Raw genomic sequence first — 56,636 nt, forward strand, 5'->3', positions numbered from 1 at the left:
CCCCCCCCCCCCCCCCCCCCCCCCCCCCCCCCCCCCCCCCCCCCCCCCCCCCCCCCCCCCCCCCCCCCCCCCCCCCCCCCCCCCCCCCCGCCCCCGTTCTGTGCCGTCTGTGCCGTAAGCGTCTGTGCCGTAAGTGTCTGCGCCGTCAGTGGGGGACGGGAGCGGCCGCGTACGTGCGGCGCAGAAAGCGGACCAGCGCCGAAGCGTCGAACTGCACGACCGCCACCCCCTGCGCCGAGTGGAACTCCATGACCGTCTGGACCCGCCCACAGGGCCAGATGCGCACGTCGCCGCTGGTGGTCGGGGCCCGCAGACCCTGTTCAAGGAGCTCCCGGGCGAAGGTCCACTCGTGAGAACCACGGGAATCGTGAGAACCACGGGAATCGTGGGAAGTGCGGGAATCGTGGGAACCAGGGAGGCCGATCCGCACCGAGTGCGGGTCGGCATCCGGGTCGTAGCGCAGGACGGCGGGGACAGTGAGCTGGTCGTCAGGGGAGTCCGTGACGACGTGGGCGCGTGCGAACTGTTCTACTGCGGACATCGCCGAACTCCTCACCATCACGTTCCTTATGCCCTCTAATGTCCCATATATCCTTATTCTCGCTCCAGGGTTGACCGGGGTGGCCAGGATGGCCGGGCGGATAACTGGGTAGAGGCTGCTCTTGCAAGCCGTTCGCAACAAGGCACTATCATTGAACGGTTCACGAGCGATCCGCTCTTTCCTTCTTTCTTCCTGTCCTGCCCAGGAGCGCGCGCATGCATGTCCCCGACGGATTCATCAACGCACCCGTCTCCGCCGCCACCGGGGTCATCGCCGCCGGAGCGGTCGCCGTCAGCCTCCGTGGCGCACGGCGTGAGCTGGACGAACGGACGGCGCCGCTCGCAGGCCTCGTGGCCGCGTTCATCTTCGCCGTGCAGATGCTGAACTTCCCCGTTGCCGCGGGCACCAGCGGACACCTGCTCGGCGGGGCGCTCGCCGCGATACTCGTCGGCCCCTACACAGGGGTCCTGTGCGTGTCCGTCGTCCTGCTCATGCAGGGTGTCCTCTTCGCGGACGGCGGCCTGACCGCGCTCGGCGTGAACATCACGGACATGGCGATCGTCACGACCGTCGTGGCCTACTTCGTCTTCCGCGGCCTGGTGAAGGTGCTCCCGCGCACCCGCCGCTCCATCACCGCCTCCTCCTTCGTCGCCGCGCTGATCTCCGTGCCCGCCGCCGCGGTCGCCTTCACGTTCATCTACGCGCTCGGCGGCACCACGGACGTCTCCATCGGCAAGGTCGCCTCGGCGATGATCGGCGTGCACGTCCTCATCGGCATCGGCGAGGCGGCGATCACCGCGCTCACCGTCGGCGCCGTCATCGCGGTCCGCCCCGACCTCGTGTACGGGGCGCGCGGCCTGACGCAGAAGCTCAAGCTCCGCGTCGCCGGCGAACTGGTCGACGCCCCCGTGTCCCCCGTGGCCGAAGAGCCCGCCCCCGCCGCCGCCCGCTCGCACCGCAAGGTGTGGATCTCGGGCCTGATCGCCTCCCTCGTCCTGGCGGGCTTCGTCAGCTTCTACGCCTCCGCGAACCCCGACGGCCTGGAGAAGGTCGCGCACGACAAGGGCATCGACAAGAAGGCCGAGGAGCACGCCAGCTCGGACTCCCCGCTCGCCGACTACGGCGTCAAGGACATCACCGACTCCCGCCTCTCCGGCGGCCTCGCGGGCGTGATCGGCGTCGGCGTCACCGTCGTCGCGGGCTCGGCGATCTTCTGGGCACTGCGGCGCCGCCGTACGACGGACGCGGACCCGGCGTCGACGACATCGGTCTCCGAGAGGGCCTGACATGGGTGCGGGCCACGCCCACCGGCTCTACCGGCACGGCCACTCGCCGGTGCACGCGCTGCCTCCCCACACCAAGCTGGCGGCGGTCTTCTGCTTCGTGGTCGTGGTGGTCTCCACACCGCGCGAGGCGATGTGGGCGTTCGGCCTCTACGCGCTGCTCATCGGCGCGGTGGCGTACGCCTCCCGCGTCCCCCTCCCGTTCCTCCTCAAGCGGCTGCTCATCGAGGTCCCGTTCGTGGCGTTCGCGGTGCTCATGCCGTTCGTGGCGGAGGGCGAGCGCGTCGACGTACTGGGCATGTCCCTGAGCGTGAACGGCCTCTGGGGCGCCTGGAACGTCCTCGCCAAGGGCACCCTCGGCGTAGCGGCATCCGTACTCCTGGCCTCCACCACGGAACTACGCGCACTGCTCCTGGGCCTCCAGCGCCTGAAGCTGCCGCCACTGCTCGTCCAGATCGCCTCGTTCATGATCCGGTACGGCGACGTGATCACGGACGAGATGCGCCGCATGAAGATCGCACGCGAGTCGCGCGGTTTCGAGGCGCGGGGCGTACGGCAGTGGGGCGTCCTCGCGAAGTCCGCCGGTGCGCTCTTCATCCGCTCGTACGAGAGGGGCGAGCGGGTGCATCTGGCCATGGTCAGCCGGGGGTACGCCGGTTCGATGCCGGTGATCGACGAGGTGACCGCCTCGCGTGCGCAGTGGACGTACGCTTTCGCCCTGCCGGGCGCTGCTCTTGTCGTCTGCCTGCTGGGATGGACCCTGTGACTACTGCTGCCGCTTCCGCTCCCGCCTCTCTGGACGTCTCCGGCCTGGCCTTCGCCTACCCCGACGGGCATCAGGCGCTCTTCGGCGTCGACATGACGATCGGCCGGGGTGAGCGGGTCGCGCTGCTCGGCCCGAACGGCGCGGGCAAGACGACGCTCGTCCTGCACCTGAACGGCATCCTGACGGGAGGCGCGGGCACGGTCACCGTCGCGGGCCTCCCGGTCGGCAAGAAGCACATGGCGGAGATCAGGCGCCGGGTCGGCATCGTCTTCCAGGACCCGGACGACCAGCTGTTCATGCCGACGGTGCGCGAGGATGTGGCGTTCGGTCCGGCGGCGGCCGGAATGCGCGGCCCCGATCTTGAGGCCCGCGTCCAGAAGGCGCTGTCACAGGTCGGCATGGCGGAGTTCACGGACCGCCCACCGCACCACCTCTCCTTCGGCCAGCGCAGGCGGGTCGCGGTGGCGACGGTCCTGGCGATGGAGCCGGAGATCCTGGTCCTTGACGAACCGTCCTCGAACCTGGACCCGGCCTCGCGCCGCGAACTGGCGGACATTCTCCGTTCGTTGGATGTAACGGTCCTGATGGTCACGCACGACCTGCCGTACGCACTCGAACTGTGCCCCCGCGCGCTGATCCTGAGCGAGGGAGTGATCGCGGCGGACGGCCCGACGGGCGAGCTGCTCGGGGACGAGGACCTGATGGGGGCGCACCGGCTTGAGCTGCCGTTCGGCTTCGATCCGAGGACGGTGCAGGTCACCCGGTACACCCGGTAGGGGATCGCGCCCGGGGAGGAGCCGTGCCGACGGGCGGCGAGGTCGGACACCCAGATCGGGCAGGCCGGACACCCAGGTCGGGCAGGCCGGACACCCAGGTCGGGCAGGCCGGACACCCAGGTCGGGCAGCGGGAGACCGCCACGGTCTCGCGCCGCCCGAACGTGATCACCGGTCAAGCGCGGGCGCGATGGATCACGCCTGGACCACCGGTGCCTGTAGTTCCGTCACCCAGTCGTCACGGTTCTCCGGGCACTCCAGGTTGACCTCTCGGGGGTAGCCGTTCGCCCGGTAGCCGTTGGCATCGGTCCAATGGGCCAGGGCCTGGGCGGTGGGGAGCACGGTGTCCATCGAACCGTGGTGCACGATGGTCGCGGCCTGGGCGAGGGGCGGCAGGTCGAGGATGCGGAAGGCGCCGTCCTGGAGAGGGGCGGAGACCTGGACGGCGGCGTGGACCCTGATCCTGCCGCCACCCTCCGGGGCGTCCTCGTCCTCGTAGTAGGCGACACCTGGGCCCGTAGGGGTGATGCCCGCAGAGCCCAGGCACCGGAACAGCTCGTCGTACAGCGGTCCGATGACCGGGGAGATGTCCTCGGGCTCGAAACTGGCGGCGGTCGCGCTCAGCTCCGCCACCCGGACGGTGGGGACGCTCTTGATGACAACGTCGTTCGTGGGCATGTGGCCCTCGCTCTCGATCGCTTGGAGCCTCGCCTCGACCTGCACCAGCCGTGCTCGCGCGACAGCCATCGCGGTCTCCAGTTCGGCCTGTCGCAGCCGCAGCATGCCGCGCAGTTCCTCGGCGGCGACCTTCTCGTCCACGATGTCCTGGACCTGCTGGAGGGTGAATCCGAGGTTCTTGAGCGCGATGATCCGGTTGAGGCGGGCGAGCTGGACAGCGGTGTAGTAGCGGTATCCGCTGGCAGGGTCGACGTGGGCCGGTCGCAGCAGGCCGGTCGCGTCGTAGTGACGCAGCATCCGGACCGAGACGCGGCCGTGCCGGGCGAAGTCTCCAATGATGAACATGATGTCTCCGAGCTGACCGCCTACCACGGTGTGAGAGTCAAGAAGCTACTTGGCAGCCGAGGGCCATCGGCGTAGCTACGACTCTTCGTAGCTACGAAGAGTCGTAGCTACGGTGAGTCCCCGTCGAGCGAGCTGTCCGCGACGGGCGCCACCACGTAAGACGCGCCACCACGTAAGACACCCCTCAGCCCGTGCCGACGCGTACGGCGGTCGTGGCCAAGGTGGTGTAGTTCATCGTGAAGCGTCCGCCCAGTGAGTCGATGGCGCTTCCGACCGCGTCCAGTATCTCGGCGAGCTGATCTGGGCGAAGTTGGGTGAGACCGCCGGTGGTGGGGAGCAGGTCGAGCCATTGGTCGCGGGTGTAGGACCGCTCCCAGTCGAATCGCCACTGTTCGGGATCGTCGAACTGTCCGGTCTCGCGGATCTTGTCGGCGAACTTCGCGTATCCCGCCCGGTAGAGATCGAGCGGACGTCGGGCAGGCTGTCCGCTCAGCGGGGAGTCGGGAGCCGCCCGGCGGTAGGCGGCGGCGAACGGTTCGGCCACCTCGACAGGCGGCTCGTACACGTGCCCGAAGATCGCCAGCCGTCCGCCGGGACGCAGCACACGAGCCACCTTTACGGCACCGGTGACCGGATCCACCCAGTGCCATGACTGCGCGGCGATGACAGTGTCGAACATCCGTCCGTCCGACTGCCAGGCTTCGAAGGCCGCCACGTCGACCTCAAGGCCACGGGCCCGCGCGAAGTCGGCCATCCGCGCATCGGGCTCGACGCCGAGCGTGGCGCAGCCGGCGGCCTGGAACTGGCGCGCCGCGATGCCGGTGCCGCAGCCGATGTCGAGCACGTCGGTCCCCGGGCTACCGGCGATGATCCGGGCCACCAATGCGTCGGGGTAGCCGGGCCGGGCCTGGTCGTAGCGTTGGGCGTCCATGCCGAACGACTCGGCCATCCGTCGGGCCGTATGCGCCTTCGCCGGGGGCGGTTGTGGTTCTTCTCGCGATAAGGTGGGCATGCGCCCACCTTAGTGGGCGAGTGCCCACTCGACAATGGGATGCCGACGGGATGACTGGCGCACGAGAGGATCTGTGAGTGCCGACCGGGTTGCACCTTCGCGATGCCCGACAGCAGCTGTTCGACGCTGCCGAACGCGTACTTCTGCGGGACGGGCCGACCGGGCTGACGAGCCGGGCCGTCACCGACGAGGCGGGCTGCGCCAAGGGCGTCCTGCACCGGCACTTCGCCGACTTCGACGCCTTCCTCACCGACCTCGTGCTCGACCGGGCCGCGCAACTCGATACGCAGGCGAGTGCGCTGCGCGATTCCGCGGGCACCGGCACGGTGGCCGACAACCTCACCAGCGCGCTGACCACCCTGTTCGGGCCGATTCCAGTGGCGATCATCCCGCTCATCACCTTCCGGGACGAGCTGCGCACGCGGCTGCGGAAGGCGAGGCCCGGAGGCGGCATCGCGATCCTGGCCCAGGCCACGAGCGCGATCTCCGCCTATCTGGCCGACGAGCGTGCACTGGGCCGTGTCGCGGCGGACGCCGACATCGACTCACTCACCCTCTCCCTGGTCGGAGGCGGGCATCTTCTGTTCGCGGACCGCGACTCCGGCCCGCCGACCACGGAGGCCGTCAACAGGCTCGTGACGTCGGCCATCGCCGACGCCGTGCGGCGACGACCGGCCTAGGCACCGTCCGGCGGACTCCGGCGGACTCCGGCGGACTCCGGCGGCCATGGCCGAAGCGACGGGCGGATCGCCCCGGCGCCGATGCAGGAAAGTCCCACCGACACGCCGTAGTCCACGGCGTGTCGGCGGGACTTTCCTGCAACCACCCCCCCCGGGACCAGAGACCTCAGCCCGCGTGCAGCATCAGCCCGATCCCGGCCACCATCAGGCCCGCCGCCACGAGCCTCGGTGCCCCGAACTTCTCCTTGAAGAAGATCGCCCCTATCGCCGCCCCGACGATGATCGAGGACTCCCGGAGTGCCGAGATCGGCGCCAGGTCCGCCTTCGTCTGGGCCCACAGGACCAGGCCGTACGCCGCCACGGAGAGGGCCGCTCCCAGCAGGCCCACCTTCGCGAACGGGCGCAGGCGAGCGACCATGCCACCGCGCCAGCGGTACGCCGCGTACAGCGGAATCGCCAGGCCCTCCATGATCATCAGCCATGCGATGTAGCCCATCGACGTTCCGGAGGCGCGGACGCCCAGTCCGTCCACCACCGTGTACGCCGCGATCGAGACGCCCGTCGCGAGCGCCGCGCCGATCGCCGCCCAGTCGGGGCGTCGTCCCGAGCCGCGTATGCCCCAGAGGGCGAGTCCCGTCAGGCCCGCGCACGAGACCGCGACTCCCGCCGCCTGCCAGGCATCCGGGATCTCGCCCGCGAAGACCGCCGCGAGGACCGTGACCACCAGTGGCGCCGTGCCGCGCGCGATCGGGTAGGCCTGGCCGAAGTCGCCGAGCTTGAAGGACTTCATGAGCAGGGCGTAGTAGCCCACGTGGATCGCTGCGGAGACGATCAGGTACGGCCACGCCTCGGCAGCCGGCATCGCCGCGAACGGGGTGATGAGCGCACCGATCAGCACCCCGCCGCCGGAGATGAGTGTGAAGCCGACCAGCTTGTCGGTGATGTGGTGCGCTATCGCGTTCCAGCACGCGTGCGTCACGGCGGCCAGCAGGACCGCCGCCGCCACCAGCGGCGTCACTTGGCGAGCTCGCGCACGTCCACCAGGGTGCCGTTCGCGTGGTTGATCAGGTCCTTGGGCGACATCGGGAAGACGGCGTGCGGGGTGCCCGCCGCCGCCCACACCACCTCGTGGTTCAGCAGCGAGCGGTCCGCCAGGACCCGTGTCTTCGTCGCGTGGCCGAAGGGCGGTACGCCACCGATCGCGTACCCCGTGGTCTCCCGGACGACGTCCGCCTTCGCGCGCGTCACCTTCGCCGCGCACAACTCCCACCGTACGAGCTCCACGTCCACCCGCGAGGCGCCGTCCATCAGGACGAGGACCGGAACACCGTCCGCCGCGAAGATCAGCGACTTGCAGATCTGGCTCAGCTCGCAGCCGATGGCCGCGGCGGCCTCCTGGGCGGTGCGGGCTCCCTCCGGGAAGGTGCGGACCTCGCTGACGAGTTCAGCGAGGCCCAGCTCGCTCAGCGCCGCGGCGAAACGGGGGTGGGCGGATGAATCTGTAGCGCTCATACCCGGCACGCTAGCGGTCCGTGTACGGGGCACGCGACTGTGTATCCGTATACCGGACAGCCCGTTCCGGGGAGGGGAGAGAGGCGGTCAGTGGACGGCCCGTGGGCCGTCCCCGCTCCGACTACTTGGCCGCCAGGAACATCGCCCGTACCAGCGGGCCCGCCGAGTCCCCGCCGTGTCCGCCCTCCTGCACCACCGCTCCCGCGGCCAGATCGCCGCGGTACGCCGTGAACCAGCCGTTGGGCTTCTTCTGGCCGTCGACCTCCGCGGAACCCGTCTTCGCGCCCATGTCGGAGCCGAGCCCGGACATGGGTTCCACCGCCGTGCCCGCGACCGCCGTGTAGTGCATCAGGTCCCGCAGAGCGGAAGCCGTCGCGCCCGACATCTTGCGCGGGGCCGTCGCCAGCGTGCGCTTGTCGACGTCCGGGGAGACCAGGTACGGCTGCTTGAACGTGCCCGACTTCACCGTGGCCGCCACCGACGCCATGTTCAGCGGGTTCATGCGGACCCCGCCCTGCCCGATCAGCGAGGCCGCCATCTGCGCGTCGCTCTGCACGGGGATCGCGCCGTCGAAGGTCGGGGCGCCGATCGACCAGTTGTCGCGGCCGAGGCCGAAGACCTCCTGCGCCTGTTTGGTCAGGGAGTCGTTCTGAAGCTCTTTGGCCTGGCTGATGAAGGCCGTGTTGCAGGACCGGGCGAAGCTCGCGCGGAACGTGCCGTCCTTGATCTGGAACTTGTCGTCGTTCTGGAACTTCCAGCCGCCGTACGTCACGTACTTCGGGCAGGGGTGCTTCTTGTCGACCCCCGCGAGCTTCTTCTCCAGGAGCAGGGACGATGTGATGACCTTCATCGTCGAGCCGGGGGCCAGCGAACCCTGGAACGCCGTGTTGAAGCCGCTGGGGTTGGAGTTGGCCGCCGCCAGGATCTCGCCCGTGCTCGGCTTCACCAGGACCACCGACGCCTGCTTGCGCTTGCCCGTCTCCTTCTCCGCCGCCGCCTGGAGCGAGGCGTCGAAGGTCGTCTTCAGGGTGCCGGGGGTGCCGGGGGAGAGCGTGAGCAGCGTCTTGTCGGGTGTCGCCTTGTCGTCGTCCTTCGTCGTCGCCGACTTCTCGGCGTCCTTCGCGCTGTTCTTGCGTACGACGCGCAGCTCGACGCCCGCCGTGCCGCCGGCCTTCTCGCCGAACTTCTCGCGCATGCTGTCCAACACCGTGCCCAGCGAGGGGTACTTCGCCTTGGTCAGCTCGCCGCCGTCCCGGTCCACCGCCTTGATCGGCGGGTCACCGGCCTCGCCGGTGACCAGGCGGTCGCCGTCCTTCAGGTCCGGGTGGACGACGGAGGGCTGCCAGCCGATCAGCGTCTTGCCGTCGTGCTTCCTGCGTACGACGGTGAGCTCGGACTCGTACGCGAAGGGCTTGGTCTTTCCCTCGTACGAGACCGTGGACGTGACCGAGAACGGCACCGTGGCGCCCGCACGCTTGCCCGGCTCCAGCTTCACCTTCGTGAGATGGGAGTCCTTGGCGTACGAGGTCAGCGCGGTCTTCGCCGCCGCCCGGTCGTCCGTGACCTCCGCGGCCGCCGCCACGTCGCCCTTCTCCCACGCGGTGAGGAAGTCCTGTGTGGTGGCACGGACCTCGGCGGTCGTCGGCGGGCCCGAGGCCACCGGCTTCTCGTCGACCGTCCCGTCGCCGTCACCGGACGAACCGCCGCCGATCAGGCTGTACGCGGCGATGCCCACGCCGCACACGACCACGGCGGCAGCGCCGCCGAGCACACCGGGGTGCACCTTGGTGCTCTTCGCACCCGATGCACCCGATACGCCCGATGCGCCGGTGATGTTCTTGATGCCCTTGCGCTCGCTGGCGCGCCCTCGCTTGCCCACTGATCCTCCGCAGATCCCCGATCCCAGATCCCGGAGCCCCCAACTCCGCACTGGAAGGCCCCACACTAGGGGGCTTTCATGAACCTTCCGACCACATGTCTCAACTGCCTGCGGCAAGCACCGCCGCCACGATAGGACCCGCCGTGTCCCCGCCGTGGCCGCCCTCCTGGGCCACCGCGGCGACTGCCACATCCTCTCGGTAGCCCGTGAACCAGCTGTTGGGCGCCTCCTGGCCGTCGACGTCCGCGGAGCCGGTCTTCGCGCCGATGCTGCCGCTGAGCCCGGCCATGGCGCCGGCGCCGGTGCCGCTGACCGCCGTACGGTTCATCATCGCCCGCAGCTGCTGGACGGTGGACGCGGGCAGGCCGTCGGCCTGCGCCAGCTCACGGTCGTCCAGGTCCTGGGCGACGATGACCGGCTGCCGGAAGTCTCCCGTCATCGCGGTCGCCGTCACGGACGCCAGGTTGAGCGGGTTCAGCTGCACCTTGCCCTGGCCGATCATGTTCGACGCGCGGTCAGGACCGCCGGACGCCGGGACCGAGCCGTCGGACGTCGTGACGCCCACCTTCCAGTCGAGGCCGAGGCCGAACCGGTTCTGCGCCTCTTCGGTGAGCGACTCGTCCGTGATGCCGTCCTCGTCGACCAGCTTCACGAACGCGGTGTTGCAGGACCGCGCGAAGCTGTCCGACAGGGTCGCGTTCTCGTCCGGGGCGAGGCCCTTCAGGTTGTTGATCTGGTGGCTCTGCCAGACGGCGCTGTTCGGGCAGGGCGCGGGGCCGTTCGCCTTGGTCACGCCCTTGTCGATGAGCATCGCCGCCGAGACGATCTTCATCGTCGAGCCGGGGGCCTGCCGACCCTCAAGGGCCGCGTTGAACTCGTCCTTGCGGTTGTTGGCGACCGCGAGCACCTCGCCGGAGCTCGGCTGGACGGCGACCACGGAGGACTCCGCGTGCTGCGCCACCGCCTTCTCCGCGGCTCGCTGCGCGGTCAGACTCAGCGTCGTCCGCAACTTGCCCGCCCTGCCCTTGGCGAGGGTGAGGAGCGTCTGCGTACCCGCGTCCTCGTCCGCGTGCTGGACGTAGAGCTCGACGCCGGGTGTGCCGCCCGCCTCGTCGCCGTACTTCGCGCGCAGTTGGTCCAGGACCGGGCCGAGCGTCGGGTGGTCCTTCTTGTCCAGGACCGCGCCGTGCCGGTCGACGGCCCGGATGGGGGGCGCGGCGGCCTCACCGGTGTGCAGGGTGTCGTCCCGCTTCAGGTCCGGGTGGACGACCGAGGGGGTCCAGTCGACGAGCGCGCGGCCGGTGGTCTCGCCGCGGACGACGGTCAGTTCGGAGTCGTACGCGAAGGGCTTGGTCTTCCCCTTGTACGACACCGTGGCCTCGACCGAGAACGGCACGGTCGTGCCGGTCGTCCTGCCCGGCGTGAGCTTCACCTTCGTCAGGTGGGCGTCCTCGCGGTAGCCGATCAGGAGATTCGATGCCGCTTCCGCGTTGTTCGTGTACGTCGAGGCCCGACCGGCGTCCCCCGCGGCCCACGCGGCGAAGAACTTCTCCGTCACCTCGCCGATCTCACGGCTCGTCGGCGGCCCCGCCTTCACCGGCTTGGGGTCCGCCGAAGCGGAGCCCCCTGTCACGCCGTTCACCAAGTTGTACGCGCCGTACCCCGCGCCACCGACCATGACGGCGAAGACCCCGCCCACCAGAGTGACCTTGACCCCTTTGTGCATCTCGCGTTCCCCTCCCCAGGAGTCCTCCCGAATGAATTCGGGAGGATCGCTCGCCCAGAACCTTAGGCGGAGGAAGTGACGGGAGAGGGCGCTGTTATCCGAAGGTGTCCAAGGTGCCCACTACAACCAGATGTCCAGACCAACGTGTCGAGGATCGCTAGACCCACGTATCCAGGATCATTCGGGCCCGCCAGGAATCGATGGGAATGGCCTGGCCGGTGTAAATCGGCCAGAACCAGACGAAGTTCCAGATGATCAGGAGTACGAGGACGCCCGAGGCCGCCGCGCCCACGACCCGCCGCCGTTCGCTCGAACCGGGCGGACCCAGGATCGCGCCGATCATCATCGCCACGGCCAGGCACAGGAACGGAACGAAGACGACGGCGTAGAAGAAGAAGATCGTCCGCTCCTGGTACATGAACCACGGCAGATAGCCCGCCGCGATCCCGCACACGATCGCGCCCGCCCGCCAGTCCCTGCGGAACACCCACCGCCACAGCACGTAGAGCAGCGCGAAGGCCCCGGCCCACCACAGCATCGGAGTGCCGAGCGCGAGGACCTCGCGGGCGCACTTCTCCGCGGTGCCGGAGGGGCAGCCGTCCTTGCCGGGCAGCGGTGACTCGTAGAAGTACGAGACGGGGCGGCCGTCGACGATCCAGCTCCACGGGTTCGACTGGTAGGTGTGCGGCGAGGAGAGCCCCACGTGGAAGTCGTAGACCGCGTGTTCGTAGTGCCACAGGCTGCGCAGCCAGTCCGGCAGGAACGTGAAGGAGCCGCCCTTGCCGTCCGTCGCGGCCCAGTCGCGGTAGTAGCCGCCCGTGCCGTCCGTCGGGGAGAGGATCCAGCCGAGCCAGGACAGGACGTACGTGCCGATCGCGACCGGCACCGTCGAGACGAACGCCGGGAACACGTCCCGCTTCAGGACCGCGCGGTAGGGGCGCACCGCACCGGCGACCCGGCGGCCGCCCACGTCCCACAGGACGGTCATCAAGCAGAAGAAGACCATGATGTACAGGCCGTTCCACTTGGTGCCGAAGGCGAGCCCGAGGCAGAGCCCGGCCGCCCAGCGCCACGGCCGCCAGCCAAGGCGCAGGGTCTCGGCGACGTACGCGTCCGCGCGCGCCGTCCCGCTCTCGTCCCTCGGCAGAGCGTCCGCGAGCTTCTCCCGCGCCTTGTCCCGGTCGATGAGGAGGCAGCCGAACGCGGCGAGCACGAAGAACATCAGGACCTGGTCGAGCAGCGCGGTGCGGCTCATCACGAAGTGCAGCCCGTCCACCGCGAGCAGCCCGCCCGCCAGGCACCCCAGGAACGTGGAGCGGAAAAGACGCCGCCCGATCCGGCACAGCATCAGGACCGACAGGGTGCCGAGCACCGCCGTCATGAAACGCCAGCCGAAGGGGTCGAAGCCGAAGAGCCACTCGCCGATGCCGATGACGTACTTGCCGACCGGCGGATGCACCACGTACGCGGCGTCCGTGGGGATCTTGATGCCCGACCCCTGCTGCAGGACGGTGTCGTTGACCTTGTCGGGCCAGTTGACCTCGAAACCCCGGTGGATCAGCGCCCAGGCGTCCTTGGCGTAATACGTCTCGTCGAATATCACGGCCTTCGGGCTGCCGAGGTTCCAGAACCGGGTGAGCCCCGCGACGAGCGTGATCAGCAGCGGACCGATCCATCCCGACCACCGGGCCAGCTGATCGGCGTTCTGCTTCGGCATACCGATCGACGCCCACAGCCGCGGGCTCGGTTCGGTGTACGGAGGCACGAGCCGGGCCCGGACACCGGCCGTGGGCCGCGCCACATATCCGAAGCGGCGCAGCCTGTGCTGCCACGACGGCTGCTGCTCCTCGGCTGCCTGGCCCTGGCGGGTGTCCGGGGAAGACGCGGTACTGGTCACCGCGCCATCGTAGGGAACGCGACTGTGTGAGTCCCGCCCCCTGGCCCCTGCGAGGATGGAACAGTGACAGGAAGCGCTGATTCCCCCGGAAACCCGTCCACCGGAACCCTCGTTCTCGCGGGCACGCCGATCGGTGACGTCGCGGACGCCCCGCCGCGGCTCGCCGCCGAGCTCGAGTCGGCCGATGTCGTGGCCGCCGAGGACACCCGGCGGCTGCGCAGGCTCACCCAGGCGCTCGGCGTGCAGGTGGGCGGGCGGGTCGTCTCGTACTTCGAGGGCAACGAGAGCGCGCGCACGCCCGATCTCGTCGAGGCGCTGGTGGGCGGTGCGCGGGTGCTGCTCGTGACGGACGCCGGGATGCCGTCGGTGTCCGACCCCGGGTACCGGCTCGTCGCCGCCGCCGTGGAGAAGGACATCCGGGTCACCGCCGTACCGGGCCCGTCCGCCGTGCTCACCGCGCTCGCGCTCTCGGGGCTTCCGGTGGACCGCTTCTGCTTCGAGGGCTTCCTGCCGCGCAAGGCCGGCGAGCGGCTCTCGCGGCTGCGCGAGGTGGCCGACGACCGTCGCACTCTCGTCTACTTCGAGGCACCGCACCGTATCGACGACACCCTCGTCGCGATGACGGAGGCGTTCGGCGAAGAGCGCAGGGCGGCCGTCTGCCGCGAGCTGACCAAGACGTACGAAGAGGTAAAGCGCGGTTCGCTGAAGGAGCTCGCCGAGTGGGCCGCGGACGGCGTACGCGGGGAGATCACCGTCGTCGTCGAGGGCGCACCGGAGAAGAACCCCGGTGAGCTGGGCCCGGACGAGCTGGTGCGCAGGGTGCGGGTGCGCGAGGAGGCGGGGGAGCGACGCAAGGAGGCGATCGCCGCCGTCGCGGCCGATGCGGGGCTACCCAAACGCGAAGTGTTCGATGCGGTCGTAGCGGCAAAGAATGCGGCTCAGGCCGCCCCATCGGACAGCAAAGGACTGTTGTAAAAGGCAAAGTGCGGGCCGCGCACCGAGCCTGAAGGCTATGGAAAGGCCAAATCGGCTTCAACTGTCGACAGGTCTGATGCACTCGCTCCGGGAAAGGCGTCCACTGGTCAAAGGGACGCACCCGTCCCCACGCTTCCGGCCGGGAGGAAATCCCCGTCCCGGAAGCGCTTGTCCAGCGGACAAGAGGAGCTGGAATGAGTGAGATCGCCGACACCGGTCACCACCACACCACGGCGTCCGACGCGATATCCGCGGCACCCGCGACAACCAACGTTCACGAGTCGTACGCCTTCGCCTGTATGCGCTGCGGGCACGGCTGGGAACAGTCTTACGAGATCGAGCATCACGTCGACGCCAAGGGCAAGGAATTCGTGACGTACGTGGCGGACGGCCTCCATGTGCCGTCGCCCCTGACCCGGCCGACGTGCGTGAACTGTGACGGGCATGTCGTACGGATCATGCGGGCCGGACAGGTGTCGTCGGTGCTCAATCTGATGCAGCGGCATCACGCGCCGCGGGCGGCGCGAGCGGACAACTCCGGGGCCGGGGCCGAGGCCGCCGAACCCCGTGAGCCCAAGCACCACCACTGGCACCTGTCGGCGCTCCTGCACCCCTTCCACCACCGCAAGGCGGGATGACGTCCCTTTCGGCGGGCTGACGTCCCCTTCGTAGGATCGGGGCATGCCTTCCTCTTCCAAAGACGCCGACGCCAAGAACGCCGCGCCGCCGCTGCCCGAACCCCTTCGGGTGGCGGTCGCCGACTCGCACACCCACCTCGACATGCAGTCGGGGACGGTGGACGAGGGGCTCGCCAAGGCCGCGGCGGTGGGCGTGACGACGGTCGTACAGGTGGGCTGCGACGTCGCGGGTTCGCGTTGGGCGGCCGAGACGGCCGCCGCGTACGAGAGCGTGCACGCCACCGTCGCCCTGCACCCCAACGAGGCGCCGCGCATCGTGCTCGGCGACCCCGACGGCTGGTCCCGGCAGGGCGCGCGCCAGGCGGGCGGCGAGGGAGCGCTCGACGCCGCGCTCGCCGAGATCGACGTGCTCGCCGCGTTGCCGCAGGTCAAGGGCGTCGGCGAGACCGGACTCGACTACTTCCGCACCGGGCCCGAGGGCAAGGCCGCCCAGGAGCGGTCCTTCCGCGCCCACATCGAGATCGCCAAGCGGCACGGCAAGGCCCTGGTCATCCACGATCGCGAGGCGCACGAAGATGTGCTGCGGGTCCTGAAGGAGGAGGGCGCTCCGGAGCGCACCGTCTTCCACTGCTACTCGGGCGACGCGGCGATGGCCCAAGTGTGCGCGGAGAACGGGTACTTCATGTCCTTCGCCGGCAACATGACCTTCAAGAACGCGCAGGGGCTGCGGGACGCGCTGGCGGTCGCCCCGCTCGAACTCGTGCTCGTGGAGACCGACGCGCCCTTCCTCACGCCCGCTCCCTACCGCGGACGGCCTAACGCTCCGTATCTCATTCCGGTCACATTGCGGGCCATGGCCGAGGTGCGCGGTATCGACGAGGACGCCATGGCCGAGGCGATCTCGGTCAATACGGCGCGCGCCTTTGATTACTGACGGATAACGCCCGGAACCCTCCCTGGCCTGTTGGTTCCGGGCGCCGTCGCGACACTGCGTAGCCGCGCTGCTTTGGAGAGTGACGGTTGCTCCGCTAGGTTCTGGTCCGCCTCGCCCGATCCGGACCAGAACGAGAACGCTGGAGCGTCGTCGTGAGTCATGCGCCGCAGTACGAGACGTCCTATGGGGGCGGGACGACCTATGAGCCGGAGCCCGAGCCCGGGCTGGGCCTTGAGCCTGAGCCCGAGCCGGGGTTCGAGCCCGAGCCGGGGCCGGGGGATCGCTTTCCCCGGCAGGCCACCGGGTCCGCCCCCGACGGCGGGCGGGCCGAGGCGCGGCGGGCCGCCCGGCGGAAGAAGACGAAGCCACCGCGGTCGAGTCCGCGGCCCAAGGCTTCGTCGGAGCGGCCCGACGCGCTGCGGCGGCTCCTGCCGCAGGCGCTGGTCGTCGCCTTCCTCGCGGGCGGCACCTCGGCCTTCGTCGCCAACGACAAGGCCGTGGAGCTGAGCGTCGACGGCGAGACGCGGACCCTGCACACCTTCGCCGACGACGTGGGTGAGCTGCTCGAGGACGAAGGCGTGGACTTCGGCACGCACGACATCGTGGCGCCGACCGCGTCCACGGCCCTGGCCAGCGGCGACGAGATCGCCGTCCGCTACGGCCGGCCGGTCAAGCTCACCCTCGACGGCCGGCGGCGCGAGGTGTGGACGACGGCGCACACGGTGGACGGCGCGCTGCGGCAGCTCGGGGTGCGGGCCGAGGGCGCCTACCTGTCGGCCTCGCGGAGCAGGCGGATCGAGCGGGACGGCCTCGATCTGGACGTACGGACCGAGCGCACCGTGACGATCATGGCGGACGGGCGTGAGCGGACCATCCGTACGAACGCGGCGACGGTGGCGGAAGCGGTCCAGGAGTCGGGGCTCACCCTGGACGGCCAGGACACGACCTCCGTCCCGCCCGGCAGCTTCCCGCGCGACGGGCAGACAGTCACCGTCATGCGGATCTCCGCGCACAAGGAGGTGCGGGACGAACCGATCCCGTTCGACGTGCGGCGTACGCACGATCCGGAGCTCTTCGCCGGTACGGAGGTCGTGGACCGGCAGGGGCACCAGGGGACCCGGCGGGTGACGTACGCGCTGCGGACGGTCAACGGCGTCAAGCAGAAGCCGCGGCGGATGCGGGCCGAGGTAGTGCGGGAGCCGCAGACGCAGATCGTGAGGGTGGGCACGAAGCAGCGGCCCAGTTCGGTGGAGGGGGCGGAGGGCCTGAACTGGGGCTCGCTCGCGCACTGCGAGTCGGGCGGCCGTCCGAACGCGGTGGACGCTTCGGGTACGTACGGGGGGCTGTACCAGTTCGATACGCGGACGTGGCAGGGGCTCGGCGGGTCGGGTCGCCCGCAGGACGCCTCCGCGGAGGAGCAGACGCTCCGGGCGAAGAAGCTGTACGTGCGCCGGGGGGCCAGTCCTTGGCCGCACTGTGGAGGACGGCTGTAGGGGGCTTCGTCCGGGGGCGGACGCCGGGCGACCGGCGACGGTCCGGGCCCAGGGGGCGGGCCACGTAACCTGGGGTGGTGAGTAACAGTGAGCCCGGGGCCCTGCTTGGCGCCGCCGACATCCGAGAACTGGCCGCCGCCTTGGGCGTACGCCCGACGAAGCAGCGGGGCCAGAACTTCGTCATCGACGCCAACACCGTCCGCCGCATCGTCCGCACCGCGGAAGTCGGCCCCCAGGACGTGGTCGTCGAGGTCGGGCCGGGGCTCGGCTCGCTGACCCTCGCGCTGCTCGACACCGCGGACAGCGTCATCGCGGTCGAGATCGACGACACGCTCGCAGGGGCCCTCCCCGCCACCATCGAGGCCAGGCTCCCGGCGAAGGCGAGCTCCTTCGCGCTCGTGCACAGCGACGCCATGCTCGTACGAGAGCTGCCGGGCCCCGCCCCGACCGCGCTGGTCGCCAACCTCCCGTACAACGTCGCCGTGCCGGTCCTCCTCCACATGCTCGACACCTTCCCCAGCATCGAGCGCACGCTCGTGATGGTGCAGGCCGAGGTCGCCGACCGCCTCGCCGCCGATCCGGGCTCCAAGGTGTACGGCGTGCCGTCCGTGAAGGCGAACTGGTACGCCGACGTGAAGCGCGCCGGATCCATCGGGCGCAACGTCTTCTGGCCCGCGCCGAACGTCGACTCGGGCCTCGTCTCGCTGGTCCGGCGGGCCGAGCCGGTCAAGACCACCGCTTCGAAGAAGGAAGTCTTCGCCGTCGTCGACGCGGCCTTCGCCCAGCGCCGCAAGACGTTGCGGGCCGCCCTCGCCGGATGGGCGGGCTCGGCGGCGGCCGCGGAGGCGGCGCTCGTCGCCGCCGGAGTCTCGCCGCAGGCGCGCGGCGAGGCGCTGACGGTGGAGGAGTTCGCGCGGATCGCCGAGCACAAGGGAGCGGGCGCGTGAGCCAGAGCGTGCAGAGCGTGACCGTACGGGTTCCCGCGAAGGTCAATGTCCAGCTCGCCGTGGGTGGCGCCCGCGCGGACGGGTTCCATGACCTCGCCAATGTCTTTCTCGCCGTCGGGCTCTACGACGAGGTCACCGTGACGCCGGCTGAGCGGCTGCGGGTGACCTGCTCAGGGCCCGACGCCGCTCAAGTTCCTCTCGACCGTACGAACTTGGCGGCGAGGGCGGCGGAGCTGCTTGCCGCGCGCCATGGACGCAGGGCCGATGTGCACATCCACATCGCCAAGGACATTCCCGTCGCGGGCGGCATGGCGGGCGGCAGCGCGGACGGCGCGGGCGCGCTCGTGGCGTGCGACGCGCTGTGGGGGACCGAGGCGTCGAGGGACGAACTCCTCGACATCTGCGCCGAGTTGGGCAGCGATGTGCCGTTCAGCCTGGTGGGTGGCGCGGCGCTCGGCACGGGGCGGGGGGAGAAGCTGGAGGTCCTGGAGGTCGGCGGGGAGTTCCACTGGGTGTTCGCGGTGGCCGACGGCGGGCTCTCCACGCCCGCGGTCTACCGCGAGTTCGACCGGCTGACCCCGGACGCCCCGGCGCCGGAGGCGTCCCCCACGCTGCTCGACGCCCTGCGTAAGGGGGACGCCGAGGCGCTCGCCGGTGCCGTCACCAACGATCTTCAGCCCGCGGCTCTCTCCCTCTTCCCCTCGCTCTCCGGCACCCTCGCCGCGGGCACCGGCGCGGGCGCCCTGGCCGCGCTGGTCTCCGGCTCCGGGCCGACGACGGCGTTCCTGGCCGCGGACGCCGCGTCCGCCCGACGGATCGCCGAGGCCCTCGCGGCCTCCGGTACCTGCCGCACGGCCCGGGTGGCGGACTCACCCGCGCCGGGCGCAGTGGTGCTCTAGGTACACCGGAGCGGCCGAGGGGCGTCAGGTACGCCGGAGCGGGCGAGGGTCGTCCCGGGCGGGCGACTACGCTGGAGGTCGATCCATCCCCTTCCCTGGAGCGTTAATGGCCGTCAACCTGGTCAATGTCGAGGCAGTCAGCAAGGTGTACGGCACCCGTGCCCTGCTCGACGGTGTCTCCCTCGGCGTGTCCGAGGGGGACCGGATCGGCGTCGTGGGGCGCAACGGAGACGGCAAGACGACCCTCATCCGGATGCTCGCCAAGCTGGAGGAGGCCGACTCCGGGCGGGTCACGCACAACGGCGGGCTTCAGCTCGGCGTGCTGACCCAGCACGACTCCCTCGACCCCGAGGCCACCGTCCGGCACGAGGTCATCGGTGACCTCGCCGATCACGAGTGGGCGGGCAACGCCAAGATCCGCGATGTGCTCACCGGTCTCTTCGGTGGCCTTGACATGCCGGGCTTTCCGCAGGGCCTCGACACCGTCATCGCGCCGCTCTCCGGTGGCGAGCGGCGGCGTATCGCGCTCGCCAAGCTGCTCATCGGCGAGCCCGACCTGATCGTGCTCGACGAGCCCACCAACCATCTCGACGTCGAGGGCATCGCCTGGCTCGCCGAGCACCTGCGGACGCGGCGCTCGGCGCTCGTCTGCGTCACGCACGACCGCTGGTTCCTGGACCAGGTGTGCACGCGCATGTGGGACGTACAGAGCGGGTCCGTCTTCGAGTACGAGGGCGGGTACTCCGACTACGTCTTCGCCCGTGCCGAGCGTGAGCGCATCGCGGCCACCGAGGAGACCAAGCGCAAGAACCTGATGCGCAAGGAGCTCGCCTGGCTGCGGCGCGGCGCCCCCGCCCGCACCAGCAAGCCGCGCTACCGCATCGAGGCCGCGAACGAACTCATCGCCGATGTGCCGCCGCCCCGGGACAGCAGCGAGCTGATGAAGTTCGCGACGACCCGGCTCGGCAAGACCGTCTTCGATCTGGAGGACGTGACCGTGCAGGCCGGGCCCAAGGTGCTGCTCAAGCACCTGACCTGGCAGCTCGGCCCCGGTGACCGCATCGGTCTGGTGGGCGTCAACGGCGCGGGCAAGACCTCGCTCCTGCGGGCGATGGCAGAGGCGCAGCGCTCCGACGGCGACGTACAGCCCGAGGGCGGCCGGGTGGCCGTCGGCAAGACCGTGAAGCTGGCCTACCTCTCGCAGGAGGTGACCGAACTCCCCCCGACGCTGCGGGTGTTGCAGGCCGTGCAGCAGGTGCGCGAGCGGGTCGACCTCGGCAAGGGCCGGGAGATGACCGCCGGGCAGCTCTGCGAGACGTTCGGGTTCAACAAGGAGAAGCAGTGGACGCCCGTCGGTGATCTGTCCGGTGGCGAGCGGCGGCGGCTTCAGCTTCTCCGGCTCCTCATGGACGAGCCGAACGTCCTCTTCCTCGACGAACCGACGAACGACCTCGACATCGAGACGTTGACTCAGCTGGAGGACGTCCTCGACAGCTGGCCCGGGTCGATGGTCGTGATCTCCCACGACCGGTTCTTCCTGGAGCGCACCACCGACAAGGTGTTCGCGCTGCTCGGCGACGCCACGATGCGGATGCTGCCGCGCGGCATCGACGAGTACCTGGAGCGGCGCAAGCGGATGGCGGCGGCCGGTACCCCGGCGGCCCCCCTCGCCGACCCGTCCGCCGCGTCCACCGGGTCCGCCGCACCGGCCGCCGCGCAGAAGGCGGTCTCCTCCGCCGACGCCCGCGCCGCGAAGAAGGAACTCCAGAAGATCGAGCGGCAGCTGGACAAGATGTCCACGAAGGAAACGTGGCTGCACGCCCAAATCGCCGATAACGCCACCGACTTCGGAAAAGTGGCCAAACTGGACGCCGAGTTGCGCGAACTCGTCAGCGAGCGGGATGAGTTGGAGATGCGCTGGCTGGAGCTTGCGGAGAGCGCGTAGAGGTCTCGTAACGGACGTATCACAGGCCGGTCCTCCCTTGGGAACAGGGGGTGGACCGGCCAGTTGTGCTAAGGGGCCAGGGTGATAGAAAGGTCCGCCTGAGCACCACTTGGCGTGCCGAAAAATCAGTGAAGGGGGAAGCGCTGATGTCTCAGCCGCCCAACCAGCCGCCGTCCGGCGGTTTCGGAGCACCGCAGGATCCGAACCAGCCGGCCGCGCCGCAGCCACCGGGCCAGCCGCCGCAGACGCCTGCCCAGCCGCCGCAGGCCCCGCAGACTCCACCGTCGGGCGCACCGCAGACGCCACCGTCGGGCGCACCGCAGACGCCGCCCGCGCCCCAGCCCGGTTACGGCTACCCGCAGACTCCGCCCGCGCCGCAGCCGGGTTACGGCTACCCGCAGCAGCCCGGACCGTACGGTCAGCCCACGCAGCCCGGTCAGCCGGGCCCGTACGGTCAGCCCACGCAGCCCGGTCAGCCGGGCCCGTACGGCCAGCCCACGCAGCCGGGCCAGCCGGGTCCCTACGGCGCCCAGCCGCAGTACGGCTACCCGCAGCAGCAGTACCCCGGCGGCCCCGGCATGCCCGGCACCCCGCCCGGCGGTGGCGGCAAGAACCCCTTCAAGGGCAAGCCCGGCCTGATCGTGGCGGCCGTGGTGGCCGGTGCGCTCGTCATCGGCGGCGTCGCCTGGGCCGTCGTCGGCGGCGGTGACGACGACCCCAGCGTGAAGAAGCCCCTGGCCAAGGGGAGCGACGACCCCAAGGGCGGCAGCTCCGCCCCGGCCAACCCGGGCGACGGCGACGGCGACGGCCAGGGAGAGAAGGAAGACCTCAACGCGGGCCGTCAGCCCGGCGAGTCGAAGGTGCTCTTCTACAAGGAAGCGCCCAAGGTGCCGGGTTCCGGCGCCGACGCCAAGGGCATGTGGATCAAGGGCGACATCGCCGCGAAGGCCGCGTACAAGGAGATCTCCGCCTACGACGTCAGCACGGGCAAGAGCGCCTGGCCGACGATCAAGTTCCCGCAGAAGATCTGTGGCACGACCCCGCAGGTCACGGACGACAACAAGATCGTCGTCGCGTTCAAGGACGGGATCAAGGACGACGCCAAGTGCAACCAGATCCAGATCGTCGACCTGAAGACGGGTGACAAGGGCTGGAAGAAGCCGGTCGAGGAGGAGGGGCTCTTCGACATGTCCCTCAGCACCGACCTCTCCATCACCGGCGACACGGTGATGGTCGGCCGCTCGCAGTCCGGCACCGCACTGCAGATCAGCGACGGCAAGGAGCTCTTCGTCGCCGACAAGAAGGAGCCGGGCGCCTGCTTCCCCAGCGGCTTCGCCGGTGGCAAGAAGATGCTCGTGGCCTACTCGTGCGGGGCCAGCTCGCCCACTGAGCACGACGAGCTTCAGCAGATCGACCCGAAGACCGGCAAGGCCGTGTGGACGAAGAAGTTCCCCAAGGGCTGGCGGATCGGCCGGATCTACTCCGAGAGTCCCACGATCGTGTACCTCACCAACGAGGACAAGAAGAAGTGGAACATCACCACGCTGAAGCCCAACAGCAGTGACACCCGCTCCGAGGTCGGCGTCGACGAGAAGTTCGCGCCGGAGTGCGACGGTTCGTCCTTCCTCGGCGGCAGTCTCCAGGGCTGCCTGGGCGTGACGACCGACGACACGAACCTCTACCTGCCGACCGAGGCGACGTCCGGCGCCAACGAGGTCGTGGCGATCAGCCTCGCCACCGGCAAGGAGTCGTGGCGCGTCAAGTCGCCGCTTGAGGAATCGATGCTGCCGATCAAGGTCGAGGGCAACGCGGTCATCGGCTACGTCGAGCCGTCGTACGACGCCGGTGGCCAGATCGTCTCGATCCCCGTCTCGGGCTCGCACAAGCCGAAGACGCTCCTGAAGAACCCCTCGGGGACCTCGGAGATCGAGGACGGCTTCTTCTCGAAGGCGGTCGACTACGTGGACGGTCGCTTCTACCTCTCCACCACACGGCTCTCGGGCAGCTCAAAGGGCCAGGAGAAGCTGATCCTTGCCTACGGCAAGTGATCTTCCCGGTCGGGCAAGTCGCCCTCTTCGCCGCCACTCCCTCTCTTCTCGTCCCCAAGGAATCGACGTCATGACCCAGCCGCCCCAGCCGCCCAACGAGCCCCCGCAGGGCGGGTTCGGCGCTCCCCAGGACCCTCCGCCCGGCGGTTTCGGCGCGCCCCAGGATCCGCCGCCGGTGGGCTTCGGCAAGGCCCCTGAGCCGAACAACCCGTCCTACGGCTACCCGCAGACCCCGCCGCCGCCCCAGACGCCTCCTCCGCCGCCGCAGGGCCAGCCCAACTACGGCTACCCGCAGGCACCGCAGGCACCGCAGGCCCCGCAGGCCCCCGGCACCCCGCCCCCCGGCCAGCCCCAGGGCTACGGCTACCCGGGCCAGCCGGGCCAGCCCGCCCAGCCGTACAACCAGCCGACCCAGCCGTACGGCCAGCAGGCTCCCTACGGCCAGCAGCCTCCCTACGGCGCCTACCAGCAGCCCGGCACGATGCCGATGGCACCGCAGGCCGGTGTTCCCGGTGGTTCGGGCGGCTCCAAGCTCAGCGGCCAGATGAAGATCATCATCGCGGCGGTCGTCGCGATCGCCGTGATCGTCGGCGGCGGTGTCATCTACGCCGTGAACTCGGGGGGCAAGGACGACCCCGAGGTGAGCTCCGCGGGCCCGGACGGCGACAAGGGCGGCGAGGACAAGAAGGGCGGCGGCGAGCAGGGCCCGAGCGGCCCCGGCACGGAGAAGGTGCCGAGCAGCACCAACGCCACGGTCTCCATGCAGCTCCCGCAGCCCGAGGTGCCCAAGGATGACGTCTGGAGCGTCAAGGGCTCCTGGCTCACCGACGACATCTACGCCAAGGCGGGCGTCAACGAGATCGTCGGGTACAACGCGACCGACGGCAAGGAGAAGTGGACGCTGCCGCTGGCCGGCCAGACGTGCGCGAGCTCGCGCGAGGTCACCAAGGACGGCATCGCCGCGGTCGCGTACGAAGACGGCAAGCGCACCAAGAAGGGCGACCACAAGACCTGCTCGCAGATCTCCGCGGTCGACCTGAAGGACGGCAGGAAGCTCTGGACGGAGACCATCGACGAGGGCAGCGGGGACGCCCGGATCGAGGAGCTGACCATCAGCGGCAGCACCGTCGCGGCCGGTTCCAGCGCGGGCGGCGCCGCTTTCGAGATCACCAAGGGCAAGCACCTGTGGGAGCCGACGCCGGGCGACAAGTGCCAGGACGAGGGCTACGCGGGCGGCGAGCAGCTCGTCGCCGTCCAGAAGTGCGGTGACTACGGCGACGAGAAGCTGAAGATCCAGCTCATCGACTCCAAGACCGGCGACGAGAAGTGGACCTACCCGGTGACGCCGGGCATCGACAACGCCAAGATCATCTCGACCCGGCCCGTCGTCTACGGCCAGGACACCCAGGAGATCACCGCGAGCGGCGTCACGGACGTCTTCTCGATCAACGACAAGGGCGATCTCCGCGCCAAGATCTCGCTGCCCGACGGCAAGTACGACCACGACTGCGAGGTCAACGTCGTCTATGCCTGCACCGGTCTCGCCGTCGGCAACGACAAGCTCTACGTCCCGACGCGTCAGCACGACGGCGGCGGTGACGGCTACAGCCAGACGAACGAGATCATCTCCTTCTCGCTGGCCACCGGAAAGTCCACCGGCGACCGCGCCGACGCGGGCGATGACGGCGAGATGTTCCCGATCCGCATGGACGGCGGCAACATCCTGGCGTACAAGGACGCGTCCTACGACAAGGGCGCCCAGGTCGTCTCGCTCAACGGCAAGACGATGAAGGAGACCAAGCTCCTGGAGACCCCCGCGGCCGAGTCCGTGGGCAGCGCGATCAGCAGCATGGTGCCGAAATCGAACGAACTGCTCTACGGCGACGGAAAGCTGTATCTCGGCAAAGAGCTGATCAGCAAGCCGTACTCGAAGGACGACAAGGAGTACACGGCCCTGGGATTCGTCGCCCAGTAGCCCTGTGACCTCCGCAAACGCGGCGGACGGCCCCGTTCCTCAAGAGGAGCGGGGCTGTTCGGGTTTCCAGTGGGCTATTCCGTACGCATGTGCCCCCATCACCCGCCCATGGCCGGGATTTGGGCATTCCGCGCCGCTTCTCACCGGTAGGGGGCGCGCGACGTCGAACAAGCGTGTAGCTTCCGGGGCATGAGTGGGTGCGGGGCCGGGGGGCCCTCGATCCGTGGGGGTTCCGTGGGGAAAACTGGGGGGTTGCTCGATGGGTGTGCGACTCATGGTGGTCGACGACCACCGACTGCTCGCCGAGGCACTCGCCTCGGCCTTGAAGTTGCGTGGTCACCGGGTGCTTGCCGCTGCCGCGCCCGCGGCCGGGGCGGCCGAGCTGGTCATCAGCCGGGCCCCCGAGGTCTGCCTGCTCGGCACGGCGACGCCCGCGGAGGCGGGCATGTTCGATCCGGTCGTGAAGATCAAGCGGGAGCGTCCGCAGGTCGCCGTGGTGGTGCTCGGCCCGGTGCCGAGCCCGCGCGGCATCGCCGCGGCCTTCGCCGCGGGGGCTTCGGGATACGTACGCCATGACGAGCGCATCGAAGGCGTCGAGCGCGCCATCATGAAGGCGCGGGCGGGCGAGGCGGCCATCGCCCCGCAGCTGCTCCAGGGCGCGTTCAGCGAGCTGCTCAATCCGGCGGCGCAGCCCGACGACGAGGGGCAGCGGCTGCTCGGGATGCTGACGCCGCGCGAGGTCGAGGTCCTGATGCGGGTCGCGGACGGCGAGGACACCCGCCTGATCGCCGCCGGGATGGGCATAGCGCCCAGCACGGCGCGTACGCACGTGCAGCGCGTCCTGATGAAGCTGGGCGTCGGGTCCCGCCTTGAAGCCGCCGCGCTCGCCGCGCGGACCGGGCTTCTGGACCGCGCCGAACGGCCCGTGCCCGCCTATGCGAACGACGTAGAGACGCCGACGGGGCCCGAGCCACCGGCACAGTGAACACCGGCACAGTGAACTCGGGCCCCGTCCGGGGTGTCCGGGGGCGTTACTCGTCCTCCTCCGGCTCCTGACCGGGGTGCACCGTGGGGCGCAGCCACAGCCAGCCGAGGAAGAAGAGGCCGAGCGCCAGCATGGCCAGGCCCGTCCACAGGTTGATGTTGATGTCCTCGGCCTTCTTCATGTCGGCGTCGGACGGGGAGATTCCGGCGATCGTCACGATGACTCCGTAGACGACGAAGAGACCGCCGATGATCCGCCGGATGTCGAAGAGACGGGCCGCCGTGGCGGACTTGCGCTCCAGCTCGGAGACTTCGTTGTGCAGCTCAGACATGTTCTTCCTGACCTCCGATCGGATTTAGAGCGAGTACGGCAGGTAGCAGAGCGCGGCGAGCACGATCGCTCCCCAGCCGAGCAGCGCGGGCTTGCGGTACCAGGCGTCGTCGCCTTCGGCGGGCGGCTCTTCAAGGCCCGGCGAGGCCGTGCCGTAGACCAGACCGGCCAGTTCGGCCTCCGGCTTGGGCGCGGTGAAGAGCGTGACCACGACCATCACCACGGCGCCCGCGACGAAGCCGACGATCGCCGAGACGAAGTTGGCGCCCTGGTCGGTCGGGATGTCGATGACGCCCTGCTTGTAGATGTAGAAGTAGTTGATCATCGCGGCGGTGGTGCCCGCGACCAGGCCCCACACACCGGACTTGACCGAGGCCCGCTTCCAGAACATGCCGATGATGAAGACCACGAACATCGGGACGTTGAAGAAGGAGAACAGCGTCTGGAGGTAGCCCATGATGTTCGAGAACGACGAGGCGATGAAGGCCGTTCCGACGGAGGCCAGGACGCCGATCGCGGTGATCAGACGGCCGAACTTCAGGTAGTAGCCATCGGGCTTGTCCGTCTTCACGTACTTGGCCCAGATGTCGTACGTGAAGACGGTGTTGAAGGACGACACGTTTGCCGCCATGCCCGCCATGAACGCCGCGAGCAGACCGGTCACCGCGATGCCGAGCACGCCGTTGGGCAGCAACTCCTGCATCAGGTAGGGGATCGCGTCGTTGTACGTCAGATCCGAGCCCGCCGTGCCGATCTTCGGGACGAGTACGGCCGCGACCAGGCCCGGGATCATCACCAGGAAGACGATGAAGATCTTCGGGAAGGCGGCGATCAGCGGGGTGCGCTGGGCGGCGGAGAGGTTCTTCGCGGACAGGGCGCGCTGCACCTCGGCGAAGTTGGTCGTCCAGTAGCCGAAGGAGAGCACGAAGCCGAGGCCGAGGATGATCGTCAGCCAGTTCGCGCCCAGCGGGTTGGCGTCACCGATGCCGGTGCCGCCCCACGCGCTCATGAAGTCCGAGCCGTGCGACTTCTCGATCGAGCCGGAGAGCCCGTCCCAGCCGCCGACCTTCTTCAGGCCGATGACGCAGATCGGGATCAGGGCCGCCAGGATCACGAAGAACTGGAGGACTTCGTTGTAGATCGCCGAGGAGAGCCCGCCGATCGTGATGTAGGCAAGGACGAAGAAGCCGGCGACCACGATCGCCACCCACTGCGGCCAGCCGAGGAGAGCCTCGACGACGATCGACAGGGCGTAGAGGTTCACGCCCGCGATGAGGATCGCGGCGAACGCGAAGAGCGCCGAGCTCAGCAGGTGCGCCGACTTGTCGAAGCGCTGGAGCAGGTACTCGGGGACCGAGCGGACCTTGCTGCGGTAGTAGAACGGCATCATCACGAGGCCGAGGAAGACCATCGCGGGGATGGCGCCGATCCAGTACCAGTGGACGACGGCGACGCCGTACTGGGCGCCTGTCGCGGCCATGCCCAGGATCTCGGTGGCGCCGAGGTTCGCGGCGACGAACGCGAGGCCGGTCACCCAGGCGGGCAGGGAACGGCCCGAGAGGAAGAAGTCGAGACTGGTCTTCACGGAGCGCCGGGCGGCGAAACCGATGCCCAGAACGACGGCGAAGTAGATCGCGAGGATCGCGTAGTCGAGGCCGTTGGTGGGCAGCCGAAGTCCCTCGGCCAGGGTCTGTGTGGGGGACTGCATGGGGAACTCGCTTCGTTGCGCGAACTGATCAGACCGGAACCTACGCGTCCTTCTTCAATAACTGAAGACTTCTTTTGGTGTTCTTTGTTTGATTGTGATCGGACTGGTTCCAGTCGGCCGTCGGGCCACGTGTCGAGGTCGGCTTGAGCTCGGCATTGACGATGCTGTTGCCTTGTGATTTGTTATGTTCGGTTATGTTGGGTGTGGGTGTTGGTGAGGAGCCCCGGACGTGAAGAAGACCTCGACCCGTCTCGCAGACGGTCGTGAGCTCATCTACTACGACTCGCGCGACGACGCCGTGCGTGACGCGGTCGACAAGAGGCCCCTGGACCCCATCTCCACCACCTCGGAGATCCGCAGGGACCCGCTGCTCGGCGACGCGGTGGCCATCGCCTCGCACCGCCAGGGCCGCACCTACCACCCGCCGGCCGACCAGTGCCCGCTCTGCCCGTCCGACGGCGACCGCCTGAGCGAGGTCCCCGACTCCTCGTACGACGTGGCGGTCTTCGAGAACCGCTTCCCCTCGCTGGCCGGGGACGCGGGACGGTGCGAGGTCGTCTGCTTCACCTCCGACCACGACTCGTCCTTCGCCGACCTCACCGAGGAACAGGCCGGACTCGTCCTGGACGCGTGGACGGACAGGACCGCCGAGCTCGCGCACCTTCCCGCCGTGCAGCAGGTGTTCTGCTTCGAGAACCGCGGCGCCGAGATCGGCGTGACCCTGGGCCACCCGCACGGCCAGATCTACGCCTACCCCTTCGTCACCCCGCGTACGTCCCTGATGCTGAGGTCGCTCGCCGCGCACAAGGAGTCGACGGGCCGCAACCTCTTCGACGACGTCGTGGCCGATGAGACGGCCGGCGAGCGCGTGGTCCTCGAGGGCGAGCACTGGGTGGCGTTCGTCCCGCACGCCGCGCACTGGCCCTACGAGGTCCACCTCTACCCCAAGCGCCGCGTCGCGGACCTGCTCGGGCTCGACGAAGCGGCACGCACAGAGTTCCCCAAGCTTTATCTGGAACTGTTGAGGCGCTTCGACCGGATCTTCGGCGACGGTGAAGGCGGCACCGAGGGCGAAGGCGGGACCGGGGGCGAGGCGCTCACTCCGTACATCGCGGCGTGGCACCAGGCGCCCTTCGGCCCGCTCGACGAGCACGAAGGGGTCAATAGGGACGACTTCGCGCTCCACCTCGAGCTTTTCACCATTCGCCGCACTTCGGGCAAGCTGAAGTTCCTCGCGGGTTCCGAATCCGGCATGAGCGTGTTCATCAACGACGTGCCGCCGGAAGCCGCGGCCCAGCGACTGCGAGAGGTAGCGAGTTCATGAGCGGTAAGTACCTGGTCACCGGCGGGGCGGGCTATGTGGGAAGCGTGGTGGCCCAGCATCTGATCGAGGCCGGGCACGAGGTGACCGTCCTGGACAACCTCTCGACCGGATTCCGCGAGGGCGTCCCGGCCGGTGCGAAGTTCATCGAGGGCGACATCCGCGATGCCGCCAAGTGGCTGGACTCCTCCTACGACGCCGTGTTGCACTTCGCCGCCTTCTCGCAGGTCGGCGAGTCCGTCGTGAAGCCCGAGAAGTACTGGGACAACAACGTCGGCGGCACGATGGCGCTGCTCGCGGCGATGCGCGACGCGGACGTGCGCAAGCTGGTGTTCTCCTCCACGGCGGCGACGTACGGCGAGCCGGTCAGCACCCCCATCACCGAGACGGACCCGACCGCCCCGACGTCTCCCTACGGCGCGTCGAAGCTCGCCGTCGACCACATGATCACCGGCGAGGCCGCCGCCCACGGCCTGGGCGCGGTCTCGCTGCGCTACTTCAACGTGGCGGGCGCCTACGGCGAGCAGGGCGAGCGGCACGACCCCGAGTCGCACCTGATCCCCCTCGTCCTCCAGGTCGCGCAGGGCAGGCGCGAGGCCATCTCCGTCTACGGCGACGACTACCCGACCCCGGACGGCACCTGCGTCCGCGACTACATCCACGTCGCGGACCTCGCGCAGGCGCACCTCCTCGCGGTCGAGGCGGCCACCTCCGGAGAGCACCTGATCTGCAACCTCGGCAACGGCAACGGCTTCTCCGTGCGCGAGGTCATCGAGACCGTCCGCCAGGTCACAGGACACCCGATCCCCGAGGTCATGGCCCCGCGCCGCGGCGGCGACCCGGCGGTCCTCGTCGCGTCCGCGGTCACCGCGCGGGAGCGGCTCGGCTGGAATCCGACCCGCGCGGACCTCGCGGGCATCGTCGCCGACGCGTGGGCGTTCGCCCAGCGTTAATGAGGGGTTGAAGGGGAAACTGATGGACGTAGCGGGCCAGTTCTCGGAGCTGTACGGGTATGAGCCGGACGGGGTCTGGTCGGCGCCGGGCCGGGTCAACCTCATCGGCGAGTACACGGACTTCAACGAGGGCTTCGTGATGCCGCTCGCGCTGCCGCACACCGCGGTGGCGGCCGTGGCGCGCCGCACCGACGGCGTACTGCGGCTCCACTCGGCGGACATCGACGCACCGGTCACCGAGCTGCGCGTCGACGAGCTGACCCCGCTGTCGAAATACGGGCAGGGCGGCTGGGCCGCCTACCCGGCGGGCGTGGTGTGGGCGCTGCGGGACGCGGGCCACGCGGTCCTGGGGGGCGCCGACATCCACCTGGCCTCGACCGTGCCGACGGGGGCGGGCCTGTCCTCATCGGCGGCCCTGGAGGTCGTCACGGCACTCGCCCTGAACGACCTCTACGAACTCGGCCTGGACGCACCCCGGTTGGCGGTCATCGCCCAGCGGGCCGAGAACGCCTTCGTCGGCGTGCCGTGCGGTGTGATGGACCAGATGGCATCCGCGTGCGCCACGGAAGGCCACGCCCTGTACCTGGACTGCCGCGACCTGACGACACGGCAGGTCCCCTTCGACCTGGCCACGCACGGCCTGCAACTCCTCGTCGTCGACACCCGGGTCAAGCACGAGCTGGGCGACGGGGCGTACGCGGAGCGGCGGGCCGGATGCGAGGAGGGCGCGCGGATGCTCGGCGTGTCCCACCTCCGGGACGTGCCGTACACGCAGCTCCCCGCCGCCCTGGAGAAGCTGACGGACGCGGACGAGAAGATCAGCCGCTACGTACGCCACGTCGTCTCGGACGACCACCGCGTCGAGCAGGTCATCGGCCTGCTCGACGCGGGCGACGTACGGGCGATCGGCCCCGTCCTGACCGAGGGCCACCTCTCGCTGCGGGACGATCTGCGCATCTCCTGCGAGGAGTTGGACCTGGTGGTGTCCTCCGCGAACGCGGCAGGGGCGATCGGATCCCGGATGACCGGGGGCGGCTTCGGCGGCTCGGCGGTCGTCCTGGTGGAGGAGGTGGACGCGGAGCCGGTGACGAAGTCGATCCTGGAGGCGTTCACCTCGGCGGGCCACACGACTCCGCGGGTGTTCCCGGCGGTGCCGTCGGCGGGGGCACGCCGCCTGGCGTGACGAGGTGGTCGGTCAACTCGCTGGTCGGTGAGGCGGTTTGGGGGTCGGCGGCAACTCGCGTACGTGTACGGGAACTGCCGCCAGGCCCCTCGCGGCCTCATGGCTGTGTGGCCGCGAGGCCCCGTCGCATCAGGCCAATCTCTTCGTCAGGGTGAACTCCTTCGCCCCTTGCGGGTAATCCGGGATCACCGACACCACCTCGTACCCCTGACCGCGGTAGAACCCCGGAGCCTGGAAGTCCCATGTCTCCACGCGGGAGTTGAGGCAGTCCCGCTCCTCCCGCGCGATGCGCTCCGCCTCGGTGAGTAGCTGTGCGCCGAGGCCCGCGCCCTGGTGGTTCTCGCTGACCCAGAGATGGTTCACGTGGAGCCAGCGGCCCCAGGTGTGTCCCGCGAGGCCGCCGACCAGGCCTTCCGTGCGTTCCATCAGCCATACGGCCAGCGGGACTTCACGGTCCTGCGGGGTGCCGCGCAGGGCGCGGATCACGGGTGATGCGGCGTTGTTCGACTCCTGGAGCCGGGCGAGGAGCAGAGCGGACCTGTCTTTGTCGACTCCTGTCTCAATACGAAACATACGGCTCACCATAAACGCGCTGGCCAGTCAGTTCTGTAAATTACCTTCCGCTCCTGCCGTCCGGCCCTACTCTGAGTGGCAGTGCCGGTGGGGGCCGGTACTGATCAGGGGGCGAGACAGTCGGGTACGACGCCCGGCGGTGGGGGTAGCAGCCACAGCTCGGCGGCGGCCGAGCGGCTGCGGCGACCCCCGTTCCAGGTGTCGTACCCGCACCGTACGTCCTCCGACGTCGGGGTATCCCCTGCTCTCCGCGGAGAGCCTGGGGGAGGGGGTTGTTTCAGTGGTTCGTATCCGAGTCCTGGTCGTCGACGACCATCGCATCTTCGCCGAGTCGCTCGCAGCGGCACTGGCGGCGGAGCCCGACGTCGACGTGTCCGCGGCGGGCAGCGGCCCGGCCGCACTGCGCTGCCTTGAGCGGGCCATAGCCGAGGGGCGCAGATATGACGTGCTGCTCGTCGACGCCGACCTGGGCGCTTCCGCCAACGCCATGCAGGGTGTCCGCCCCGCGCCTTCGGTGCAGGAGGGCAACGCGGACGCTCTGGTCGACGGCATATCGCTGGTGGCCGGAGTCCGCTCCGGCCAGCCGATGGTCCGTACGGTCGTGCTCGCCGAGAAGGACGACCCGCGCCGGGCCGCCCTCGCGCTCCAGGCGGGCGCGTCGGGATGGGTCGCCAAGGACTGCTCGCTGTCGCGGCTTCTCACGGTCATCCGGGGGGTGCTGCGGGAGGAGACCCATCTGCCGCCCGCGCTGCTCACCGGCGTCCTGCGCGAGTTGACGGCCGCCCGCAAGCACCGCACGGAATCCGAGCGCCTGGTGGAGTCCCTGACTCCGCGCGAGCGCGAGGTGCTTCGCTGCATGGTGGCCGGTCTTGGCCGCAAGGCGGTGGCGGAAAGGCTGTTCCTCTCCCCGCACACGGTGCGTACGCACATGCAGAACGTACTGGGGAAGCTGGGCGTCCACTCCACGCTCGCGGCCGTCGCGCTCGCGCGCAGGGCCGGGGTGGGCCCTGCCGACCTAGCCGGGGATGTTGTCGAACGGGGCGGTCAGCTGGCGTAGCAGCGCGGCGAGTTCGCCGCGCTGTCCGCGCGAGAGTTCGGCGAGGATCGCCCGCTCCTGCTTGAGGAGTCCGGCGAGCGCCTGGTCCGCGCGGTCCTGCCCCTCATCGGTCAGCCGCACGAGCACGCCCCGCCGGTCGCTGGGGTCGGGCAGCCGCTCGACGAGGCCCTTCTTCGCGAGCCTGTCGATGCGGTTGGTCATCGTGCCCGACGTCACCAGGGTCTGGGTCAGGAGCTGTCCGGGGGAGAGCTGGTAGGGCGCGCCCGTGCGCCGCAGCGACGTCAGTACGTCGAACTCCCACGGCTCCAGATTGTGCTCGGAGAACGCGAGCCGACGGGCCCTGTCGAGATGCCGCGCGAGCCTGCTGACACGGCTGAGCACCTCGAGTGGTTCCACGTCGAGGTCAGGGCGCTCTCGGCGCCATGCTGCCACCAGCCGATCGACCTCGTCCTCCATGGCGATCAGTGTAGGGGATCTGTCGACATGAAGTCTCTTGACGTCAAGATACTTCGGGGTTGAGGATGGTGCTACGACGTCCGTGGCGCCCGTACGAAGGCGACATGACGCCGGTACGAAGCTCAGGCACGAGGTCTGTGCGCTGTGCTTCGCGCTCTCCGTGCTTCGCGCTCCGTGCTTCGTGTATCGCGCTCTCCGTGCCCAGAGGAGGCCCACCCATGTCCGCTCCCAGCCCCAGCCCCGGCCCTGCCCCCACTTGGGATCCGGGCCAGTACCTGCGTCACTCCGGCCACCGGGCCCGCCCCTTCGTCGACCTGCTGGCCCGCGTCCCCGAACTCCCCGCTGCCGACGGCCGCCCGCCCCGCATCGCCGACCTGGGCTGCGGTCCCGGCAACGTCACCCGCCTCCTCGCCGAACGCTGGCCCACGGCGCACGTCACCGGCTTCGACAATTCCCCGCAGATGCTGGAGCAGGCCGAGCGGCTCGCGGGCCCCACGTCCGGCGGCGGTCGCCTGGACTTCGACGCGGCGGACGCGTCGAACTGGGTGCCGCCCGAGGGGGCGTACGACCTGATCCTGTCCAACGCGACGCTCCAGTGGGTGCCGGACCACGCGGACTCCTTCCCCGCCTGGGTGGCGGCGCTGACCCCCGGCGGGACGTTCGCTTTCCAGGTCCCCGGCAACTTCGACGCCCCGAGCCACGTCCTGATGCGGGAACTGAGCGAGTCGCCGCGGTGGCGGGACCGGCTGGGCGGGCGGCTGCGCCACGCGGACGCGGTGCTCTCGCCGACGGCCTATCTGGAGCGGCTCGTCTCGCTGGGGTGCGAGGTGGATGCGTGGGAGACGACGTATCTGCACCTCCTTGAGGGCGATGACCCCGTCCTGGACTGGGTGAAGGGGACGGGCCTCCGTCCGGTCCTCTCGGCGCTCGCGGACGACGCGGAGGCGAGGGAGGGGTTCCTCTCCGAGTACGCGAAGCTGCTGCGCCACGCCTATCCCGTGGTCGGGGGCAGGTTCGGGGGCGGCACGGTCTTCCCCTTCCGCAGGGTGTTCGCGGTGGCACGGCGAAAGGGCTGACCTCTCATGCCCCTGAGGTCCATCGACCACGACTACGCCTTGCCGGGACACCGGCGCTTCTACGCGGACGACCCGGTGGGCAACCGCCTGGAGTCCTTGGAGCGGGAGCCACTGCTGGAGCCGGAACCGGAGTCCCTGCCGGGGCGGGAGACCGGGCTGGTGTCGCAGCCCCTGCCGCCGCCATAGCCCCCGGACTGTCCCGCCGCTTCGCGGCGGATGTCTCCCGCCCACCCACCCGAATACCCCGGGTAATCGGGTGGGTGGGCGGGGAAAAATCCGCCGCGAAGCGGCGGTCTTGGAGAGCGGAGGCACAGAAGGGCGCCGCCCCAAAGCCCCGCTCAGCGAGGCGCAGGCACCTCGGGGCACCCGCCCAAAGCGCCGCTCAGCGAGGCGCAGGCGCGCAGGGCACCCATCCAAAGCCGCGCCCGCGAGGCGAGGGCACCGCCGGGTGCCGCTCCCGCCGCCCCACGCCGAGGGAGAGCGGGGCACCGCACGGTGCCGCCCCGGAGGTCCGCACCGCGGGCCGCACCGCAAGCCCCCCCCAAGCCCCCCGCCGCGGTCAGCTCTTCCGGTGGCCTATCAGCCGCGGCTTCGGCTCCAGGCCGTCGAGGCCGTGCCACGCCAGGTTCACCAGATGCGCCGCCACCTCCGCCTTCTTCGGCTTGCGCGCGTCCAGCCACCACTGGCCCGTGAGGGCCACCATGCCGACCAGTGCCTGCGCGTACAGCGGGGCCAGTTTCTGGTCGAAGCCGCGGGTCTTGAACTCCTGGCCCAGGATGTCCTCCACCTGCGTCGCGATGTCCGAGATCAACGAAGCGAACGTGCCCGTCGACTGGGCCACCGGCGAGTCGCGGACCAGGATGCGGAAGCCGTCCGTGTACGTCTCGATGTAGTCGAGGAGAGCGAACGCCGCCTGTTCGAGCAGCTCACGCGGATGCCCCGCCGTCAGCGCCCCCGTCACGCCGTCGAGGAGCGCCCGCATCTCGCGGTCCACCACCACCGCGTACAACCCCTCCTTGCCGCCGAAGTGCTCGTACACGACGGGCTTGGAGACGCCGGCCTTCGCCGCGATCTCCTCCACCGACGTGCCCTCGAAGCCCTTGGCGGCGAAGAGCGTGCGGCCGATGTCCAGCAACTGCTCCCGGCGCTCGGCACCCGTCATCCGGGTCCGGCGCGCCCGCCGGGGCTGCTTCTCTTTGCTGGAGGGGCTGGAATTGCTGGAGTCGGTCGCCACGTCGTCAATCATGCCGCGCCGACGGTCTTCTGTTTCCGGCGGGCGTCGATCCGTGACCGTGACGGCCACCGCACGTCCGTCGCCCAGCCCAGCTGCTCGCACCAGCGGATGATCCGTGCCGACGAGTCGACCTGACCCCTGAGCACACCGTGCCGCGCCGACGTCGGATCGGCGTGGTGGAGGTTGTGCCAGGACTCGCCGCAGGACAGGACCGCCAGCCACCACACGTTGCCGGAGCGGTCACGCGACTTGAAGGGGCGCTTGCCCACCGCGTGGCAGATCGAGTTGATCGACCACGTGACGTGGTGGAGCAGCGCGACCCGGACGAGCGAGCCCCAGAAGAACGCCGTGAAAGCGCCCCACCACGACATCGTCACCAGGCCGCCGACCAGCGGCGGGATCGCCAGTGACACGATCGTCCACAGGAGGAACTGGCGCGAGATGAGACGGATCGCCGGGTCCTTGACCAGATCCGGCGCGTACTTCTCCTGCGACGTCTGCTCCTCATCGAACATCCAGCCGATATGCGCCCACCACAGGCCCTTCATCAGGGCCGGAACCGTCTCGCCGAAGCGCCACGGCGAATGCGGGTCGCCCTCCGCGTCGGAGAACTTGTGGTGCTTGCGGTGATCCGCCACCCAGCGGACCAGCGGTCCCTCGACCGCCATCGACCCCGCCACGGCGAGCGCGATCCGCAACGGACGCTTCGCCTTGAAGGAGCCGTGCGTGAAGTACCGGTGGAAACCGATCGTGATGCCGTGGCAGCCCAGGTAGTACATGAACACGAGGAGGCCGAGGTCCAGCCAGCTCACCCCCCAGCCCCAGACCAGCGGCACCGCCGCCACCAGGGCGAGGAACGGGACGACGATGAACAGAAGCAGCGTGAGCTGCTCGAGGGACCGTTTCTGCTCACCGCCCAGCGTCGCGGACGTGGACGCGAGAGAGGACGCCGATGAGGCGTCGGTCGTCGATCGCGAAGCGTCTTCGATCACATCGGTGGCGGAAGACGCATCGGAAGATGTCGGCATGGGCACGTCCCCTGTGGGGTCGAGGGTTGAGGGTCACGACGCGAGTGCGGCGGGCGCACGATCACGGGTTCCGCGTAATCTACGGTCCCGTAACTTACGGCGTCGTAAGTATGGCAGCGCGGAACCTGGCGGCAAGAGGCTGCGAGTCCGTGCCGCGATGTGACACCTATCCTTGGAAACGGTCGGACAGCGCGGTCCGCTCTCTCTAGTTCCCCCGGAGCCGGATTCCTACCGGCCGGGGACCCCTCCCAGACCTGACGTGCTTCAACACTGCAAGGAGCCGCACCTGTGAGCAGTGCCGACGACCAGACCACCACAGCCAGCACCGAGCTGCGCGCCGACATCCGCCGTCTCGGCGATCTGCTCGGCGAGACCCTCGTACGTCAGGAGGGCTCGGAGCTCCTCGAACTGGTCGAGAAGGTCCGCCGTCTGACCCGCGAGGACGGCGAGGCCGCAGCCCGCCTGCTCGGTGGCACCGAACTGGAGACCGCGGCCAAGCTGGTCCGCGCCTTCTCCACGTACTTCCACCTGGCCAACGTGACCGAGCAGGTCCACCGCGGTCGCGAGCTGCGCGCCCGGCGCGCCGCCGAGGGCGGACTCCTCGCCCGAACGGCGGACCGGCTCAAGGACGCCGACCCCGAGCACCTGCGCCAGACCGTGGAGCACCTCAACGTGCGCCCCGTCTTCACCGCGCACCCCACCGAGGCCGCCCGCCGCTCCGTCCTCAACAAGCTGCGCCGCATCGCCGAGCTCCTGGAAACCCCGGTCATCGAGTCCGACCGGCGCCGCCACGACACCCGCCTCGCCGAGAGCATCGACCTGGTGTGGCAGACCGACGAGCTGCGCGTGGTCCGGCCGGAACCCGCGGACGAGGCACGCAACGCCATCTACTACCTGGACGAGCTGCACGCCGGCGCCGTCGGGGACGTACTCGAAGACCTCACCGCCGAGCTCGACCGGGTCGGCGTCGAGCTGCCCGAAGGCACCCGGCCGCTCACCTTCGGCACCTGGATCGGCGGCGACCGCGACGGCAACCCGAACGTGACGCCCGCCGTCACCTGGGACGTCCTGATCCTCCAGCACGAGCACGGCATCAACGACGCCGTCGCCCTCGTCGACGAGCTGCGCGGCTTCCTCTCCAACTCCATCCGCTACACCGGAGCCACCGAGGAGCTCAAGGCCTCCCTCCAGCTCGACCTGGAGCGGCTGCCCGAGATCAGCCCCCGCTACAAGCGGCTGAACTCCGAGGAGCCCTACCGCCTCAAGGCCACCTGCATCCGGCAGAAGCTGGAGAACACCAAGGAGCGCCTGGCCCGCGGCACGTCCCACGAGGACGGGCGCGACTACCTCGGCACCGGTGAACTCCTGCACGACCTCACCCTCGTCCAGACCTCGCTGCGCGAGCACAAGGGCGGCCTGTTCGCCGACGGCCGGATGAACCGCACGATCCGCACGCTCGCCGCGTTCGGTCTGCAGCTCGCCACCATGGACGTACGTGAACACGCCGACGCCCACCACCACGCGCTCGGCCAGCTCTTCGACCGCCTGGGCGAGGAGTCCTGGCGTTACGTGGACATGCCGCGCGAGTACCGGCAGAAGCTGCTCGCCAAGGAACTGCGCTCGCGCAGGCCGCTCGGCCCCTCCCCGGCCCCGCTCGACGCCGCAGGGGAGAAGACCCTCGGGGTCTTCCTCACCATCAAGAAGGCCCTCCAGGTCTTCGGGCCCGAGGTCATCGAGTCCTACATCATCTCCATGTGCCAGGGCGCGGACGACGTCTTCGCGGCGTCCGTCCTCGCCCGCGAGGCCGGACTCATCGACCTGCACGCGGGCTGGGCGAAGATCGGCATCGTGCCGCTCCTGGAGACGACGGACGAGCTGCGCGCCGCCGACGTCATCCTCGACGAGATGCTCGCCGACCCGTCGTACCGCAAGCTCGTGGCGCTGAGGGGCGACGTCCAGGAGGTCATGCTCGGCTACTCGGACTCCTCCAAGTTCGGCGGCATCACCACCTCGCAGTGGGAGATCCACCGCGCGCAGCGCAGGCTGCGTGACGTCGCGCACCGCTACGGGGTCCGGCTGCGGCTCTTCCACGGCCGTGGCGGCACGGTCGGCCGTGGCGGCGGCCCCTCGCACGACGCGATCCTGGCGCAGCCCTGGGGCACCCTCGAGGGCGAGATCAAGGTGACCGAGCAGGGCGAGGTCATCTCCGACAAGTACCTCGTGCCCTCGCTGGCCCGCGAGAACCTGGAGCTGACGGTCGCGGCCACGTTGCAGGCCTCCGCCCTGCACACGGCTCCCCGCCAGTCGGACGAGGCGCTCGCCCGCTGGGACGCGGCGATGGACGTCGTCTCGGACGCGGCGCACTCCGCCTACCGCAAGCTCGTCGAGGACCCGGACCTGCCGACGTACTTCCTCGCCTCGACACCGGTGGACCAGCTCGCCGACCTGCACCTGGGCTCGCGGCCCTCCCGCCGCCCCGGCTCGGGCGTCTCGCTCGACGGCCTGCGCGCCATCCCGTGGGTCTTCGGCTGGACCCAGTCGCGGCAGATCGTGCCGGGCTGGTTCGGCGTCGGCTCGGGCCTCAAGGCACTGCGTGAGGCCGGTCTGGACACCGTGCTCGGCGAGATGCAGGAGCACTGGCACTTCTTCCAGAACTTCATCTCGAACGTCGAGATGACGCTGGCGAAGACGGACCTGCGGATCGCCCGCCACTACGTGGACACGCTCGTCCCCGACGAGCTGAAGCACGTCTTCGACGTGATCGAGGCGGAGCACGCGCTCACGGTGCAGGAAGTCCTGCGGATCACCGGCGGCGGGGAGCTTCTCGGCACCCACCCGGAGCTCCAGCAGACGTTCAGCATCCGGGACGCCTACCTGGACCCGATCTCCTACCTCCAGGTCGCCCTCCTGAAGCGACAGCGGGACGCGGCTGCGGCGGGCGAGGAGGCGGACCCCTTGCTGGGCCGCGCACTGCTCCTCACCGTCAACGGCGTGGCCGCGGGGCTTCGGAACACCGGCTGATTTCCGCTGCGCGGCGGAATTTTCCCCGCTCACCCACCCGTTACCCTGGGTAATCGGGTGGGTGAGCGGGCTTGTGTGTGGCTGGAGTCAGAACGCCAGCGTCGCGAAAGACGCCGTCAGGAGTGCGCCGCCCGTCAGGGCCAGGGTCCATGCCGTGCGGGGCAGGCGCAGCCCGCCCGCCACCACCACCGAGGCCAGCAGCAGCGCCCCGCCGAGCGGCAGCCACGCGTGGAGGAACCCGGGCCCACCCGTGCGGACCACCTCGGAGGTGCCCGGCTTCACGGCCACCGGAATCCGCACCCCCTTCTTCTCCCCGATCGAGCGGTCGATCACGACCCGCTCGCGCGCCTCGGAGCCGGCGGACGAGGACGAGGGGACGTACGACCCGACGCAGTCATCGGACGAGCACCGCGAAACCCGCATCGTGCCCCGCTCACGCTCATCCGCGAGCATCACGTGCCGCGCCGTGCCCCACGACGCCCAGACGCCCGCGACAAGCAGCAGCGCCGCGAGCCCGCCCATCGCCGTCCGGCGTACGAGAAGCAGCGCGTTCATGGCGGCGATCCTTGGCCATGGCGCTGCGCCGAGTCAACAGCTCAGGAGTTGTACGCGCTCTGCGCCCGCTCCAACCCCTCGATCACCAGCGCCTCGGCCGCATCCGCCGCCCGGTCCACGAAGTAGCCGAGATCCTTGCGCTCCGCCGACGAGAAGTCCTTCAGGACGAAGTCCGCCACCTGCATCCGACCCGGCGGACGCCCGATCCCGAACCGCACCCGGTGGTAGTCAGGACCCATCGCCTTCGTCATCGACTTCAGACCGTTGTGGCCGTTGTCGCCGCCGCCCAGCTTCAGCCGCAGCGTGCCGTGGTCGATGTCCAGCTCGTCGTGGACCGCGACGATGTTCGCCGTCGGCACCTTGTAGAAGTCGCGCAGCGCCGTCACGGGACCGCCCGACACGTTCATGTACGACATCGGCTTCGCCAGGACGACACGGCGGCTCGCCGGACCCGCGGGACCGATCCGGCCCTCCAGCACCTGCGCCTGCGTACGCCCGCTCCGCTTGAACGAGCCGCCGATCCGCTCCGCGAGGAGATCGGCCACCATGAAGCCCACGTTGTGCCGGTTCATGGCGTACCCAGGGCCTGGATTGCCCAGACCCACGATCAGCCAGGGCGCGCTGGGGTCCGTCGTCATCTGCATGTCTCCTTCATAGCCCAACCGCCGCCCCGCGCAGGAGCGCGGAGCGGCGGTTGGCAGAGTCGAGCTCAGCCGAAACTGGATCGAGCTCGGTCGATCGCGATCGAGGCTCAGGCCTCGGTGGCCTCGGCCTCATCCTCGGTGGCCTCGGCCTCCTCGGCCTGCGCGGCCAGAACCTGGAGAACGACGACGTCGTCCTCGACGTTCAGCGTGGTGCCGGCGGGCAGCGGGATGTCCTTGGCGAGGATGGTCGCACCGGCCTCGAGACCGGCGATGGAGACGGTGACCGAATCCGGGATGTGCGTGGCCTCGGCCTCGACGGGCAGCGCGTTGAGCACGTGCTCGAGCAGGTTGCCGCCCGGGGCGAGCTCGCCCTCGGTGTGGACGTAGATGTCGACGTTGACCTTCTCGCCCTTGCGGACGAGGAGGAGGTCGACGTGCTCGAGGATGCCGGTACGCACGGCGTCACGCTGGACGGCCTTGGGGATGACCAGCTGGCTCTTGCCCTCGATGTCCAGGTTGATCAGGACGTTCGCGGTCTTGAGGGCCATCAGGGTGCCGTGGTGCGGCAGGGCGATGTGGACCGGGTCCGCGCCGTGGCCGTAGACGACGGCGGGCAGCTTGTCGGCGCGACGCAGACGGCGGGCGGCACCCTTGCCGAACTCGCTGCGGACCTCGGCGGTGATCTTCACCTCGGGCATGTGCACTCCTCGTACAAGTGGTGACAAAACAGAGTCGGTCACCCGGCCACGACTTACTGGCCTGCTACGAAGAGCGCGTCGATAACGGACCGCCGTACTGCAATGAGTACGGCCTCCCTCGCCGAGCAACTCCGTGAGTCTACCCGGCGGGGAGGCCGCACCCCAAAGTGGATCTTTACGCCTGTTCGTCCCGCGCCTGCTCGCGCTACGCCTGCTCGTCGAAGAGGCTCGTCACCGAACCGTCCTCGAAGACCTCACGCACCGCGTTCGCGATGGTCGGCGCGATCGAGAGCACCGTGATCTTGTCGAGCTCCAGGTCGCCCGGGTCGGGCAGCGTGTCCGTGAACACGAACTCGCTCACCTTGGAGTTCTTCAGACGGTCCGCGGCCGGGCCGGACAGCACACCGTGCGTCGCCGTCACGATGACGTCCTCCGCACCGTGCGCGAACAGCGCGTCGGCGGCGGCGCAGATCGTGCCACCCGTGTCGATCATGTCGTCGACCAGGACGCAGACGCGGCCCTTCACCTCACCCACGACCTCGTGGACGGTGACCTGGTTGGCGATGTCCTTGTCGCGACGCTTGTGCACGATGGCCAGCGGGGCGCCGAGACGGTCGCACCAGCGATCGGCGACGCGGACGCGACCGGCGTCGGGGGAGACCACGGTCAGCTTGTCGCGGTCGACCTTCGCGCCCACGTAGTCCGCGAGGATCGGCAGCGCGAAGAGGTGGTCGACCGGGCCGTCGAAGAAGCCCTGGATCTGGTCCGTGTGCAGGTCGACCGTGAGGATGCGGTGCGCGCCCGCGGTCTTCATCAGGTCGGCGACCATACGGGCCGAGATCGGCTCACGGCCGCGGTGCTTCTTGTCCTGGCGCGCGTAGCCGTAGAACGGCACGATCACGGTGATGGAGCGGGCCGACGCGCGCTTCAGCGCGTCGATCATGATCAACTGCTCCATGATCCACTTGTTGATCGGAGCCGTGTGGCTCTGGATCAAGAAGCAGTCCGCGCCACGAGCCGACTCCTGGTACCGCACGTAGATCTCGCCGTTGGCGAAATCGAAAGCCTTCGTCGGCACGATGCCGACACCCAGCTTGTGTGCGACCTCCTCGGCCAACTCGGGGTGGGCGCGGCCGGAGAAGAGCATCAACTTCTTCTCGCCGGTCGTCTTGATCCCGGTCACAGCACTAGTCTCCTCAGACGAGTTCTTCCCGCTGCCGTCCCCGCACGCTCCGGAAAAAAGCATTCCGCTGCGCTGAGCCGGCCGAAATGGTGTGCATCTATCACGGTACGCCGTGTCCGACGCACCTGTTTCCGGTCAGCTTCCGCCATCCGAAATCCTGGACTCCCCGGACGCCGCCTCCGCGGCCCTCGCCGCCGGGCTCCCGGGACGCTTGCGCGCCACCCAACCCTCGATATTCCGTTGCTGGCCACGGGCCACGGCCAGCGAACCGGCCGGAACATCCTTCGTGATGACCGAACCCGCCGCCGTGTAAGCGCCGTCCCCGACAGTGACAGGAGCCACAAACATGTTGTCCGAACCGGTCTTGCAGTGCGACCCCACCGTCGTGTGGTGCTTCGCCTCGCCGTCGTAGTTCACAAAGACGCTCGCAGCGCCGATGTTGGTGAAATCACCGATCGTCGCGTCACCCACGTACGAAAGATGCGGAACCTTCGAGCCCTCACCGATCGTCGCGTTCTTCATCTCCACGTACGTGCCCGCCTTGGCCTTCACACCGAGCCGCGTGCCCGGCCGCAGATACGCGTACGGACCGACGCTCGCCTGCTCCCCGACCTCGGAGTCGTACGCGACCGTGTTGTCCACGCGCGCCCCCGCACCCACCTTGGTGTTCCGCAGGCGGGTGTTGGGCCCGACCTCGGCACCCTCACCGAGATGCGTGTCGCCCTGGAGCTGCGTCCCCGGGTGCACCAGGGCATCCTGCTCGTACGTCACCGTCGCGTCGATCCACGTCGACGCCGGATCCACGACCGTCACACCCGCCAGCATGGCCTCGGTCAGCAGGCGGTCGTTCAAGGTACGGCGGGCCTCGGCCAGTTGTACGCGGTTGTTGATCCCCGCGATCTCCTGGTGGTCACGGGCGACGGCAGCCCCCACCCGATGCCCCGCTTCACGGAGGATCCCCAGAACATCGGTCAGGTACTCCTCGCCCTGACTGTTGTCCGTACGCACCTTGCCGAGGGCCTTCGCGAGCAGCTGCCCGTCGAACGCGAAGACGCCGGAGTTGATCTCACGGATCGCGCGCTGCACCTCGGTGGCGTCCTTGTGCTCGACGATGCCGGTCACGGCACCGCTCTCGCCGTCCCGCACGATGCGGCCGTAGCCGGTCGCGTCCGGGACCTCGGCGGTCAGCACCGTCACGGCGTTGCCGTCCCCGGTGTGCGTCGCGGCCAGCTTCTGCAGGGTCGCACCGGTCAGCAGCGGGGTGTCACCACAGACGACGATGACGGTCCCGTCCACGGCGCCGCCGAGCTCGTCCAGACCGATACGGACGGCGTGACCGGTGCCCTTCTGCTCGCTCTGGTACGCGGTGCGCACGTCCGGGGCGACGGTCCCGAGATGCGCGACGACCTTCTCGCGCGCGAAGCCGACCACGGTGACGAGCCGCTCGGGGCTCAGCGCGTACGCGGCTTCGAGCACGTGCCCGATGAGGGAACGCCCGCAGATCTCATGCAGGACCTTGGGGGTGGCCGACTTCATACGGGTGCCCTCACCCGCTGCGAGGACGACGACGGCTGCCGGGCTGTTGGCGCTCACGGGGGTGCCCTTCGGCTTCGGATGTGCGGGGAGTGGACATCCGCAGGATACCGGGGCGTTGTGGGGCGGAAATGAGTGCGGGTCCTGACCTTGCGGTCAGGACCCGAACAGAAGAAGCTCCCCCGCCAGGACTTGAACCCGGACAGATGGCACCAAAAGCCACAGTGCTGCCAATTACACCACGGGGGATTAAAGCGACCTGAATCGGACATTTGGTTAGGTCGGTGTTTCGGCACCCAACACTATGCCGTACCAAGTCCCTTTCACGCGACGGCAGAGATCACCGCTTTGCCTTACGTGGATCATGAGGCACCCGTGGTACCGCCTCCTCGGCTGCCTGGCGTTCACGGTCCTGGTCGGCTCGAAGTCGGCGTACTTGCCCGTGATTTCCGTCATGCGACGACCCTCGTCCGGAATGCGGACCTCCGGCCGCGAACGGTGAGTGGTTAAACAGTTCGAGGGATTTCGGGGCGTTTCGTTTGGTCACGAACAGCGCGTGCGTTCGATCACTGAGCCGGAAACTCGCCGGAAAAGGAGGGCTTGTCGCCCGTAGGCTGGACGGCATGACCACGACGGGGGAGAAGCACACCACGGCCGTGACCGGCCCGTGGTGGTGGGAACGGCGGCGTAGTGCCGTGCTTGATGTGGGGCTCGCGCTGGCCTCGGCGGTGGAGTGCGGGGCCGAGGGGATCGCGTTCGCGGGGGATACGGGGATTCCCGCGGCGGTGGGTGTGGTGTTCGGGGTGCTCGCCGGGCTGTCACTCGTGCTGCGGCGCCGGTGGCCGATCGCCGTGGTGTTGATCGCGATCGCGATCACGCCTGCCCAGATGGGGGTCTTCCTGACCGTCGTGGGGCTGTACACGCTGGCCGCGTCCGAGTTGCCCCGGCGGATCATCGGGTCGCTCGCCGGTATGTCGCTGCTCGGGACGCTCATCGTCACGCTGGTCCGGACACGGCAGGACATGCGGAGCGGGGATCTGGGGTTCGCGGAGGGGTTCATACCGTTCATCGCGATCACCACCTCCATCGGTCTGACCGCGCCGCCGATTCTGCTCGGGCTGTATGTCGGGGCGCGGCGGCGGCTCATGGAGAGTCTGCGGGAGCGTGCCGACAGCCTGGAGCGGGAGTTGCAGCTGCTTGCCGAGCGGGCCGAGGAGCGTGCCGAGTGGGCGCGTAATGAGGAGCGGACCCGGATCGCGCGGGAGATGCATGACGTCGTCGCGCACCGGGTGAGTCTGATGGTCGTGCATGCGGCCGCCTTGCAGGCCGTGGCGAGGAAAGATCCGGAGAAGGCCGTCAAGAACGCCGCTCTGGTGGGTGACATGGGGCGGCAGGCGCTGACGGAGCTGCGCGAGATGCTGGGTGTGCTGCGCAACGGGGAGTCCAGGCCCGCGGCGGGCGGCCGGCACGGTTCGGTCTCCGATGTGCTGCCGTTGGCGGCCGTGGGGTTCGCCGCGGCGGCTGCCGCCTCGCGTGCGGTGGACGAGGACGGGCCGTGCCTGGCGGAGCTCGACGAGCTGGTGGGGCAGTCGCGTGCGGCGGGGATGGCGGTCGCGCTGTCCGTGGAGGGCGAGTCCCGTGAGTACGCGGCGGACGTGGAGCAGACCGCGTATCGGGTGGTCCAGGAGGCGTTGACCAACGTGCACAAGCACGCCGCGGGCGCCAAGACGTACGTCCGGCTCGCGCACCGGGGTGCGGAGATCGCGATGCAGGTGGAGAACGAGCCGCCGCCCGAGGCGGGCCCGGGGGACGCGCGGTTGCCCAGTGGGGGCAACGGTCTGGTGGGCATGAAGGAACGTGTCGTCGCGCTGGGCGGGGTGTTCGTGTCGGGGCCGACGGACGCGGGTGGTTTCCGGGTGTCGGCGGTCCTTCCCGCGGCTGTCGTCGTCGCTGAGGCCTGAGGCCTCAGGCCTGAGGTCTCGGGCCTGAGACCGTCCTCCGCCTTCAGCCTGCTTTCAGGCGTTCCGGGCGCGTGCCCGACGCCAGGGTGGCGAGGGCCTCGTCGATGTGGGAGCCGAGGTACCAGTCGCCGCTGTGGTCGAGGCTGTAGACGCGGCCTTCGGCGTCGATCGCCAGGAGTGCCTGGGTCTCGGTCTCCTCTCCTATGGGGCAGACCTCGGTGTCCAGGGCGCGGCCCAGGTCGCCGAGGGTGCGGGCCAGGTGGAGGCCGTACAGGGGGTCCAGGTGGACGGCGGCGGGCGCTATGTGGCGGCCGGGGCCCTGCGGGGTGATGTGCAGTCCGCCGAACTCGGCCCACGCCTCGACGGCGGCGGGGAAGACGGCGTGCCGGTGTCCGGCGGGTGAGGTGTGGCCGCGCAGGACGTCGGCCCAGATCTCGGCCTGCTTTATGTCCCAGCGTCCGGGGCGCCAGCCTGCGGCGCGCAGGGCGGCGTCGATCGGGACGGGGAAGCGGGGCGTCGCGGCGGCCGTGGTGGGGTGTGCGGGGTTCTCGGTGCGCTGTTCCGTGTGCATGGGCGGCCCTTGTCGTGGTTCGCGGCTCGGTGGCGGGAGTCAGGATTCCGTTGTCGTGGGGTCCACGATCCGTACGCCGAAGTGCGCTGTGAGGGCGGTGCAGGAGCGGCAGGGGCGGGCGAAACCGCCGTGCAGGGGGTCGCCGTCCTCGCGGATGCGACGGGTGGTGAGTTTGGCGTGTTTGAGCGCTTTGCGGGCCTCGCCGTTGGTCATCGGTTTTCGTGCCGCGCGTTTGGAGCGGCTGCCGTCGGCGGCCGTGAGGTGGCGCGAGATGAGGATGGCTTCGGCGCACCGCCCGGTGAAGCGCTCGCGCTGGCCGCTTGTGAGGGTGTCGAGGAAATCCTGTACGAGTGGGTGCAGAGCGGGAGGTTCCTCGCCGCGCCCCGCGGTACAGGTGAGCGTCGCGCCGCGTACGGAGAGCGCGGCGGCGACGGTGGGAAGTATGCCGTCGCGGCGCTGGCGCAGCGTGGGCGCGTGCGCGGACGCGCTGCTCCAGCCGACGCGGGGATCCCCCGCGTCGACGGGGTTCTCGGCGATCGCCGAGGGCGCCGTCGTGGACGCCGTGCGGCCGTCCGTACCGGTCTGAGCCGTGTGCATGGTGGTGCTTCCCTCCCCGCAACTCGCGGTGTGACCGCGTGTGCCACGCCCCCGCGTTGCGGGGACAGCCTGTCAAATGGGGCGGGTGGTGCGGAAGCTGGGGCACCGCGACACGCCCGGTTTTCGTCGCACGGTGACGGTCCGGTGGCTGCTGGTCATGGAACTGGAGGCCCGGTGACCGGTGTCGTCCTTGCGCATAGGCTGTCGACATCCGCAGACCGCGGACCGCGGAACGCAGGACGAAGTACGCACGATTCATGTACAGCGATCCGCAGAACCATTAACAGTGCCGCAGGGGGCAACCGCCATGACGACAGGTCGGCTGGGGCAGCAAGCCGCGCCGCCGAACGCGGCCTACGCCGGGCAGCTCGTGCACTTTCCGGATCCGGTCCGGGCCACGCGCCATCCCAGAGGCGTGCGCGTGGACGAGCACGGCTATCCGGACTTCTCGGCCTACGCGCGTGCGGCCGCCGAGATCGCCGAGCCCCCGGAGGGCTTCGGCGTCGACGAGCTGCGCCTGACGGACTACGTCTCCGCGAACGCGGCGATGGCCGCGGTGGATCATGACCTGTGGGACACGATTCCGCCGGTGGCGACCCCGCACGGCTGGACCTGGCACCACGTGCCGGGCGGCAGGCGCCTGGAGCTTGTCCCGGTGGAGGTGAAGGCGCTGCTTCGGCATCACGGCGGGCTCGCCACGACGCCGGTCGACCAGGACAAGAGGGGCACGCGCCCGCTCCAGGAGACCCGCCCCGCGCATCTCGCGCTGCCGAAGTCGGCGGTCGCGGTGACCGAGCAGGAGGTCCTCGGCGCCGAGGAGGAGCTTGGCTACCGGCTGCCCGGCGCCTACCGTTCTTTCCTGAAGGCGGCGGGCGGTTGTGCGCCCGTGGGTACGGCGCTCGACGCGGAGCTCGGTCTCCTGATCGACCAGCCGTTCTTCACGGTGCGGGACGAGGCCGCGGTCAACGATCTGGTGTACGTGAACAAATGCCTGCGCGACCATCTCACCAAGGATTACCTGGGAGTTGGGTTCGTGCAGGGCGGCATTCTCGCCGTGAAGGTCAAGGGCGACCGGATCGGGTCGGTGTGGTTCTGCGCGTACGACGACGCGCGGGACGTCTCGGAAGCGGCATCCTGGGCGCCCGCCGAGCGGGTGCAGCGGCTGCTGCTGCCGTGCGGTGACGACTTCGACGCGTTCTTGTCCCGGCTCGCGGGTAACCCGCCGGAGTTGGAGACCGTGGCGAACCTGATGGTGGACGGTGGCTTCGCGCGCGCCGTCCCGGTGGGGGAGTGACTTGTCGATGGTGACCTTCGCGCAGGCGCAGGAGCGCGCCGAGGAGTGGATCAACGCCGATGTGCCCGGCTACCAGCATCGCGAGGTGCGGGTGCGGGAGTTCGAGCTCGGCTTCGTCGTATGGGCGGAGGACCGTGAGAACGGTCCGGTGTCCGACGGCGGCCGCCAGCGGCTCGTCATCGCGCGGGACAGCGGTGAGGCCACGCTCTGGCCGGGTCTGCCGGTCGGTGAGGTGATCCGCCGGTACGAAGAGGAGTACGGCGCCCCGGACGTGGCGCCGGAGGATGCGGCTCCGGCCCCGCCCGAGCGGGTCGACCTGAATCAGACGTCGTTCCTGTTGAGCCCTCCCGAGTGGCTCCAGGAGGCGGCGGACAAGCTGGGCATTCCGGATCGCAGGGCGGATTCGACGCGGGGGGCGGCTTCTTCGGACGCGTCGACGCCGGGTGCACCTGCGGCACCTTCCGCGCCCGCGACGCCTGCCGCACCCGCCGCACCCGTGGCTCCCGCCGCCTCCGCCGCTCCCGAAGCGCCCGGTGGAGGTACGCCGTGGCCCGCGGCCGGGGGGTCGAGCGCACCCGCGGGGGCCACCCCGTGGGCCGGTACGGACACCAACGCGGACAACGGCGACGACCGTTCGGTACCGGCGCCCGCGACGGTGTTCGCGCCGCCGCTGGTCGGCGGCGACGATGACGACACCCCGCCGCCCGGTGTGGCGCCGGAGGCCAAGACCGCGCTCATGCAGCGCGGCAGCGGCCTTCCGTCGACGACGGTGGCACCCGCGTACGACGGGTCGAGCACGCCGCCGCCCCCGGGCGCCGGTGTTCCCGGCCCGGCCGCGTACGGCTATCCGCAGGGCCCCGGCGCGCAGCCCCCGGCGGCTCCGGGGCCGAACCTGCCCCCGCCGCCCGCCGGTTCCGCGGTGAACCTGCCGCCGCCTCCTGGTGTGAGCGTCCCGGATCCGGCCGCGTACGGCTACCCGCAGGGCCCCGGTTCCGGTCCCGGTACCGGCCCCGCCGCCGCTCAGCCTCAGCGCCCCGTGCCCCCTGGCGCGAGCGACATCGCCGACGCCGCGACCAGCAAGGCGCAGTCGCCGCCGCGTGGTGCCCGTGGCGGCGGCGCGGGTACACCGCCGCCTCCCAGCGCCCCGGGGGCTCCCGGTGTGCGTCCGGGGAGTACGCCTCCGCCGTCGGGGCCCGGTGCTCCGGGCACCCCGGCCGGGGGTTACGTCCCGACGCAGCTCGTCTCGTCGCTCGGCCCCGACGGACCTCAGCCGCCCGCGTCTCCGGACGCGCCGCAGCCTCCCGGCACCCCGCCTCCGCCTCCCGGCGGCGGTGTCCACCACGCCGCGACGATGCTGGCCGACCCGAGCCTGGGCGGCCTCGGCGGCATCAAGCCGCCGGGCGCTCCCGGCGCTAACGGTGCTCCCGGCGCTCCGCAGCCCCCCGGCCCGCCCGGTGTTCCCGGCGCGCCCCAGCCTCCCGGCCCGCCCGGCGCTCCGGGTACGCCTCCCGGCGGCGTGCACCACGCCGCGACGATGCTGGCCGACCCGAGCCTCGGCGGCCCCGGTGGCATCAAGCCGCCGGGCGCTCCAGGTGCTCCCGGCGCCCCGCAGCCTCCCGGCCCGCCCGGCGCCCCTGGTGCTCCCGGCGCGCCCCAGCCCCCCGGCGCACCCGGCACCCCCGGTACCGCCGGCGGTGGCGTCCACCACGCCGCGACGATGCTGGCCGGACCCGCGGTCGGCGGCCCCGGCGCGCCCATGCCGCCGCAGGGTCCCGGCGCCCCGGGTGCCCCGGGCATGCCGCCGCCCGCACCGGGCCGGCCCTACGGCTACCCGCAGCCGCCCACAGGGCAGCCGACTGTCGGCCCCGGCTACCAGGCCGTGCTGCGCTACCGCGCGCAGGACGGCTCCGAGCAGCAGCTCATCCGCCGCTCGGCGCCCGGAACGCCGCACCCGGAGTGGCAGATCCTGCACGAGCTGCGCGGCATGAGCGTGCCGCCGCAGCAGGTGCTCGAACTCCACACGGAGCTGGAGTCCTGCGAGCTGCCCGGCGCGTACTGCGCCCGCATGATCCGTGAGACCTGGCCGCAGGCGCGGATCACGAGCATCGCCCCGTACGGCAGGGACCACGCGTCCCGGCAGGGCGGCATGCAGCAGCTCATCGCGCACCAGGGCGAGCTGCACCAGGTCGCGGACGGTCCCGCGCGCCCCGCTCCGGTACGCGCGCCGCTGCCGCAGGTGCAGCCCGCGCCGCCGATCCCGCCGGAGGGCGTGGCGCAGGAACTGGCGGGCGCGTTCGGGCCCGGCATCTTCCGCTTCGACCAGCGGGCGGTCTCCCGGCAGGGCGTGCCCGACCTCGTGGCGCACACGCTCGTCGTGGCGGGTCTGCCCGTCGACTTCGGGCCGTTCTTCTGGGCGCAGGCCCAGCCGGGACGCCCGGTGCCGACCCTCGCCGAGACCGCGCAGGAGCGCGGGGTGCAGGCGGCGTCGGACGCGGGCTCGTACCTCGTCATGGGCAGTGACTTCGGCCGCGCGATCTGCGTCCAGTACGGCACGGCGAACATTGTCGCCGTCCCCGTGGAGGCAGGTCCCGGCGGTGCTCCGGTGCCGCCGCAGTTCGTGAACACGGGTCTGCCCGAGTTCGCGCGCTGCCTGGCGCTGCTCGGCCGCATGTGGCGGCTGCGCTTCGGGCTCAACCAGGAGCAGGCGGGCCGCTGGACCGTCGACTTCCAGGGCCAGCTGGCGGCGCTCGACCCGGCGGCGCTCGCGTCGCCGGAGAGCTGGTGGTCGGTGCTGCTGGAGCAGATGTGGGACGGCCTGCTCTGATCGGCCCCGGCGGGGGTGACGTACGCGTCGCGAGGCGCTCGGCCCTGTGGGGGCCGGGCGCCTCGTCCGTTTTTCGACGTGGATCAGGAGCCGGGGCGTGACGATGGGACGACCCGATTGATCCGATTCCGACTTCTGGCTGCAAATGGCGCATCCTTGAGCGGATGAGATGCGCGGAGTGTCGCGGTATGAGCACTTCGGCTTGATCCATCAAGATGTGCGCCAATCGCGCGGTACGCGCGTGGTGCGTCGGAGGAGGGATTCAAGGATGAGCAGCGGTGCAACGGCCTCGGAGCACGGTTTCGTCGCCGTGCGCGGGCGTGGCTACCGTCCCGAGCAGGTGGACGCGTACGCCCTCGATCTGTCCCAGGACCGCGACGGCGCGTGGGAGCGTGCCGCCCGCCTCACCGTCCTCGCCAAGGAGATGGAGGCGGAGGCGGAGCGGCTGCGGGACGTGGTGTCGCGGCTCGCGCCTCAGACGTACGAGACGTTGAGTGAGCGCGCGCGGAACATCCTCGCCCTGGGTGAGGAGGAGGCCGCTGCCGTACGGGCGACGGCCGAGGCCGATGTGCGGCGCGTGACGGAGGCGGCCGAGGCGGAGGCGCGGGAGGTTCGTGAGGCCGCTCGTGCGTACGCCGACGAGGTGCTCGGCGAGGCGGACGAGCGGGCCAGGCAGCGGCTGCTCGCCTGCCGGGCAGCCGCGGACGAGTCGCGGATCGCGGCCCGCCGTGACGTGAAGGAGTGGCGGGGCGAGGCCCTTGCCGCGCTGCGGGAGACGCGGGAGCGCGGTGCCGCGCTCCTGGAGGAGCAGGAGAAGGAGCACGCCGAGCGCTGGGCGGCCGCCGAGGCGGAGATCGCCGCGCGGGAGGCGGAGGTGGACGCCTGGGAGGCCGCGCGCGTGGCCGCCGCGGAGGCCCGCCTCTCCGAGGCGAGGCGGGCCTCGGTCGAGGCGGAGGAGGCAGCCCGGCACGGGCAGGAGGACGCGGAGGCGCGGGGCGCCGAGCTGCTTGCCGCGGCGCGTGCGCGGGATGAGGGCATCGCCCGGGAGACCGAGCGGATGCTGCGGGAGCACGGGGAGGAGTGGGACGAGGTGCGGGGGCACATGGAGCATGTGCGCAGCAGCCTCGCCGCGCTGACCGGGCGGGCGGCTGCCGAGGGTGCCCCCTAGGGAGGGGCCTGGGGAGGGGCCTGGGAAGGGGCGCTGCCCTACCTCCTCGTCACCCCCGCCAGGATCCAGCCCTCCACCGCCTCGTACCGCCTGCGCTGTTCCTCCGACTCCCGCGGGCCCGAGGACACCGTGCCGAGCCAGCCCAGGAAGAAGCCGAGGGGGATGGACGCGAGGCCTGTGGTGGTGAAGGGGAACCAGTTGAAGTCGTGGTTCGGGAACGCTGAAGTAGGGGCGCCCGAGACCAGGTTGGTGCCCGTCATGAGGATGACGGAGCCGAGGGTGCCGCCGATCAGGGTCCACAGGAGGCCCCTGCGGGTGTAGCGGCGCCAGAAGAGGCTGTAGACGAGCGCCGGGGCGAGTGCCGACGCTCCCAGGCAGAAGGAGAGCGTGACCAGCGGCTGCAGATTGTGGTGCTGCACCATGACCGCGAGGACGATCGCCAGGCCTCCTATGGCGAGCGCCGATACGCGGGCCAGTGCCATCTCGCGGCGCGGGGTGATCTCCCTGCGCTGATGCGCGAAGACGTCGTGCGCGAGGGAGTTGGCGCAGGCCAGGATCATTCCGGCGACCGAGGCGAGCAGGGTCAGGAAGATCGCTGTGGTGACCGTCGTGAAGATGAGGGTCTCCGCCGTCGACGCGTTCGCGCCGAACACCGCCCTCGATCCCAGCAGGTACGCCGTGTTGCCCTGTGGGTCCGCCTGCGCGATCGCCGCCCGTCCGACCATCGCCGTCGCGCCGAAGCCGACGATCGCGATGACGAGGACGAAGAGCGCCACCGACGACACCGCCCAGGACATCGAGCGGCGCACCTCGCGCGCGCTGCGCGCCGTGTACATCCGCATCGTGACGTGCGGCAGGCAGGCGCCGCCCAGTACCACCGTCAGTTCCGAACTGATCATGTCCAGGCGGGGGTTGGGGCCGCCCTGGAACTGCAGTCCGGACCGGAGGAAGGCCGGACCGGCCCCGCTGCCCTTCTCCGCGGCGGCGAGGAGCGCGCCCGGGTCCCAGTCGAAGCGGTGCAGGATCAGGGCGGCGATGACCACTCCGGAGCCGAGCAGCATCACGATCTTCAGGATCTGGATGAGGGCGGTGCCCTTCATGCCGCCGATCGCCGCGTAGCTGATCATGAGTGCGCCGAGTGCGACGACGCAGCCCGTCTTCACTCCTTCGCCGGAGAAACCGAGGATGAAGGAGAGCAGGTCGCCCGCGCCCGCGAGCTGCACCAGCATGAGCGGGATCAGCGCGGCGAGCGTCGCCGCGCACGCCGTGATCCGTACGGCGCGGCCGGGCATCCGGCGGGCCAGTACGTCGCCCATGGTGAACTGGCCCGCGTTGCGCAGGGGTTCGGCCAGCAGGAACATCAGGAGCATCAGGGACAGGGCCGTACTCAGGGCCAGGACGACCCCGTCGTACCCGAGGAGCGCGATGATTCCGCCCGTGCCGAGCACGGTCGCCGCCGAGATGTAGTCGCCCGCGATGGCCAGGCCGTTGCGCATCGGTGAGAGGGCGCCGTAGCCGGTGTAGAACTCGCCGAGGTTGTCGCGGTCGGGGCCCGTCATCACGCACAGGAGCAGCGTGAGGGTGACGACGGCGGTGAACGCCACCAGGGACATGGCCTGTGCCGAGTCGGTGGCGAGTGTGACGGCGGGGCTCGTCCGCGTGCTGCCCGGGATCACCTGTTGGCCTCCAACTCCGCCAGTTTGCGCAGCCGTTCGGCCATCGGGTCGACCCGGAGGCGGGCCGTGAACTCGTACAGCGCTATCGCGATCAGGGCGACCGGGACCTGGCACAGGCCGAGCAGCAGGCCGGTGGAGAGTCCGCCGGTGACCGTGTCCGTCATCAGGGACGGGGCGAAGGCGGAGAGCATCAGGAAGAGCGTGAAGTAGCCGAGCGCGGCGAGGGCGGCGACGCGGCGCTGCCAGCGGTAGGCGCTGCGCAGGTGGCGCAGGTCGCTGTGGCGGCCGAGTGCGGGGTGGCGGGGGAGCTTGGGGCGTGGCGGGGGCGGTGCGGGGGTGACGGGTTGCCAGGGGTAGGTGGGATAGGAGGGGGGCGAGTCGTACGGGGGGAGGTGGGGTTGGTAGGCGTGGTGGGGGTGCCGGGGTTGTGGGGGGTCGTGGGGTTGTTGGAAGTGGCTCGGTTGTTGGTGGTGGCCGGGCTGTTGGAAGGGGCCCGGCTGTTGAAGGTGGTGCGGTTGCTGAGAGTGGTGCGGGTGCGGTTGTTGGGGGTCGCGTGGGTGTGGGGACTGGTGAGGCTGGGGCATCCCGGTTCTCCTTGCGCGGCGTCGGTCCGGTGCGGGACTGCAGGGAGCGAGAGGTGAGGATCGAGCACGTTACTCGTAAGTAGTAGAGCCGCGAAGGGTTTTGCACATACTGCGTGGTCGGTCTATTCGGACGGCCTGTTCACGGGGCGCCCGAGCGAGGTCGGCCCGGTGTTCTCCCTGTCCTCCAGGGGGTTGTCCATGGCCTTCTCCGGGGCTCTGGCCTCCCCGTTCTCCGGGGCGCCCGCTTCCCCGCCCTCCGGGCCCGGCGCCCCGATCACCGGAAACCGCCGAGGCGCCAGGAACGCCAGTACGAGGAGCGCGAGCACCGCCGCGCACCCCGCCCCCACGTACACCGTGTCGACCGCCGAGTCGACCGCCCGGCGCAGCCGCTCCGGGTCGGCGACCGAGGCCGGGTTCTCCAGAGCGTGGGCCACCGAGTCGAGGGAGCCCGCCCCGCCGAGCCGCGAGGTGAGGACTCCGTTGGCGACCGCGCCGAAGAGCGCGGCGCCCAGGGTCTGGCCTATCTGGCGGCAGAAGAGGATGGACGCGGTGGCCGTGCCGCGCTCGGACCAGCCGACGGTGGACTGCACCCCGACGATCAGCGGCAGTTGGAAGAGCCCGAGTGCCGCGCCGAGAAGCAGCATGATCAGGGCCGGCTGCCAGGCCTGCCCCGGGTAGGGCAGGAGGGGGAACGCGAAGAGGAAGAGGGCGGCCCCGCCGATGCCGATGAGCGCCGTGTCGCGGAAGCCGAGCCTGCGGTAGACGTGCTGGCTCAGGGCGGCGGAGACCGGCCAGCTCAGCGTCATGACGGAGAGCACGAACCCGGCGGCGATCGGCGCCAGGCCGAGCACGGACTGGGCGTACGTCGGCAGGAAGACCGTCGGCGCCACCATCAGGAGGCCGAGCGCGCCGAGGGCGAGATTGACCGCCGCGATGGTGCGCCTGCGCCAGACCCAGCCGGGGATGATCGGCTCCGCCGCGCGCCGCTCGATGACCACGACGGCTCCGGCGAGCAGCAGGCCGCCCGCGAACAGCGCGAGCGACCGCGGGGACAGCCAGCCCCACGCCACGCCGCCCTGTACGAGCGCGGTGAGCAGGATGCCGCCGCAGGCGAAGACGGTGAGCGCGCCCGCCCAGTCGACGCGCCCCCGGGTGACCGCCGCGCGCTCCGGCTCGTGCAGGTGGCGCACGATCAGCCAGAGGGCCACGGCGCCGATGGGCAGGTTGATCAGGAAGATCCAGCGCCAGTCGGCGTACGCGGCGATCAGACCGCCCAGCGCCGGGCCCGCGATCGACGAAGTGGCCCACACGGTGGACAACTTGGCCTGGATCTTGGGGCGTTCCTTGAGCGGATAGAGGTCGGCGGCGAGCGTCTGCACCGTCCCCTGGAGCGCGCCGCCGCCCAGGCCCTGGACGACGCGGAAGGCGATGAGCGCACCCATGTTCCAGGCCACCGCGCACAGGGCCGAGCCGAGC

Annotated in this window: 48 protein-coding genes, 1 tRNA gene and 1 pseudogene (1 of these 50 running past the window's edge); 25 read left to right on the top strand and 25 right to left on the bottom strand. The window is 70.3% G+C overall.

Annotated elements, in window-relative coordinates; genetic code table 11:
• Window positions 1-145: 145 nt before the first annotated feature.
• Window positions 146-541: an SsgA family sporulation/cell division regulator gene (locus ACZ5CR_RS27845; RefSeq protein ID WP_468862188.1), complete on the bottom strand. Its 396-nt coding sequence runs from the start codon at window positions 539-541 to the stop codon at window positions 146-148.
• Window positions 542-756: 215 nt separating this feature from the next.
• Between ACZ5CR_RS27845 and ACZ5CR_RS27850 the strand changes: the two genes are divergently transcribed.
• Genes ACZ5CR_RS27850 through ACZ5CR_RS27860 form a run of 3 tightly spaced genes read left to right on the top strand, consistent with a single transcriptional unit; the run spans window position 757 to window position 3,366 of the window.
• Entirely contained in the window at window positions 757-1,827 is a 1,071-nt protein-coding gene (locus ACZ5CR_RS27850) for an energy-coupling factor ABC transporter permease (RefSeq protein ID WP_468862191.1), read from the top strand.
• A 1-nt stretch (window position 1,828) separates the two neighbouring features.
• Window positions 1,829-2,590 (top strand): cobalt ECF transporter T component CbiQ, encoded by a 762-nt coding sequence (gene cbiQ / locus ACZ5CR_RS27855; protein WP_468862193.1) that lies wholly within the window; start codon window positions 1,829-1,831, stop codon window positions 2,588-2,590.
• Window positions 2,578-3,366, top strand: a complete 789-nt coding sequence (locus ACZ5CR_RS27860) for an energy-coupling factor ABC transporter ATP-binding protein (protein ID WP_468862196.1) — start codon at window positions 2,578-2,580, stop codon at window positions 3,364-3,366. The genes cbiQ and ACZ5CR_RS27860 overlap by 13 nt, the downstream gene beginning before the upstream one ends.
• A gap of 193 nt (window positions 3,367-3,559) precedes the next feature.
• Here the strand turns inward: ACZ5CR_RS27860 and ACZ5CR_RS27865 are convergent, their stop codons facing one another.
• Together ACZ5CR_RS27865 and ACZ5CR_RS27870 are read right to left on the bottom strand one after the other, a co-directional pair.
• Window positions 3,560-4,387 (bottom strand): MerR family transcriptional regulator, encoded by an 828-nt coding sequence (locus ACZ5CR_RS27865; protein WP_468862199.1) that lies wholly within the window; start codon window positions 4,385-4,387, stop codon window positions 3,560-3,562.
• Window positions 4,388-4,571: 184 nt separating this feature from the next.
• A complete protein-coding gene (locus ACZ5CR_RS27870; protein WP_468862201.1) occupies window positions 4,572-5,399 on the bottom strand; it encodes a class I SAM-dependent methyltransferase in 828 nt (275 codons plus the stop codon).
• A gap of 77 nt (window positions 5,400-5,476) precedes the next feature.
• Here ACZ5CR_RS27870 and ACZ5CR_RS27875 point away from each other — a divergent pair, with 77 nt between their 5' ends.
• Window positions 5,477-6,079, top strand: coding sequence for a TetR/AcrR family transcriptional regulator (locus tag ACZ5CR_RS27875; RefSeq protein WP_468862203.1), 603 nt, complete (start codon window positions 5,477-5,479; stop codon window positions 6,077-6,079).
• A gap of 166 nt (window positions 6,080-6,245) precedes the next feature.
• Here ACZ5CR_RS27875 and ACZ5CR_RS27880 read toward each other — a convergent pair whose 3' ends face one another.
• From ACZ5CR_RS27880 to ACZ5CR_RS27900, 5 genes are all read right to left on the bottom strand, one after another.
• The gene (locus ACZ5CR_RS27880) at window positions 6,246-7,097 is read right to left on the bottom strand and encodes an EamA family transporter (protein ID WP_468862205.1); all 852 of its coding nucleotides are present in this window, start codon (window positions 7,095-7,097) and stop codon (window positions 6,246-6,248) included.
• A complete protein-coding gene (locus tag ACZ5CR_RS27885; RefSeq protein WP_468862207.1) occupies window positions 7,094-7,591 on the bottom strand; it encodes a YbaK/EbsC family protein in 498 nt (165 codons plus the stop codon). The genes ACZ5CR_RS27880 and ACZ5CR_RS27885 overlap by 4 nt, the downstream gene beginning before the upstream one ends.
• 121 nt (window positions 7,592-7,712) lie before the next feature.
• Entirely contained in the window at window positions 7,713-9,470 is a 1,758-nt protein-coding gene (locus ACZ5CR_RS27890) for a penicillin-binding transpeptidase domain-containing protein (protein ID WP_468862210.1), read from the bottom strand.
• A gap of 100 nt (window positions 9,471-9,570) precedes the next feature.
• Window positions 9,571-11,196: a penicillin-binding transpeptidase domain-containing protein gene (locus tag ACZ5CR_RS27895; RefSeq protein ID WP_468862212.1), complete on the bottom strand. Its 1,626-nt coding sequence runs from the start codon at window positions 11,194-11,196 to the stop codon at window positions 9,571-9,573.
• Window positions 11,197-11,353: 157 nt separating this feature from the next.
• Entirely contained in the window at window positions 11,354-13,093 is a 1,740-nt protein-coding gene (locus tag ACZ5CR_RS27900; protein WP_468862214.1) for a dolichyl-phosphate-mannose--protein mannosyltransferase, read from the bottom strand.
• Window positions 13,094-13,156: 63 nt separating this feature from the next.
• Here ACZ5CR_RS27900 and rsmI point away from each other — a divergent pair, with 63 nt between their 5' ends.
• The 10 genes from rsmI to ACZ5CR_RS27950 all read left to right on the top strand — a co-directional run bounded on the left by rsmI (window position 13,157) and on the right by ACZ5CR_RS27950 (window position 25,932).
• On the top strand, window positions 13,157-14,068 hold the full coding sequence (gene rsmI / locus ACZ5CR_RS27905) for a 16S rRNA (cytidine(1402)-2'-O)-methyltransferase (protein WP_468862216.1): 912 nt from the start codon (window positions 13,157-13,159) through the stop codon (window positions 14,066-14,068).
• 194 nt (window positions 14,069-14,262) lie between these two features.
• Window positions 14,263-14,706 (top strand): hypothetical protein, encoded by a 444-nt coding sequence (locus ACZ5CR_RS27910; protein ID WP_468862217.1) that lies wholly within the window; start codon window positions 14,263-14,265, stop codon window positions 14,704-14,706.
• 43 nt (window positions 14,707-14,749) lie between these two features.
• Window positions 14,750-15,640: a TatD family hydrolase gene (locus tag ACZ5CR_RS27915; RefSeq protein ID WP_468862218.1), complete on the top strand. Its 891-nt coding sequence runs from the start codon at window positions 14,750-14,752 to the stop codon at window positions 15,638-15,640.
• A gap of 152 nt (window positions 15,641-15,792) precedes the next feature.
• Window positions 15,793-17,133 (top strand): ubiquitin-like domain-containing protein, encoded by a 1,341-nt coding sequence (locus ACZ5CR_RS27920; RefSeq protein ID WP_468862221.1) that lies wholly within the window; start codon window positions 15,793-15,795, stop codon window positions 17,131-17,133.
• A 77-nt stretch (window positions 17,134-17,210) separates the two neighbouring features.
• Window positions 17,211-18,080 (top strand): 16S rRNA (adenine(1518)-N(6)/adenine(1519)-N(6))-dimethyltransferase RsmA, encoded by an 870-nt coding sequence (gene rsmA, locus ACZ5CR_RS27925; protein WP_468862223.1) that lies wholly within the window; start codon window positions 17,211-17,213, stop codon window positions 18,078-18,080.
• Window positions 18,077-18,979, top strand: coding sequence for a 4-(cytidine 5'-diphospho)-2-C-methyl-D-erythritol kinase (locus ACZ5CR_RS27930; RefSeq protein ID WP_468862224.1), 903 nt, complete (start codon window positions 18,077-18,079; stop codon window positions 18,977-18,979). The genes rsmA and ACZ5CR_RS27930 overlap by 4 nt, the downstream gene beginning before the upstream one ends.
• 106 nt (window positions 18,980-19,085) lie before the next feature.
• Window positions 19,086-20,924 carry an ABC-F family ATP-binding cassette domain-containing protein gene (locus tag ACZ5CR_RS27935; protein WP_468862227.1) on the top strand — a complete coding sequence of 613 codons (1,839 nt, stop codon included), beginning with the start codon at window positions 19,086-19,088 and terminating at the stop codon, window positions 20,922-20,924.
• 146 nt (window positions 20,925-21,070) lie between these two features.
• Window positions 21,071-22,972, top strand: coding sequence for an outer membrane protein assembly factor BamB family protein (locus ACZ5CR_RS27940; RefSeq protein WP_468862229.1), 1,902 nt, complete (start codon window positions 21,071-21,073; stop codon window positions 22,970-22,972).
• Between the two features lie 70 nt (window positions 22,973-23,042).
• Window positions 23,043-24,947 carry an outer membrane protein assembly factor BamB family protein gene (locus ACZ5CR_RS27945; protein WP_468862231.1) on the top strand — a complete coding sequence of 635 codons (1,905 nt, stop codon included), beginning with the start codon at window positions 23,043-23,045 and terminating at the stop codon, window positions 24,945-24,947.
• 259 nt (window positions 24,948-25,206) lie between these two features.
• Window positions 25,207-25,932 carry a helix-turn-helix transcriptional regulator gene (locus ACZ5CR_RS27950; protein ID WP_468862234.1) on the top strand — a complete coding sequence of 242 codons (726 nt, stop codon included), beginning with the start codon at window positions 25,207-25,209 and terminating at the stop codon, window positions 25,930-25,932.
• 46 nt (window positions 25,933-25,978) lie between these two features.
• Here the strand turns inward: ACZ5CR_RS27950 and ACZ5CR_RS27955 are convergent, their stop codons facing one another.
• The gene (locus ACZ5CR_RS27955; protein ID WP_468862236.1) at window positions 25,979-26,263 is read right to left on the bottom strand and encodes a hypothetical protein; all 285 of its coding nucleotides are present in this window, start codon (window positions 26,261-26,263) and stop codon (window positions 25,979-25,981) included.
• 24 nt (window positions 26,264-26,287) lie between these two features.
• Window positions 26,288-27,970, bottom strand: coding sequence for a sodium:solute symporter family protein (locus tag ACZ5CR_RS27960; protein WP_468862238.1), 1,683 nt, complete (start codon window positions 27,968-27,970; stop codon window positions 26,288-26,290).
• A 229-nt stretch (window positions 27,971-28,199) separates the two neighbouring features.
• Here ACZ5CR_RS27960 and galT point away from each other — a divergent pair, with 229 nt between their 5' ends.
• From galT to galK, 3 genes are read left to right on the top strand one after another with little or no spacing between them, the layout of a single operon-like run.
• Window positions 28,200-29,294: a galactose-1-phosphate uridylyltransferase gene (galT, locus tag ACZ5CR_RS27965; protein WP_468862240.1), complete on the top strand. Its 1,095-nt coding sequence runs from the start codon at window positions 28,200-28,202 to the stop codon at window positions 29,292-29,294.
• A complete protein-coding gene (galE, locus tag ACZ5CR_RS27970; RefSeq protein ID WP_468862242.1) occupies window positions 29,291-30,244 on the top strand; it encodes a UDP-glucose 4-epimerase GalE in 954 nt (317 codons plus the stop codon). Before galT ends, galE begins: the two co-directional genes overlap by 4 nt.
• Window positions 30,245-30,266: 22 nt before the next feature.
• A complete protein-coding gene (galK, locus tag ACZ5CR_RS27975) occupies window positions 30,267-31,427 on the top strand; it encodes a galactokinase (RefSeq protein WP_468862245.1) in 1,161 nt (386 codons plus the stop codon).
• A 129-nt stretch (window positions 31,428-31,556) separates the two neighbouring features.
• Here galK and ACZ5CR_RS27980 read toward each other — a convergent pair whose 3' ends face one another.
• Window positions 31,557-32,012 carry a GNAT family N-acetyltransferase gene (locus ACZ5CR_RS27980; protein WP_468862247.1) on the bottom strand — a complete coding sequence of 152 codons (456 nt, stop codon included), beginning with the start codon at window positions 32,010-32,012 and terminating at the stop codon, window positions 31,557-31,559.
• Between the two features lie 268 nt (window positions 32,013-32,280).
• Here ACZ5CR_RS27980 and ACZ5CR_RS27985 point away from each other — a divergent pair, with 268 nt between their 5' ends.
• Window positions 32,281-33,057 (top strand): LuxR C-terminal-related transcriptional regulator, encoded by a 777-nt coding sequence (locus ACZ5CR_RS27985; protein ID WP_468862248.1) that lies wholly within the window; start codon window positions 32,281-32,283, stop codon window positions 33,055-33,057.
• On the opposite strand, the gene tamR is transcribed toward ACZ5CR_RS27985, so the two are convergent.
• A complete protein-coding gene (gene tamR, locus ACZ5CR_RS27990; protein ID WP_468862250.1) occupies window positions 33,016-33,513 on the bottom strand; it encodes a MarR family transcriptional regulator TamR in 498 nt (165 codons plus the stop codon). The two genes, ACZ5CR_RS27985 and tamR, sit on opposite strands and share 42 nt — an antisense overlap.
• A gap of 218 nt (window positions 33,514-33,731) precedes the next feature.
• On the opposite strand from tamR, the gene ACZ5CR_RS27995 reads away from it, so the two are divergent.
• Both ACZ5CR_RS27995 and ACZ5CR_RS28000 read left to right on the top strand, forming a co-directional pair.
• Entirely contained in the window at window positions 33,732-34,589 is an 858-nt protein-coding gene (locus ACZ5CR_RS27995; RefSeq protein ID WP_468862253.1) for a trans-aconitate 2-methyltransferase, read from the top strand.
• A gap of 30 nt (window positions 34,590-34,619) precedes the next feature.
• Window positions 34,620-34,775, top strand: a pseudogene (locus tag ACZ5CR_RS28000) (glyoxalase); the annotation flags it as partial.
• A gap of 373 nt (window positions 34,776-35,148) precedes the next feature.
• Here the strand turns inward: ACZ5CR_RS28000 and ACZ5CR_RS28005 are convergent.
• Window positions 35,149-35,835 (bottom strand): TetR/AcrR family transcriptional regulator, encoded by a 687-nt coding sequence (locus ACZ5CR_RS28005; RefSeq protein WP_383285354.1) that lies wholly within the window; start codon window positions 35,833-35,835, stop codon window positions 35,149-35,151.
• Window positions 35,832-36,851 carry an acyl-CoA desaturase gene (locus tag ACZ5CR_RS28010; protein ID WP_468862254.1) on the bottom strand — a complete coding sequence of 340 codons (1,020 nt, stop codon included), beginning with the start codon at window positions 36,849-36,851 and terminating at the stop codon, window positions 35,832-35,834. The genes ACZ5CR_RS28005 and ACZ5CR_RS28010 overlap by 4 nt, the downstream gene beginning before the upstream one ends.
• A 288-nt stretch (window positions 36,852-37,139) precedes the next feature.
• Here ACZ5CR_RS28010 and ppc point away from each other — a divergent pair, with 288 nt between their 5' ends.
• A complete protein-coding gene (gene ppc, locus ACZ5CR_RS28015) occupies window positions 37,140-39,872 on the top strand; it encodes a phosphoenolpyruvate carboxylase (RefSeq protein ID WP_468862256.1) in 2,733 nt (910 codons plus the stop codon).
• An 87-nt stretch (window positions 39,873-39,959) separates the two neighbouring features.
• Here ppc and ACZ5CR_RS28020 read toward each other — a convergent pair whose 3' ends face one another.
• From ACZ5CR_RS28020 to ACZ5CR_RS28045, 6 genes are all read right to left on the bottom strand, one after another.
• On the bottom strand, window positions 39,960-40,427 hold the full coding sequence (locus tag ACZ5CR_RS28020) for a hypothetical protein (RefSeq protein ID WP_468862259.1): 468 nt from the start codon (window positions 40,425-40,427) through the stop codon (window positions 39,960-39,962).
• Between the two features lie 41 nt (window positions 40,428-40,468).
• Window positions 40,469-41,071, bottom strand: a complete 603-nt coding sequence (gene pth / locus ACZ5CR_RS28025; protein ID WP_468862261.1) for an aminoacyl-tRNA hydrolase — start codon at window positions 41,069-41,071, stop codon at window positions 40,469-40,471.
• Between the two features lie 107 nt (window positions 41,072-41,178).
• Window positions 41,179-41,769 carry a 50S ribosomal protein L25/general stress protein Ctc gene (locus ACZ5CR_RS28030; protein WP_468862263.1) on the bottom strand — a complete coding sequence of 197 codons (591 nt, stop codon included), beginning with the start codon at window positions 41,767-41,769 and terminating at the stop codon, window positions 41,179-41,181.
• 205 nt (window positions 41,770-41,974) lie between these two features.
• Window positions 41,975-42,952 (bottom strand): ribose-phosphate diphosphokinase, encoded by a 978-nt coding sequence (locus tag ACZ5CR_RS28035; RefSeq protein WP_468862266.1) that lies wholly within the window; start codon window positions 42,950-42,952, stop codon window positions 41,975-41,977.
• A gap of 135 nt (window positions 42,953-43,087) precedes the next feature.
• Window positions 43,088-44,545, bottom strand: coding sequence for a bifunctional UDP-N-acetylglucosamine diphosphorylase/glucosamine-1-phosphate N-acetyltransferase GlmU (gene glmU, locus ACZ5CR_RS28040; protein WP_468862268.1), 1,458 nt, complete (start codon window positions 44,543-44,545; stop codon window positions 43,088-43,090).
• Between the two features lie 117 nt (window positions 44,546-44,662).
• Window positions 44,663-44,734 (bottom strand) — tRNA-Gln (locus ACZ5CR_RS28045).
• A 374-nt stretch (window positions 44,735-45,108) separates the two neighbouring features.
• Between ACZ5CR_RS28045 and ACZ5CR_RS28050 the strand changes: the two genes are divergently transcribed.
• A complete protein-coding gene (locus ACZ5CR_RS28050) occupies window positions 45,109-46,446 on the top strand; it encodes a sensor histidine kinase (RefSeq protein ID WP_468862270.1) in 1,338 nt (445 codons plus the stop codon).
• 43 nt (window positions 46,447-46,489) lie between these two features.
• Here ACZ5CR_RS28050 and ACZ5CR_RS28055 read toward each other — a convergent pair whose 3' ends face one another.
• The gene (locus tag ACZ5CR_RS28055; RefSeq protein ID WP_468862273.1) at window positions 46,490-47,017 is read right to left on the bottom strand and encodes an SUKH-3 domain-containing protein; all 528 of its coding nucleotides are present in this window, start codon (window positions 47,015-47,017) and stop codon (window positions 46,490-46,492) included.
• A gap of 39 nt (window positions 47,018-47,056) precedes the next feature.
• On the bottom strand, window positions 47,057-47,614 hold the full coding sequence (locus ACZ5CR_RS28060; RefSeq protein ID WP_468862274.1) for a YwqJ-related putative deaminase: 558 nt from the start codon (window positions 47,612-47,614) through the stop codon (window positions 47,057-47,059).
• Window positions 47,615-47,921: 307 nt separating this feature from the next.
• On the opposite strand from ACZ5CR_RS28060, the gene ACZ5CR_RS28065 reads away from it, so the two are divergent.
• The 3 genes from ACZ5CR_RS28065 to ACZ5CR_RS28075 all read left to right on the top strand — a co-directional run bounded on the left by ACZ5CR_RS28065 (window position 47,922) and on the right by ACZ5CR_RS28075 (window position 52,900).
• Window positions 47,922-48,908: an HNH endonuclease gene (locus ACZ5CR_RS28065; RefSeq protein ID WP_468862276.1), complete on the top strand. Its 987-nt coding sequence runs from the start codon at window positions 47,922-47,924 to the stop codon at window positions 48,906-48,908.
• 7 nt (window positions 48,909-48,915) lie between these two features.
• On the top strand, window positions 48,916-51,732 hold the full coding sequence (locus ACZ5CR_RS28070) for an SUKH-4 family immunity protein (protein ID WP_468862277.1): 2,817 nt from the start codon (window positions 48,916-48,918) through the stop codon (window positions 51,730-51,732).
• 268 nt (window positions 51,733-52,000) lie between these two features.
• The gene (locus ACZ5CR_RS28075) at window positions 52,001-52,900 is read left to right on the top strand and encodes a cellulose-binding protein (protein WP_468862279.1); all 900 of its coding nucleotides are present in this window, start codon (window positions 52,001-52,003) and stop codon (window positions 52,898-52,900) included.
• A gap of 38 nt (window positions 52,901-52,938) precedes the next feature.
• Here ACZ5CR_RS28075 and ACZ5CR_RS28080 read toward each other — a convergent pair whose 3' ends face one another.
• The 3 genes from ACZ5CR_RS28080 to ACZ5CR_RS28090 form a co-directional block, all read right to left on the bottom strand.
• Window positions 52,939-54,513 (bottom strand): sodium/solute symporter, encoded by a 1,575-nt coding sequence (locus ACZ5CR_RS28080; protein ID WP_468862527.1) that lies wholly within the window; start codon window positions 54,511-54,513, stop codon window positions 52,939-52,941.
• Between the two features lie 59 nt (window positions 54,514-54,572).
• Window positions 54,573-55,160 carry a DUF485 domain-containing protein gene (locus ACZ5CR_RS28085; RefSeq protein ID WP_468862281.1) on the bottom strand — a complete coding sequence of 196 codons (588 nt, stop codon included), beginning with the start codon at window positions 55,158-55,160 and terminating at the stop codon, window positions 54,573-54,575.
• Between the two features lie 122 nt (window positions 55,161-55,282).
• On the bottom strand, window positions 55,283-56,636 hold the 3' portion of the coding sequence (locus tag ACZ5CR_RS28090; RefSeq protein ID WP_468862283.1) for an MFS transporter. Its footprint extends 296 nt past the window's final position; 1,354 of the gene's 1,650 nt are visible here — the last part of the coding sequence; its start codon lies off the right edge, out of view; its stop codon occupies window positions 55,283-55,285.

Source organism: Streptomyces sp. NPDC031274, assembly GCF_055570235.1.

Excerpts from the sequence above, each read along its gene's own strand:
- ACZ5CR_RS27845 (WP_468862188.1), bottom strand. The coding sequence starts at position 541 with ATGTCCGCAGTAGAACAGTTCGCACGCGCCCACGTCGTCACGGACTCC.
- ACZ5CR_RS27850 (WP_468862191.1), top strand. The coding sequence starts at position 757 with ATGCATGTCCCCGACGGATTCATCAACGCACCCGTCTCCGCCGCCACC.
- cbiQ (WP_468862193.1), top strand. The coding sequence starts at position 1,829 with ATGGGTGCGGGCCACGCCCACCGGCTCTACCGGCACGGCCACTCGCCG.
- ACZ5CR_RS27860 (WP_468862196.1), top strand. The coding sequence starts at position 2,578 with ATGGACCCTGTGACTACTGCTGCCGCTTCCGCTCCCGCCTCTCTGGAC.
- ACZ5CR_RS27865 (WP_468862199.1), bottom strand. The coding sequence starts at position 4,387 with ATGTTCATCATTGGAGACTTCGCCCGGCACGGCCGCGTCTCGGTCCGG.
- ACZ5CR_RS27870 (WP_468862201.1), bottom strand. The coding sequence starts at position 5,399 with ATGCCCACCTTATCGCGAGAAGAACCACAACCGCCCCCGGCGAAGGCG.
- ACZ5CR_RS27885 (WP_468862207.1), bottom strand. The coding sequence starts at position 7,591 with ATGAGCGCTACAGATTCATCCGCCCACCCCCGTTTCGCCGCGGCGCTG.
- ACZ5CR_RS27895 (WP_468862212.1), bottom strand. The coding sequence starts at position 11,196 with ATGCACAAAGGGGTCAAGGTCACTCTGGTGGGCGGGGTCTTCGCCGTC.
- ACZ5CR_RS27910 (WP_468862217.1), top strand. The coding sequence starts at position 14,263 with ATGAGTGAGATCGCCGACACCGGTCACCACCACACCACGGCGTCCGAC.
- ACZ5CR_RS27915 (WP_468862218.1), top strand. The coding sequence starts at position 14,750 with ATGCCTTCCTCTTCCAAAGACGCCGACGCCAAGAACGCCGCGCCGCCG.
- ACZ5CR_RS27935 (WP_468862227.1), top strand. The coding sequence starts at position 19,086 with ATGGCCGTCAACCTGGTCAATGTCGAGGCAGTCAGCAAGGTGTACGGC.
- ACZ5CR_RS27940 (WP_468862229.1), top strand. The coding sequence starts at position 21,071 with ATGTCTCAGCCGCCCAACCAGCCGCCGTCCGGCGGTTTCGGAGCACCG.
- ACZ5CR_RS27945 (WP_468862231.1), top strand. The coding sequence starts at position 23,043 with ATGACCCAGCCGCCCCAGCCGCCCAACGAGCCCCCGCAGGGCGGGTTC.
- ACZ5CR_RS27950 (WP_468862234.1), top strand. The coding sequence starts at position 25,207 with ATGGGTGTGCGACTCATGGTGGTCGACGACCACCGACTGCTCGCCGAG.
- ACZ5CR_RS27955 (WP_468862236.1), bottom strand. The coding sequence starts at position 26,263 with ATGTCTGAGCTGCACAACGAAGTCTCCGAGCTGGAGCGCAAGTCCGCC.
- ACZ5CR_RS27960 (WP_468862238.1), bottom strand. The coding sequence starts at position 27,970 with ATGCAGTCCCCCACACAGACCCTGGCCGAGGGACTTCGGCTGCCCACC.
- galE (WP_468862242.1), top strand. The coding sequence starts at position 29,291 with ATGAGCGGTAAGTACCTGGTCACCGGCGGGGCGGGCTATGTGGGAAGC.
- galK (WP_468862245.1), top strand. The coding sequence starts at position 30,267 with ATGGACGTAGCGGGCCAGTTCTCGGAGCTGTACGGGTATGAGCCGGAC.
- ACZ5CR_RS27980 (WP_468862247.1), bottom strand. The coding sequence starts at position 32,012 with ATGGTGAGCCGTATGTTTCGTATTGAGACAGGAGTCGACAAAGACAGG.
- tamR (WP_468862250.1), bottom strand. The coding sequence starts at position 33,513 with ATGGAGGACGAGGTCGATCGGCTGGTGGCAGCATGGCGCCGAGAGCGC.
- ACZ5CR_RS27995 (WP_468862253.1), top strand. The coding sequence starts at position 33,732 with ATGTCCGCTCCCAGCCCCAGCCCCGGCCCTGCCCCCACTTGGGATCCG.
- ACZ5CR_RS28005 (WP_383285354.1), bottom strand. The coding sequence starts at position 35,835 with ATGATTGACGACGTGGCGACCGACTCCAGCAATTCCAGCCCCTCCAGC.
- ACZ5CR_RS28010 (WP_468862254.1), bottom strand. The coding sequence starts at position 36,851 with ATGCCGACATCTTCCGATGCGTCTTCCGCCACCGATGTGATCGAAGAC.
- ACZ5CR_RS28020 (WP_468862259.1), bottom strand. The coding sequence starts at position 40,427 with ATGAACGCGCTGCTTCTCGTACGCCGGACGGCGATGGGCGGGCTCGCG.
- pth (WP_468862261.1), bottom strand. The coding sequence starts at position 41,071 with ATGCAGATGACGACGGACCCCAGCGCGCCCTGGCTGATCGTGGGTCTG.
- ACZ5CR_RS28030 (WP_468862263.1), bottom strand. The coding sequence starts at position 41,769 with ATGCCCGAGGTGAAGATCACCGCCGAGGTCCGCAGCGAGTTCGGCAAG.
- ACZ5CR_RS28050 (WP_468862270.1), top strand. The coding sequence starts at position 45,109 with ATGACCACGACGGGGGAGAAGCACACCACGGCCGTGACCGGCCCGTGG.
- ACZ5CR_RS28055 (WP_468862273.1), bottom strand. The coding sequence starts at position 47,017 with ATGCACACGGAACAGCGCACCGAGAACCCCGCACACCCCACCACGGCC.
- ACZ5CR_RS28060 (WP_468862274.1), bottom strand. The coding sequence starts at position 47,614 with ATGCACACGGCTCAGACCGGTACGGACGGCCGCACGGCGTCCACGACG.
- ACZ5CR_RS28065 (WP_468862276.1), top strand. The coding sequence starts at position 47,922 with ATGACGACAGGTCGGCTGGGGCAGCAAGCCGCGCCGCCGAACGCGGCC.
- ACZ5CR_RS28070 (WP_468862277.1), top strand. The coding sequence starts at position 48,916 with ATGGTGACCTTCGCGCAGGCGCAGGAGCGCGCCGAGGAGTGGATCAAC.
- ACZ5CR_RS28075 (WP_468862279.1), top strand. The coding sequence starts at position 52,001 with ATGAGCAGCGGTGCAACGGCCTCGGAGCACGGTTTCGTCGCCGTGCGC.
- ACZ5CR_RS28080 (WP_468862527.1), bottom strand. The coding sequence starts at position 54,513 with ATGTCCCTGGTGGCGTTCACCGCCGTCGTCACCCTCACGCTGCTCCTG.
- ACZ5CR_RS28085 (WP_468862281.1), bottom strand. The coding sequence starts at position 55,160 with ATGCCCCAGCCTCACCAGTCCCCACACCCACGCGACCCCCAACAACCG.